Annotated in this window: 54 protein-coding genes and 1 tRNA gene (1 of these 55 running past the window's edge); 42 read left to right on the top strand and 13 right to left on the bottom strand. The window is 68.0% G+C overall.

Features of this window, described 5'->3' with window-relative positions; genetic code table 11:
- The 5 genes from AB4112_RS21985 to AB4112_RS21965 form a co-directional block, all read left to right on the top strand.
- On the top strand, positions 1–392 hold the 3' portion of the coding sequence (locus AB4112_RS21985; protein ID WP_441723049.1) for a mandelate racemase/muconate lactonizing enzyme family protein. It extends 748 nt beyond the left edge of the window; 392 of the gene's 1,140 nt are visible here — the last part of the coding sequence; the start codon falls outside the window, past its left edge; it ends in the stop codon at positions 390–392.
- Positions 393–429: 37 nt separating this feature from the next.
- Positions 430–1,674, top strand: a complete 1,245-nt coding sequence (locus tag AB4112_RS21980; RefSeq protein ID WP_441723047.1) for an extracellular solute-binding protein — start codon at positions 430–432, stop codon at positions 1,672–1,674.
- 68 nt (positions 1,675–1,742) lie between these two features.
- Positions 1,743–2,849: an enolase C-terminal domain-like protein gene (locus AB4112_RS21975; protein ID WP_441723045.1), complete on the top strand. Its 1,107-nt coding sequence runs from the start codon at positions 1,743–1,745 to the stop codon at positions 2,847–2,849.
- Positions 2,846–3,784: a carbohydrate ABC transporter permease gene (locus AB4112_RS21970; RefSeq protein ID WP_441723043.1), complete on the top strand. Its 939-nt coding sequence runs from the start codon at positions 2,846–2,848 to the stop codon at positions 3,782–3,784. The genes AB4112_RS21975 and AB4112_RS21970 overlap by 4 nt, the downstream gene beginning before the upstream one ends.
- Positions 3,784–4,629, top strand: a complete 846-nt coding sequence (locus AB4112_RS21965; RefSeq protein ID WP_441723041.1) for a carbohydrate ABC transporter permease — start codon at positions 3,784–3,786, stop codon at positions 4,627–4,629. The genes AB4112_RS21970 and AB4112_RS21965 overlap by 1 nt, the downstream gene beginning before the upstream one ends.
- Here the strand turns inward: AB4112_RS21965 and AB4112_RS21960 are convergent, their stop codons facing one another.
- Both AB4112_RS21960 and AB4112_RS21955 read right to left on the bottom strand, forming a co-directional pair.
- Entirely contained in the window at positions 4,630–6,123 is a 1,494-nt protein-coding gene (locus AB4112_RS21960; RefSeq protein WP_441723039.1) for an NAD-dependent succinate-semialdehyde dehydrogenase, read from the bottom strand.
- Positions 6,124–6,135: 12 nt separating this feature from the next.
- Positions 6,136–7,389 carry an iron-containing alcohol dehydrogenase gene (locus AB4112_RS21955; protein WP_441723037.1) on the bottom strand — a complete coding sequence of 418 codons (1,254 nt, stop codon included), beginning with the start codon at positions 7,387–7,389 and terminating at the stop codon, positions 6,136–6,138.
- 122 nt (positions 7,390–7,511) lie between these two features.
- Here AB4112_RS21955 and AB4112_RS21950 point away from each other — a divergent pair, with 122 nt between their 5' ends.
- From AB4112_RS21950 to AB4112_RS21910, 9 genes are all read left to right on the top strand, one after another.
- Positions 7,512–8,225 (top strand): GntR family transcriptional regulator, encoded by a 714-nt coding sequence (locus tag AB4112_RS21950; protein ID WP_441723035.1) that lies wholly within the window; start codon positions 7,512–7,514, stop codon positions 8,223–8,225.
- 62 nt (positions 8,226–8,287) lie between these two features.
- Positions 8,288–9,379 carry an ABC transporter ATP-binding protein gene (locus AB4112_RS21945; RefSeq protein ID WP_441723033.1) on the top strand — a complete coding sequence of 364 codons (1,092 nt, stop codon included), beginning with the start codon at positions 8,288–8,290 and terminating at the stop codon, positions 9,377–9,379.
- Between the two features lie 59 nt (positions 9,380–9,438).
- Entirely contained in the window at positions 9,439–10,872 is a 1,434-nt protein-coding gene (locus AB4112_RS21940) for an extracellular solute-binding protein (RefSeq protein ID WP_309801809.1), read from the top strand.
- 147 nt (positions 10,873–11,019) lie between these two features.
- Positions 11,020–12,096, top strand: coding sequence for a carbohydrate ABC transporter permease (locus tag AB4112_RS21935; protein WP_441723030.1), 1,077 nt, complete (start codon positions 11,020–11,022; stop codon positions 12,094–12,096).
- Positions 12,097–12,098: 2 nt separating this feature from the next.
- The gene (locus AB4112_RS21930) at positions 12,099–13,043 is read left to right on the top strand and encodes a carbohydrate ABC transporter permease (protein ID WP_309801806.1); all 945 of its coding nucleotides are present in this window, start codon (positions 12,099–12,101) and stop codon (positions 13,041–13,043) included.
- Positions 13,044–13,045: 2 nt separating this feature from the next.
- On the top strand, positions 13,046–14,134 hold the full coding sequence (locus tag AB4112_RS21925) for an ABC transporter ATP-binding protein (protein ID WP_441723027.1): 1,089 nt from the start codon (positions 13,046–13,048) through the stop codon (positions 14,132–14,134).
- Complete coding sequence (locus AB4112_RS21920; protein ID WP_309801804.1) at positions 14,131–14,631, top strand: hypothetical protein; 501 nt, start codon at positions 14,131–14,133, stop codon at positions 14,629–14,631. Before AB4112_RS21925 ends, AB4112_RS21920 begins: the two co-directional genes overlap by 4 nt.
- Before the next feature lie 3 nt (positions 14,632–14,634).
- Positions 14,635–15,396 (top strand): DJ-1/PfpI family protein, encoded by a 762-nt coding sequence (locus tag AB4112_RS21915; protein ID WP_441723025.1) that lies wholly within the window; start codon positions 14,635–14,637, stop codon positions 15,394–15,396.
- Between the two features lie 67 nt (positions 15,397–15,463).
- Positions 15,464–16,315, top strand: coding sequence for a sugar phosphate isomerase/epimerase family protein (locus tag AB4112_RS21910; RefSeq protein WP_441723023.1), 852 nt, complete (start codon positions 15,464–15,466; stop codon positions 16,313–16,315).
- A 20-nt stretch (positions 16,316–16,335) separates the two neighbouring features.
- Here AB4112_RS21910 and AB4112_RS21905 read toward each other — a convergent pair whose 3' ends face one another.
- On the bottom strand, positions 16,336–17,274 hold the full coding sequence (locus AB4112_RS21905) for an ArsR/SmtB family transcription factor (RefSeq protein ID WP_441723021.1): 939 nt from the start codon (positions 17,272–17,274) through the stop codon (positions 16,336–16,338).
- Positions 17,275–17,523: 249 nt separating this feature from the next.
- Between AB4112_RS21905 and AB4112_RS21900 the strand changes: the two genes are divergently transcribed.
- The 6 genes from AB4112_RS21900 (at position 17,524) to arfA (ending at position 24,740) form a co-directional block, all read left to right on the top strand.
- Complete coding sequence (locus AB4112_RS21900; RefSeq protein WP_441723019.1) at positions 17,524–19,317, top strand: ABC transporter substrate-binding protein; 1,794 nt, start codon at positions 17,524–17,526, stop codon at positions 19,315–19,317.
- Between the two features lie 62 nt (positions 19,318–19,379).
- Entirely contained in the window at positions 19,380–20,384 is a 1,005-nt protein-coding gene (locus AB4112_RS21895; RefSeq protein ID WP_309801794.1) for an ABC transporter permease, read from the top strand.
- Entirely contained in the window at positions 20,384–21,253 is an 870-nt protein-coding gene (locus tag AB4112_RS21890) for an ABC transporter permease (protein ID WP_309801793.1), read from the top strand. The genes AB4112_RS21895 and AB4112_RS21890 overlap by 1 nt, the downstream gene beginning before the upstream one ends.
- A complete protein-coding gene (locus tag AB4112_RS21885; RefSeq protein ID WP_309801792.1) occupies positions 21,250–22,314 on the top strand; it encodes an ABC transporter ATP-binding protein in 1,065 nt (354 codons plus the stop codon). Before AB4112_RS21890 ends, AB4112_RS21885 begins: the two co-directional genes overlap by 4 nt.
- Positions 22,311–23,156 carry an ABC transporter ATP-binding protein gene (locus tag AB4112_RS21880; RefSeq protein ID WP_441723016.1) on the top strand — a complete coding sequence of 282 codons (846 nt, stop codon included), beginning with the start codon at positions 22,311–22,313 and terminating at the stop codon, positions 23,154–23,156. Before AB4112_RS21885 ends, AB4112_RS21880 begins: the two co-directional genes overlap by 4 nt.
- A 33-nt stretch (positions 23,157–23,189) precedes the next feature.
- Positions 23,190–24,740: an arabinosylfuranosidase ArfA gene (gene arfA, locus AB4112_RS21875; RefSeq protein ID WP_441723014.1), complete on the top strand. Its 1,551-nt coding sequence runs from the start codon at positions 23,190–23,192 to the stop codon at positions 24,738–24,740.
- A gap of 88 nt (positions 24,741–24,828) precedes the next feature.
- Here the strand turns inward: arfA and AB4112_RS21870 are convergent, their stop codons facing one another.
- Positions 24,829–26,343 carry an amidase gene (locus tag AB4112_RS21870; RefSeq protein ID WP_441723012.1) on the bottom strand — a complete coding sequence of 505 codons (1,515 nt, stop codon included), beginning with the start codon at positions 26,341–26,343 and terminating at the stop codon, positions 24,829–24,831.
- 33 nt (positions 26,344–26,376) lie between these two features.
- Between AB4112_RS21870 and AB4112_RS21865 the strand changes: the two genes are divergently transcribed.
- The 8 genes from AB4112_RS21865 to AB4112_RS21830 all read left to right on the top strand — a co-directional run bounded on the left by AB4112_RS21865 (position 26,377) and on the right by AB4112_RS21830 (position 34,094).
- Entirely contained in the window at positions 26,377–26,940 is a 564-nt protein-coding gene (locus AB4112_RS21865) for a TetR/AcrR family transcriptional regulator (RefSeq protein ID WP_309801785.1), read from the top strand.
- 310 nt (positions 26,941–27,250) lie between these two features.
- The gene (locus tag AB4112_RS21860; protein ID WP_441723010.1) at positions 27,251–28,345 is read left to right on the top strand and encodes a Gfo/Idh/MocA family protein; all 1,095 of its coding nucleotides are present in this window, start codon (positions 27,251–27,253) and stop codon (positions 28,343–28,345) included.
- Positions 28,346–28,381: 36 nt separating this feature from the next.
- A complete protein-coding gene (locus AB4112_RS21855; protein WP_441723008.1) occupies positions 28,382–29,287 on the top strand; it encodes a sugar phosphate isomerase/epimerase family protein in 906 nt (301 codons plus the stop codon).
- Positions 29,288–29,293: 6 nt separating this feature from the next.
- On the top strand, positions 29,294–30,352 hold the full coding sequence (locus AB4112_RS21850) for a LacI family DNA-binding transcriptional regulator (RefSeq protein WP_441723006.1): 1,059 nt from the start codon (positions 29,294–29,296) through the stop codon (positions 30,350–30,352).
- A gap of 17 nt (positions 30,353–30,369) precedes the next feature.
- Positions 30,370–31,221 (top strand): phytanoyl-CoA dioxygenase family protein, encoded by an 852-nt coding sequence (locus AB4112_RS21845; protein ID WP_441723004.1) that lies wholly within the window; start codon positions 30,370–30,372, stop codon positions 31,219–31,221.
- A 110-nt stretch (positions 31,222–31,331) separates the two neighbouring features.
- Complete coding sequence (locus AB4112_RS21840) at positions 31,332–32,264, top strand: substrate-binding domain-containing protein (protein ID WP_441723002.1); 933 nt, start codon at positions 31,332–31,334, stop codon at positions 32,262–32,264.
- Between the two features lie 58 nt (positions 32,265–32,322).
- Positions 32,323–33,309, top strand: a complete 987-nt coding sequence (locus AB4112_RS21835; RefSeq protein ID WP_309801779.1) for an ABC transporter permease — start codon at positions 32,323–32,325, stop codon at positions 33,307–33,309.
- Between the two features lie 5 nt (positions 33,310–33,314).
- A complete protein-coding gene (locus AB4112_RS21830; protein WP_309801778.1) occupies positions 33,315–34,094 on the top strand; it encodes an ATP-binding cassette domain-containing protein in 780 nt (259 codons plus the stop codon).
- Positions 34,095–34,184: 90 nt separating this feature from the next.
- Here the strand turns inward: AB4112_RS21830 and AB4112_RS21825 are convergent, their stop codons facing one another.
- The 5 genes from AB4112_RS21825 to AB4112_RS21805 all read right to left on the bottom strand — a co-directional run bounded on the left by AB4112_RS21825 (position 34,185) and on the right by AB4112_RS21805 (position 39,455).
- Positions 34,185–34,601: a cupin domain-containing protein gene (locus AB4112_RS21825; protein ID WP_309801777.1), complete on the bottom strand. Its 417-nt coding sequence runs from the start codon at positions 34,599–34,601 to the stop codon at positions 34,185–34,187.
- Between the two features lie 31 nt (positions 34,602–34,632).
- Complete coding sequence (locus AB4112_RS21820) at positions 34,633–35,385, bottom strand: SDR family oxidoreductase (protein ID WP_309801776.1); 753 nt, start codon at positions 35,383–35,385, stop codon at positions 34,633–34,635.
- 229 nt (positions 35,386–35,614) lie between these two features.
- A complete protein-coding gene (locus AB4112_RS21815) occupies positions 35,615–37,558 on the bottom strand; it encodes a M1 family metallopeptidase (protein ID WP_441722998.1) in 1,944 nt (647 codons plus the stop codon).
- 752 nt (positions 37,559–38,310) lie between these two features.
- A tRNA-Pro gene (locus tag AB4112_RS21810) sits at positions 38,311–38,387 on the bottom strand.
- A gap of 66 nt (positions 38,388–38,453) precedes the next feature.
- Positions 38,454–39,455 (bottom strand): polyprenyl synthetase family protein, encoded by a 1,002-nt coding sequence (locus AB4112_RS21805; protein WP_309801320.1) that lies wholly within the window; start codon positions 39,453–39,455, stop codon positions 38,454–38,456.
- Between the two features lie 117 nt (positions 39,456–39,572).
- Here AB4112_RS21805 and AB4112_RS21800 point away from each other — a divergent pair, with 117 nt between their 5' ends.
- From AB4112_RS21800 to otnC, 12 genes are all read left to right on the top strand, one after another.
- Positions 39,573–39,830: a putative signal transducing protein gene (locus tag AB4112_RS21800; protein WP_441722996.1), complete on the top strand. Its 258-nt coding sequence runs from the start codon at positions 39,573–39,575 to the stop codon at positions 39,828–39,830.
- On the top strand, positions 39,823–40,566 hold the full coding sequence (locus tag AB4112_RS21795) for a tRNA1(Val) (adenine(37)-N6)-methyltransferase (RefSeq protein WP_441722994.1): 744 nt from the start codon (positions 39,823–39,825) through the stop codon (positions 40,564–40,566). Before AB4112_RS21800 ends, AB4112_RS21795 begins: the two co-directional genes overlap by 8 nt.
- Positions 40,567–40,636: 70 nt before the next feature.
- The gene (locus AB4112_RS21790) at positions 40,637–41,473 is read left to right on the top strand and encodes a S49 family peptidase (RefSeq protein ID WP_441722992.1); all 837 of its coding nucleotides are present in this window, start codon (positions 40,637–40,639) and stop codon (positions 41,471–41,473) included.
- Between the two features lie 15 nt (positions 41,474–41,488).
- The gene (locus tag AB4112_RS21785; protein ID WP_309801106.1) at positions 41,489–41,719 is read left to right on the top strand and encodes a hypothetical protein; all 231 of its coding nucleotides are present in this window, start codon (positions 41,489–41,491) and stop codon (positions 41,717–41,719) included.
- A 4-nt stretch (positions 41,720–41,723) separates the two neighbouring features.
- Positions 41,724–41,912: a hypothetical protein gene (locus AB4112_RS21780; RefSeq protein WP_441722990.1), complete on the top strand. Its 189-nt coding sequence runs from the start codon at positions 41,724–41,726 to the stop codon at positions 41,910–41,912.
- A 345-nt stretch (positions 41,913–42,257) separates the two neighbouring features.
- Positions 42,258–43,157, top strand: a complete 900-nt coding sequence (locus tag AB4112_RS21775) for a glycine--tRNA ligase subunit alpha (protein WP_441722988.1) — start codon at positions 42,258–42,260, stop codon at positions 43,155–43,157.
- 1 nt (position 43,158) lies between these two features.
- Positions 43,159–45,261 carry a glycine--tRNA ligase subunit beta gene (gene glyS, locus AB4112_RS21770; protein ID WP_441722986.1) on the top strand — a complete coding sequence of 701 codons (2,103 nt, stop codon included), beginning with the start codon at positions 43,159–43,161 and terminating at the stop codon, positions 45,259–45,261.
- Between the two features lie 521 nt (positions 45,262–45,782).
- Positions 45,783–48,458: a pyruvate, phosphate dikinase gene (gene ppdK, locus AB4112_RS21765; RefSeq protein ID WP_441722985.1), complete on the top strand. Its 2,676-nt coding sequence runs from the start codon at positions 45,783–45,785 to the stop codon at positions 48,456–48,458.
- 3 nt (positions 48,459–48,461) lie between these two features.
- Positions 48,462–49,379 carry an alpha/beta hydrolase gene (locus AB4112_RS21760; RefSeq protein WP_309801117.1) on the top strand — a complete coding sequence of 306 codons (918 nt, stop codon included), beginning with the start codon at positions 48,462–48,464 and terminating at the stop codon, positions 49,377–49,379.
- A complete protein-coding gene (locus tag AB4112_RS21755; protein ID WP_309801120.1) occupies positions 49,376–50,119 on the top strand; it encodes a DUF1194 domain-containing protein in 744 nt (247 codons plus the stop codon). Before AB4112_RS21760 ends, AB4112_RS21755 begins: the two co-directional genes overlap by 4 nt.
- Before the next feature lie 145 nt (positions 50,120–50,264).
- A complete protein-coding gene (gene murB / locus AB4112_RS21750; protein WP_309801122.1) occupies positions 50,265–51,287 on the top strand; it encodes a UDP-N-acetylmuramate dehydrogenase in 1,023 nt (340 codons plus the stop codon).
- A 39-nt stretch (positions 51,288–51,326) separates the two neighbouring features.
- Complete coding sequence (gene otnC / locus AB4112_RS21745; RefSeq protein WP_441722982.1) at positions 51,327–51,992, top strand: 3-oxo-tetronate 4-phosphate decarboxylase; 666 nt, start codon at positions 51,327–51,329, stop codon at positions 51,990–51,992.
- A gap of 122 nt (positions 51,993–52,114) precedes the next feature.
- Here otnC and AB4112_RS21740 read toward each other — a convergent pair whose 3' ends face one another.
- The 3 genes from AB4112_RS21740 to AB4112_RS21730 all read right to left on the bottom strand — a co-directional run bounded on the left by AB4112_RS21740 (position 52,115) and on the right by AB4112_RS21730 (position 54,036).
- Positions 52,115–52,684: a flavin reductase family protein gene (locus tag AB4112_RS21740; RefSeq protein ID WP_309801124.1), complete on the bottom strand. Its 570-nt coding sequence runs from the start codon at positions 52,682–52,684 to the stop codon at positions 52,115–52,117.
- Positions 52,685–52,751: 67 nt separating this feature from the next.
- On the bottom strand, positions 52,752–53,360 hold the full coding sequence (locus tag AB4112_RS21735; RefSeq protein WP_309801125.1) for a superoxide dismutase: 609 nt from the start codon (positions 53,358–53,360) through the stop codon (positions 52,752–52,754).
- Positions 53,350–54,036 carry a helix-turn-helix transcriptional regulator gene (locus AB4112_RS21730; protein ID WP_441722979.1) on the bottom strand — a complete coding sequence of 229 codons (687 nt, stop codon included), beginning with the start codon at positions 54,034–54,036 and terminating at the stop codon, positions 53,350–53,352. Before AB4112_RS21730 ends, AB4112_RS21735 begins: the two co-directional genes overlap by 11 nt.
- A 174-nt stretch (positions 54,037–54,210) precedes the next feature.
- Between AB4112_RS21730 and AB4112_RS21725 the strand changes: the two genes are divergently transcribed.
- Together AB4112_RS21725 and AB4112_RS21720 are read left to right on the top strand one after the other, a co-directional pair.
- Complete coding sequence (locus AB4112_RS21725) at positions 54,211–54,648, top strand: EamA family transporter (protein ID WP_309801127.1); 438 nt, start codon at positions 54,211–54,213, stop codon at positions 54,646–54,648.
- Positions 54,645–55,490: a GNAT family N-acetyltransferase gene (locus AB4112_RS21720; protein WP_309801129.1), complete on the top strand. Its 846-nt coding sequence runs from the start codon at positions 54,645–54,647 to the stop codon at positions 55,488–55,490. The genes AB4112_RS21725 and AB4112_RS21720 overlap by 4 nt, the downstream gene beginning before the upstream one ends.
- A gap of 41 nt (positions 55,491–55,531) precedes the next feature.
- Here the strand turns inward: AB4112_RS21720 and AB4112_RS21715 are convergent, their stop codons facing one another.
- Entirely contained in the window at positions 55,532–56,917 is a 1,386-nt protein-coding gene (locus AB4112_RS21715) for a dipeptidase (protein WP_441722976.1), read from the bottom strand.
- Positions 56,918–56,959 lie beyond the last annotated feature (42 nt).

Raw genomic sequence — 56,959 nt, 5'->3', positions numbered from 1 at the left:
ATCTCGACCTGCGCGGCAAGCGCCGGCTGCTGGAGGGCCGCGGCGCCGATCTTCTCAACGTCCACGGCCATATCGGCGACGTGCTGAAGGCGGGTTGGCTGGCGGCGGAACATGGCGTCCCGGTGACGCTCGGCAACACGTCGCTGGAGATCGGGGTCCATCTGGCCGCCGCGCTGCCCGAGGCCGATTGGCTGGAATACTCGTTCCAGAACTATAACCACCTGGTCGAGGAGCCGATCGCCATGCGCGATGGCTATGCCTTCGCGCCGGACCGGCCGGGCCATGGCCTCGCGCTGTCCGCCGAGGCCCGGGCCGGAGCGGCGCCGCAGGTGCTGCGGCCGGAGGAGCTGCCGCCACCCCCGGCGTCGACGCCGATCAGGCTCTCATTCTGACCAGATCCAAGAACACAAAAGCAGGGGAGGACATGTCATGCTCGTCGATCGGCGCACATTGCTGCAAACCGCCGCGGCCGTCCCGGTTCTGGCGCTCGCGCCGCGTCTCGCCCAGGCGGCAGCGGAGGGCCGCATCAACTACTGGCACCACCTGACCAGCGAGAGTGAGTTCAAGGGGCTGGAGGCGGTGATGGCGCTGTTCCAGCAGCGCTATCCCGGCATCTCGCTGACCCAGGAGAACATCCCGAATCCGGAATACATGTCGAAGATCACCGCGGCGGTGGTCTCGGGATCGAAGCCGGACACGGCGATGGTGATCGCCGAGCGGGTCAACGACATGGTCGGGATGGGCGGGCTTCTCGACATCACCGACCGGATCAAGGGCTGGGACAAGGCCGCGGGATTTCCGGAGGACCGGTGGAGCGGAGCGAGCGTCGGCGGCAAGATCTACGGCATTCCGGCCTTCACCTTCGTCGACTGGATGTACTACCGGAAGGACTGGTTCGACGAGGCCGGCATCAGCGGGCCTCCGAAGACCATGGCCGAATTCCAGGACGCCTCGATCAAGCTGACCGATCCCGCGAAGGGGCGCTATGGCTTCGGCCTGCGCGGCGGGGCCGGCGGCTACGCTTTCGTGATCGACACGATCGAGAGCTTCGGTTCGCCGATCGTCGTCGACGGCAAGCAGGCGATGGACAAGCCCAAGGCCGTCGAGGCGGTCACCTTCCTGTCCGAGTTGTTCACACGGCACAAGGCCTGCCCGCCGAGCGCCCCCAACGACAGCTACCGGCAGATCATGGAGGCGTTCAAGACCGGTCAGACCGCCATGGTCTGGCACCACACCGGATCTCTCGCCGAGATCTCCGCGGCGATGAAGCCGGGCCAGTTCATGACGGCGGCGCGCCCGGCGGGGCCTGCCGCCCACATCGCGCGGCTGACTTATCTGTTCAACGGCTTGATGTCGGATGCCAACGCCGAAGCGGCCTGGGCGTGGATCGCCTTCTGGGCCGAGCCCGACGCGGCGATCGCGTTCCTGGAGCAGACGGGATACTTCCCGGCATCGCCGGCGACGGCGTCGGACAGCCGCATCACCGGCAACCCGCTCTACGGCGCCGCGGTCGAAACCACCAAATTCGGCCGCCTGCCGCCCCGGTTCATCGGGTCCGCGGGATGGGACGACAATGTCGTGCTGCCCGAATTCCAGAAGGTTCTGGTGGGCCGGAGCACGCCGGAGGCCTGCGTCGACGCCCTGATGGCCGGCCTCGACGCAGCCCTGCAATAGCGGCCGGGGCAGAGGGCGGTGGCTATCCGCAGCACACCGCACAACCAACGTTCGGAGGGAGGCAGGGCATGCGCATCGAGAACATCCGCTGCTGGGTGGTCGAGACCGAGCATCCAGCCCATCCCTATCGCTGGCGGAAGGGGCTGGCCGGATCCGGCGACGGCACCCCGGCGGACCGCAAGCCGCTGAAGGCCGTGATCCGCATGGACACCGATGCCGGCATCGCCGGCGCGATCGAGGTGGCGAACGCCTGGGGCGCGATGAGCCTGGTCGACCGGCGGCTGAAGCGCCTCGTCGGCGAGAACCCGCTCCTGACCGAACGGCTCTGGACGCTGGTCTGGGAGATCGACCGGATCGAGGAGATCGCGATGCCGCATCTCGGCATCGTCGACCTGCTCGCCTGGGACATCAAGGCCAAGGCCGCCGGGATGCCGCTGCACCAGCTGCTCGGCGGCCATGACCGCCAGGTGCCGGCCTATGCCTCCACGGTCACCTGGGACTCGATGGACGACTATGAGCGGCACATCAAGGAGTGCATCGACGCCGGCTTCACCGCCTTCAAGTTGCACGCCTGGGGCGACGCGAAGGAGGATGCGGTGCTGTCCCGCAACCTGCGGCGCTGGGCCGGGCCCGACGCGGATCTGATGTTCGACGGCTCGGCCGGCTGGGACTACGTCACCGCCCTGCGGTTCGGCCGGGTGCTCGAGGCGGAAGGGTTCCTCTGGTACGAGGAGCCGATGCGGGAGTTCGAGCTGGGCTCGTACCGCAAGCTCTGCGATGCGCTCGACATCCCGGTCCTGGCGGCGGAGACGTCGGACGGCTGCCATTGGAACATGGCCAGCTGGATCCAGGCCGGCGCGCTCGACATGGCGCGGACCAGCACCTTCTACAAAGGCGGCCTGACCGGGGCGATCAAGATCGCGCATCTGGCGGAGGCCCATGGCATGCGGGCCCAGGTGCATGGGATGGGCCTTGCCAACGCCCAGCTCTGCGCCGCCATCCGCAACAACGACTATTACGAGCAGCTGGTCATCTCGAGCGAACAGATCGCGGGCCTGGACGGCCTCGGGCCCCTGGCGATCGAGGGCGGCGTGCTCACGGTCTCCGATCGTCCGGGCATCGGCTTCGAGTTCGACTGGGAGCGGATCGAGGCCACGGCCGTGGCGCGGGCATGACGGTGCTGGACCTGCCCTCGGCGCCGGCGCCGGCCCGCCGTCTCGGACCCCTTGGCCGGCTGTCGGAAAGCCGGCGCTGGGCCTATTACCTGCTGCTTCCCAGCCTGGTGCTGATCCTGGCGGTCGTGCTGTACCCGACGCTGTGGGGCATGGTGCTCAGCGTCCGCGAGATGAGGCTGAACCGGGTCGATCTCGGAACCGGCTTCGTCGGCCTCAAGCACTATATCGCGCTGGTCCATGATCCGGTGTTCTGGCTGTCGCTGCAGAACACCGTCGTGTGGGTCGCGGGCGCCGCGAGCGGCGAGCTGCTGCTCGGGCTGCTGACGGCGCTGGTGCTCAACACCAGCCTGCCGGGCTTCCGCGTGTTCGGGATCATGGTGCTGCTGCCATGGTTCCTGCCGAACGTCGTCGCCGGCCACATGTGGGCGCTGATGCTGGATCCGCGTCTCGGCGTGCTCAACGACATCCTGGTGCGCATCGGCGTCCTCGGCAGCTACAAGGCGTGGTTCGCGGATCCGGACACGGCGATGTTCGCCGCCATGGTGGTCGAGGTCTGGCACGGCTTCCCCTTCTTCGCGCTGCTGCTGCTGGCCGCCCTGAGGGGGATTCCCGGCGACCTCTACGAGGCGGCGGCGACCGACGGCGCCGGGCTGTGGCGCCAGTTCCTGCATATCACCCTGCCGCAGCTGCGGGTCGTGATCGTGGCAACCGTCGTGCTGCGCGTCATCAGCCTGGTGAACTCCCCGGACATCCTGCTGATCCTGACCGGCGGCGGGCCGGGCCGCTCGACCCAGGTGCTGTCGCTCTATGCCTTCCTGAAGGCGAACAAGGAATTCAACTTCGGCTATGCCAGCGCGCTGTCCGTGGTCATGTTCCTGCTGCTGATGGTGTTCAGCTACGCCTATGTGAAGCTCTCCAACGCGATGAGGGACTGATGCTTCGCAGCCGTTCCATCCGGCGCCGGATCCACGTCCTGGTCTGCTATGCCGCCGCCCTGTCGATCGTGTCCTTCGCGATGTTTCCGGTGCTCTGGGCTCTCTTGACGTCCCTCAAGCCGGAATCCGACATCGTCACCGCGACGATCCAGTACATCCCCGAGCGCGTGACGTTCGAGAACTACGTCGCGATCTGGACGCGGTCCAACTTCCCGACCCTGATCGCCAACAGCGCCGTGGTGACGCTGACGACCGTGGTGATCTGCGTCGTGATCGGGACGCTCGCCTCCTATGCCGTCGCCCGCTACCGCTTCCGCGGCCGGCGCGAACTCATGCTGTTCTACCTGGTGGTGCGGATGTTTCCGGCGGTGATGATCATCGTGCCGCTGTTCATCCTGATGCGCAGCGTCGGACTGCTCGACAGCCGCCTCGGGCTGGCTCTGGCCTACACCACCTTCCTGCTGCCGGTCTTCATCTGGATGATGAAGGGATTCTTCGATGCGGTCCCTTCGGAGCTGGAGGACGCCGCCCGGATCGACGGCGCCTCCCGCATCGGCGCGATGCTGCGCATCGTCCTGCCGCTTGTGATGGGCGGGCTCGTCGCCACCGCGGTCTTCGTCGCGATCGGCGCCTGGAACGAGTTCCTGTTCGCGCTGATGCTGACGACCAGCACGGGTTCGCGAACCTGGCCGGTCGGGCTGCAGCTCATGGTCGGCGAATTCCAGCTGCCCTGGGGGGCGCTCTCGGCCGGGGGCATCATCAGCATCATTCCGGTCATCATGCTGTTCGCGATCGTCCAGCGGGCGATGGTCCGGGGCCTCACCGCCGGGGCGGTGAAGGGCTGATCAGAGTCGCGTCGCGATGTACTTGGCCTCGAGGAATTCGAGCACGCCCTGCGCGCCGCCCTCCCGTCCGAGCCCGCTCTGCTTGGTTCCGCCGAACGGCGCCGCCGGATCGGAGACCAGCCCGCGGTTGAGCCCGACCATGCCGGTCTCGATGCGGCGGCAGACCCTCAGGCCCCGCGCCAGATCGCGGGTGAAGACGTAGGCGGCCAGGCCGTACTCGGTCGCATTGGCGAGGGCGACGGCTTCGTCCTCCGTCTCGAAGCGGCTGAGTGCTGCGACCGGTCCGAAGATCTCATCCTGCGCCATGGCGGCCTCGGCGGGGACCCCGTCCAGCACGGTCGGCGGATAGAAGTAGCCGGGCCCGTCCGGCCGCCGGCCGCCGCAGAGCAGCCGGGCGCCGCGCGACAGGGCATCGTCCACCAGGCGCTCGATCTTGCCCACGGCGGCCGGGTTGATCATCGGGCCGCATTCGGTGGCGGGGTCGGTGCCGGGGCCGACCTTCAGCGCCGCCATGCGCGCCGTAAGCTCCGCCGCGAACCGATCATAGAGGCCGGATTGCACGTAGAGCCGGTTGGCGGCGGTGCAGGCCTCGCCGCCATTGCGCATCTTGGCCAGCATGGCGCCTTCGAGCGCCAGGTCCAGATCGGCGTCGTCGAAGACGATGAGCGGCGCGTTGCCGCCGAGCTCCATCGAGCAGCTCACCACATGCTTCGCCGCCTCGGCGAGCAGCACCCGGCCGATCTGGGTGGAGCCGGTGAAGGACAGCTTCCGCACCCGGGGATCCGCCAGCATCGCCGCCGTCACCGGACCGGGCGCGGCGGTGGTCAGCACATTGACGACTCCCGGCAGCACCCCGGCTTCCGCGCACAGGGCGGCGAGCGCATAGGCGGTCAGCGGCGTCTCGCTCGCCGGCTTGAGCACCACGGTGCAGCCGGCGGCGAGAGCCGGCGCGATCTTGCGGGTGGCCATCGCCGCCGGGAAGTTCCAGGGCGTGACGAGCACGCAGACGCCGATCGGCTCGTAATCGACGAGGATGTGGTTCGCCCCGGTGGGGGAGAGCATGAAGTCGCCGCCGATGCGCACCGCCTCTTCCGCGTTCCAGCGGAAGAAGTCGGCGGCGTAGGCGACCTCGCCGCGCGCATCGCGCAGGGCCTTGCCGTTCTCCAGCGCGATCAGCCGAGCCAGATCCTCGGCGCGCTCCGTCATCAGCTCGAAGCAGCGGCGCAGGATGTCGGAACGCCGGCGCGGCGGTGTCGAGCGCCAAGCCACGGCCGCCCGCGCAGCTGCCTCGACCGCTGCCGCAGCATCCTCGACCGAGGCGTCCGGCACCTCGGCCAGGAGCCGTCCGGTCGACGGATCGATGACGGGAATCGGCTTGCATCCGGCCGGCCACAGCCATTCTCCGCCGATGTAGAGGCCCCGGGCGCAGCTCGCCGGATCGAGGGCCGACGCGGAAGAAGGGGGCGTGGTCGAAAGCGTCGTCGCCGGGGTCATGGGCGGGTTCCCTTATTCGAGGACAGGGTCGGATGCCGCGGCGTCGAGATCGCCGCGATAGGCGGCATCGAGCAGGCGGCGCATCTCGGTGAGCCCGATCGGGCGCGGATTGTTCTTGATCAGGCGCTCGATGCCGACCGATTGCTCGGCGGTCCAGTCCAGCTTGTCGGCGGGCAGGCCGAGACCGGCGAGCGTCGGCGTGATGCCGATTGCGCGCAGCAGCCGCGTCACTTCGTCGATGGCGGCGTCGGCCAGAACCGCGCGTGAGATGCGCCCGCCGTCGACCCCGAGCGCGACCGCGATCTCCGCCATCTCGTCCAGCGCCGCGGCGCGGTTGAAGCGCATCACATAGGGCAGGACGGTCGCAACGCCGAGGCCGTGGGGCGTGTGGGTCAGGGCGCCGACGGGGTACTGGATCGCGTGCGCCGCCGCCGTGCCCGCCGTGCCGAAGGCGCAGCCAGCGGCCAGCGCCGCCATCATCACCTCCGCCCTCGCATCCTCGTCCGTCCCGTCGCGCCAGGCGCGTTCGAGGCTGCGCCCCAGCAACCGGATGGCGAAAAGCGCGAAATGGTCGGTCAGCGCGCTCTTGCCGATAAAGACATGCTTCTGCGCGAGCTCGGCCGAGGGCGGGCGCCGTCCGGCGGTGAACGCCTCGATGGCATGGGTGAGCGCATCGGCGCCGGCGATCGCGGTCAGGGCGGGCGGGCAGGAGAGGGTGAGGTCGGGGTCGCAGATGGCCGCGGCGGGGATGAGGTGCGGGCTCGATATGCCGACCTTCAGCATGCGGTCCGGGTCAGAGATCACGGCGACGGGCGTCGCTTCCGAGCCGGTTCCCGCGGTGGTCGGAACCGCGACGACCGGCAACACCGGTCCCGGCACCTTGAGCTCGCCGTAGTAGTCCGGCAGCCGGCCGCCATGGGCGAGCAGCAGGGCGGCGCATTTCGCCATGTCGAGGCAACTGCCGCCGCCGATGCCGATGACGAGGTCGGGCGCGAAGCCACGTGCCTCCTCGGCACAGTCCGCGGCGCTGTCGCGCGGCACGTCCGGCAGCACACGGCCATAGACGTGGACGGCAAGGCCGGCCGCGCCCAGGCCGTCCAGCAACCGCCCGAAATCGGAGGACGTGGCGAGGCGCTCGTCGGTGCACACCAGCGCCCGCCGCCCGAGGCGGCTGGCGACCGCGGGCAGAGCGTCGCGCTGGCCTTTGCCGAACAGGATCTCCTTGGGCAACCGGATCGCCGAGAAAGACGTCACGATCGAATCCAATCGATTGATGAAGCTGAGAAAATCTGCTTTTCCGAGGTATCCTATATCAAATCGTATAGGATATCGTATTGATCGCGGCAGAGGATCGTGCTAGCTCTCGTGCATTGTCAAGGGACAAAGCAGTGCGCAGCCAGAAACCACTCATCAGATCCCATCCGGCGGCCGATCCGGGCGAGGGCGTTCCGGTGATCCATCGCGGCGCCAGCCTCGCAGAAGAGGTCTATGAGGCGATCTTCGCCCAGCTGATGGCGCTGAAGATTCCTCCGGGCGGCCGCATCACGGTCGACGCCGTGGCGCGCGAGTTCAACGTCTCGCAGACGCCGATCCGCGAGGCGCTGGGCCGCCTGGAGGGCGAAGGCCTGGTGGTCAAGACCCATCTGGTCGGCTACAGCGCGGCGCCCCAGGTCTCGCGCCAACGCTTCACCGAGTTGTACCAGCTCCGCCTGCTGCTCGAGCCCGACGCCGCTTGCAAGGCCGCAACGGCGATGACGGATGCGGCGCTGCAGGAACTGACCGAGGCGGCGGGGGTGATGTCGCATGCCGGAGGACCGGACGAACGGGCCCGCTACTCCCGGTTCGCGCGGGAAGACGCGGTGTTCCACGACAAGATCCTCGCGGTCGCCGGCAACGAACTCATCCGCGAGACGCTGGCGCACCAGCACACCCATTTCCACATTTTCCGGCTGATGTTCCATTCGCGGGTGACCGAGGAGGCGCTCGACGAACACGCGGCGATTCTGGCCGCCTTCTCCCGGCATGACCCGGACGAGGCCGGGCGGGCGATGCGCACGCATATCGAGCGGTCGCGCGACCGCCTGCTGCCGGCATTCGACTGATGCCAGGAGCCATGGGCAGCGGGCCGATCCGTGATACGCTGGCGGAAAAGGGAGGATAAGCGATGGGACAGGTCGACGCCTGTGCGCTGAGTCTGACCAATGTCAGCAGGTCCTATGGCCACGTCCGGGCCCTGCACAACCTGTCGTTCAGCGTCGCTGAAGGCCGCTTCTTCGTGCTGTTTGGGCCCAGCTCGGTCGGCAAGACGACGACGCTCCGCACGATCGCCGGCCTCGTCGCGCCGGACCGGGGCCGCGTCGAGATCTTCGGTCGGGATTGGACACACGAGCCGATCGCGGGACGCGGCGTGTCGATGGTGTTCCAGTCCTTCGCGCTCTATCCGCACCTCACCGTCTATGAGAACCTGGCCTATCCGCTGGTCGAAGCCGGGGTGGGGCGGGAGGAGATCGGCCGCCGCGTCCGTGACACCGCGGCGATGCTCCGGCTCGACAAGAAGGTCGACCGCAAGCCCGGCACGCTCTCAGGCGGTGAACAGCAGCGGGTCGCGCTCGGCCGGTCCCTGATCCGGCGGCCCCGGATCCTGCTGCTGGACGAACCTCTGACCAACCTCGATGCCAAGCTCCGGCACGAGATGCGCGCCGAACTCAAGCGGCTGCATCGCCAGTCCGGGCTCACGATCGTCTATGCGACGCCCGATGAGCTGGAGGCGCTGTCGATGGGTGAGGAGATCGCCGTGCTGCGGGACGGCGGGGTCGTGCAGACCGGAACGCCCGACGAGCTCTATGAAGCGCCGCGTGACTTGTACGTGGCCGGCAAGATCGGTTCGCCGTCCATGAACATGATCAAGGGCACGCTGTCCCGCGACGGCGGCGTCATCGAATCCGCGATCGGCCCGCTGCCATGCATGCGCAAGCTGAGCACTGCGGAAGCGGGGGAAGCGGCCGTGGTGGGCATCCGGCCGAGCGACATCCGCCTCGCGACCGGCGGCGAAGGCGGTGTGACGGCGAGCATCGCCATGCTGGAGCCCCTGGGCGACGTCACGGTGATCTCGATGGAGACCGGCGGACAGACGCTTCGTCTGGTGCTGCCGGAAGCGGCGGCTTCGGGCCTGCAGCTCGGTCAGCGGGCCTCGATCGTTTTCGATCCAGGAAAGCTCCATGTCTTCCGGGCCTCGAACGGACAGGCGATCACCTGACGACGGAGCCGAAACAAAAGAACAAGAATTCCAACAAACACAAGGGAGGAGACCTGAAAATGGTGGCGACAACGAAAATCAAGGGCGTAGTGGTGGCGGCGGGACTGGCCGCTCTCCTGATGACGGGTGCGGCCAGATTTGCCCTGGCCGAAGAGGTCACGCTGTCGATGGCGGTGCCTGACTGGCCGCCCACCCGCGTCATGAAGAAGTTCTTCGACGAGCAATATAAACCGAAGTCTGGCAATACCGTGAAGCTGGATGTTGATTTTATTCCTTGGCCCGATTTCTACACACGCGTAAACGCCTCGCTCACGTCTGGCGAGCAGAAGTACAATTTCATCGTATCCGACTCGCAATGGCTGGGTGCCTTCGTTGAGGGCGGCTATTTCCGGAAGATCAACGATCTTCTCGACGCCGACCCCGATTTCAAGAAGGCGTTCATGGAGATCCATCCCAATCCGCTGAACGCCTATGCGACCTATCCCTATAAATCCCAGAATTATTACGGGTTCCCGCAGTTCCCCGACGTGCTGGTCACCTACGGGCGCAAGGACGTCCTCTGCGACGAGACCGAGCAGAAGAACTTCATGGCGAAATTCAAAAAGAAGTTGCCCTGCACGGGCGAAGAGATTGACGCCATGACCTGGGACGACTTCAGGAACGTCGGCGAGTTCTTCCGGCGCAAGAAGGGCGAGATGCTGGCTGGCAAGCCCGCCGATGACGATTTCTACGGCATCGCCTTCCAGGCCGGCAAGGCGTACGACTTCTCGTCGATGCAGGTCAACGGCCTCATCTGGCAGATGGGCGGCGACATCTGGGATGAAACCCAGGTTCCCAAAGGCCAGGCGGAAGGCGTGGTCAATTCGCCGATCGCGGTGAAGGCTCTCGAGAAATATCTCGGCCTGATCGAGTACATGCCGCCGGTGGCCAGGACCGGCACCATGGACATCTTCAAGTCGGACGAGCTGTTCCGCGAAGGCAAGGTGGCCATGAACGTCGACTGGATCGGGCTGGCGGAAGCCTCTCTCGATCCGAAGGCCTCGAAGGTTGTGGACAAGCTGGTGTTCGGCCAGATGCCGGGGACCATCGGCCCGGACGGCAAGATGGTGCGCTGGTCCAATATCGGGGGACAGCCCTTCGTGCTGACCACCTGGACCACCGACGTCCAGATCAAGGAGGCCGTGGAATTCGTGAAATGGTGGCTCTCGCCCGCCATTCAGCATCAATACGCGGCGGCGGGCGGCCAGTCGGCGATCAAATCGGTGTATTCGGATCCCAAATACGTGACCTATCGCCCCTGGAACCGGGCCTGGGCTCCGTCGCTGGACTGGCAGAAGGACGTGTGGCACGTGCCCCAGTTCTTCGAATTGCTGACTGAGCAGCAGGATCAGTTCGATCTCGCGATCACCGGCAAGCAGGACGCCAAGACGACCTTGGACAACATCGCCAAGTTCCAGCAGAACCTGCTGACCGAAGCAGGCCTGATCCAGTGATGTGACGAAGGCTGCTGCCGCCGGCCGACGGGCCAGCGGCAGCAGCCCCGGGCCGCGGCCGGCGGCCGATTGGACGGCTCGACCGGACGCCGCAAGACGGCCAGGCAGGGCCGGATCCGCCAAGCAGAACTGTGATCGAGAGCGCCCATGTCAGTGACGCCAACCATGTCAGCTCCTAGGGCCCGGACGTCCTCGGCATTTCTCGAGATCTCCGCCGACAACTGGCGGCTGGCCATCGTCATGGGCATCGTCGTTTCCGCGGCCGCCGCGGCGGCGCTGCCCGCGACCGTCGCCTTCTGGATCGTCGGTGCCATGACGGCGCTGGTTGCCGCGGCGTTCGCGGTCAACGCCTACCGCCGCCACTACTACGGTGGGCTGCTCGTGGCGCCGGCCATTGCGGTGCTGTTCACGATGAACATCTTTCCGCTGCTGTGGTCGCTGGGGCTTTCGTTCTTCGCCTATCAGTCGAACCAGCAGTCAATCCGGTTCGTCGGGCTCGGCAACTACATCAAGGTGCTCACCAACGACATCGCCGCCGCCGACAATTGGCACGCCCTGACCAACACGGCCATGTTCGTCGTGCTCACGGTGGCGGCCCAGATGATTATCGGCTTCCTGCTGGCCATGCTCTTCGCCAAGCAGTTCCCTCTGCGCAAGTATCTGCTGATCCTGGTATTGGCGCCGATGATGCTGTCGGTCGTCGCTTCGGGCGTGTTCTTCACCTATTACTACGATCCGACCTTCGGAATCCTCAGCTATGTGATGAACGGCATCACCGACGGCCAGTTCATCCTGATGGACAGCAAGGCGGGCGCGGTGGGCGGCATCGTCTTCGCCGATGCCTGGATGTGGTCCCCCTTCGTGATGCTGCTGGTGCTGGCCGGGCTCGTCTCCGTGCCGAAATATCTCTACGAGGCGGCCGCCATCGACCGCGTCTCCGCCTGGCGGCGCTTCTGGACCATCACCTTCCCCTATATCCGCGGGCTGCTGATGCTGGCGCTGCTGTTCCGCACCATCGAGGCGTTCAAGCTGGCGGACCTCGTCATCCTCCTGACCAAGGGCGGCAACGACACGATGACGATCTCGTACCATTTGATCCGTGTCGCCAACGAGCAGAACAAGACCAGCGAGGGGGCGGCGATCTCTTACATCATGCTGTTCATGGTGATCGTCCTGACCAACCTCTACCTCTATCTCGCCAATCGCCGGAACGGGGAGAGCTGACCATGGCGTCCGGCCCATCCATCTGGGAACGCATCGGGTTTCGCCGGAGCCACGGCGTCGCGGAGGCCGGCTGGGGACGCACCCTGGTCGTGGCAGGCGTCAGCCTGGTCTACTTCCTGCCGGTGCTGTTCATCATCTTCACCGCGATCAAGCCGCAGGAACTGGCGCTGTCGGTGCCGCCGACGCTGTCGCCGACCTCGCTGTTCGGCCTGATTCCCGACCGCTTCGTCTTCACCCCGACGCTGGAGAATTTCGGCTCGGTGTTCTCGCGGGTGATGACCACCGGCGGGCAGCCGGAGGCGACCGGCTTCGACCGCTTCTTCTTCAACTCGATCGTGATCGCGTCGGTCTCGGTCCTGCTGGCCCTCGTCCTCGGCACGCTGGCGGCCTACGGCTTCTCGCGCTACCCGCTCAAGGGCAACGACACCTATCTCTTCATCATCCTGACCACGCGGATGCTGCCGGCCATCGTCGTCATCATTCCGGTGATCCTGATGTTCCGCGCCGTCGGCCTGTCCGGGTCCTATCCCGGCATCATCCTGCTCTACACCGCCTTCAACCTGGCCTTCACCATCTGGATGATGAAGAGCTTCTTCGACGAGCTCTCGACCGATGTCGAGGACGCCGCCCGCATCGACGGCTCGTCCGAGGCCAGGGTGTTCTGGAAGATCTGCCTGCCGCAGGTCGTCGCCGGCCTGGCCGCGACCTTCGTGTTCGGCCTGATCCTGACCTGGAACGAGTTCCTGTTCGCGCTGCTCCTGACCGGCGCGGACACGCGCACCGTGCCGGTGGCGATGAACCAGGCCGTCTCCTCCGGCGGCCGCGGCACCGACTGGACGCTGCTGGCCGCGATCGAGACGCTGTTCCTGATCCCGGTCTTCCTGGTCACCTTCTTCCTGCAGGACCACCTGCTGCGCGGCGTCACCTTCGGCACGGTCAGGAAATAACGATGTCGACCATCGAAATCCGAGGGATCACCAAGGCGTTCGGCCCGTTCGTCGCGGTCCGCGACGCCGACCTGTCGGTGGCGGCGGGGGAGGTCGTCTGCCTGCTCGGTCCGTCGGGCTGCGGCAAGACGACGACCCTGCGCATGATCGCGGGGCTGGAGCGGGCCACGGCGGGCGACATCGTGATCGCGGGGCAGCGCATGAACGAGCTGTCGCCGCAGAAGCGCAATATCGCCATGGTCTTCCAGTTCTATGCGCTGTATCCGGCGCTGACGGTCGGCGAGAACATCGCCATGCCGCTGCACCGCGAAGGCATCGGCAAGGCGGAGGTCGCCGCCCGCGTCGGCAAGGTGGCCGACATCCTGCATCTGCGCGATGTCCTGGACCGGATGCCGGGGCAGGTCTCGGAAGGGGAAAAGCAGCGCGTCGCCGTCGCACGCGCCATCGTGCGCGATCCCAACTGCTTCCTGTTCGACGAGCCGCTGTCGCGGCTGGATGTGGAGCTGCGCCACACCATGCGCGGCCAGATCAAGGCGGTGCTGTCGAACCTGTCCAAGGCCACGGTCATCGTCACCCACGACCAGCTCGAAGCCCTGACCATGGCGGATCGCATCGCGATCATGCGCGACGGCATGATCGAGCAGGTGGGCAGTCCGCACGAGGTCTTCGCCAAGCCGGCCAATGTCTTCGTCGCGAGCTTCATCGGCACGCCGCAGATGAATCTGATCGATGCGGAGCTCAAGGGCTACGGCGACGGCAAGGCGACGGTCACCCTCGACCAGCAGGACGTCGACCTCCATGTGAACCCCGCCGTGGCGGCCCTGGGGCCGGGACGGATCACGGTCGGCGTGCGCCCACGTGCCTTCACCGTCGTGCCACAGGACACCGCCGGCACGATCGATGCCGTGACCGAGCTGATCGAGCCGATGGGCGCCGAGACCCTCATCCATGCGCGGACCAATGCCGGCGGCGACATCCGGGTGGTCGTCCGGCGTGACAGGAAGGTCAAGATCGGCGAACCGCTCCACCTGATTCCGGATCCCATGCAGACCCACATCTTCGCCGCGGATGGCAAGGCGGTCCGCGCATGAGCCGGCACGACCAGGGCCATGGCGGGCTGTCGTCCGCAGGCGCGCGCAAGCTGGAATACGCGATCATCGGACTCGGCGTCGTCGCGTTGCTGCTGATCTTCCAGCCCTTCGACATTGCGCTGTTCACGGCCGGGGGCGTCATCGTCATCGTGGCGGCGCTGGCGAACAACCTGCTGCCGATGGCGCAGCCCGGCGTGCCGAAGCGGTCGGTGGTGAAGGCGGCGATGATCGTAGCCATGATCTTCTGCCTTACCCTGCTGGTCGCGATCGCCGCCGCGCATCTCTACGGCCTGTTCTTCCTCAAGCCGCCGGATCCCGGCACCCTTTCCGGCAAGGCTCAGCTGAGCGCCAAGCCCTGGTACATGCACGGCTTCACCTGGACGGTCGCGGCCATCGCCGGCGTCCTGGGCTGCGCGTTGATGCTGCAGGGGCGCCGGAGGACGGGAAGCGAGGAAGGATCCGGCGAGCACCATCCTTCAACATCTCCGGGAGAGTGAAAAATGAGCCTTAATCAAGCCGCCCTCGTCCAGCGGATGCAGCAGCTGACGTCCACCTCGCCGGTCCCGTCCATCTCCACCGAGCTGCTGGCGACGGCGGATGGCGAGCTGAACCGGGAGCTCAACAGCTTCCTGTTCGACCCGCCCTCCGATCCGACCCTGCTCAAGGGCAAGCGGGTCGCCATCTGCTGCACCAACGGCGTCGAGGAGGTGGAGATCCTGGGCGCCCACCGCTGGCTGACCGAGCATGGGGCCACGGTCCACATCGTCTCGCCGCGCATCGGCGAATTCGATCCGACGCTCGGGCTGCGCTTCCCGCCGCAATGCGCCACCCATGTCCTCGCCATCCGGCTGATGGAGAATGCGGGGTGGCTGAAGATCGACCGCTACACCGACGAGGCCAAGGCGGTAGACTACGATGCCGTGCTGCTGCCCGGCGGCTGCTGGAACCCCGACGCGCTGCGCATGGACAAGCACGCCCTGTCTTTCGTCCGCGCCATGTATGACTCCGGCAAGCCGACGACCGCGATCTGCCACGGTCAATGGGTGATGGTCAGCGCCAGGATCCTCAAGGGCAAGCGCGCCACCGCGGTGTGGAACATCCAGATCGACCTCGAGAATGCCGGCGCCGTGGTTCTCGACGAACCCTGCGTGATCGACGGCAACCTGATCACCGCGCGCTTCCCCTATGACCTGCCGCGGCTGGTCCAGGCCCTGGTGCAGCAGCTGCTGGCCGTGAAGGGACAGGCGTCGGCGGCGCAGTGAGCGTCGCGGCCGGTCTCGCCTGAAGGAACCGGGCCGGCGATCCACGACGGCCGAGGGAGGAGGGGGCATGAAGTACGGGTTCAACCTGCTGCTGTGGACGGGGCACGTCACCGACGAACACGCGCCGCTGCTGAAGGCGCTCAAGGAGACGGGGTATGACAGCGTGGAGGTCCCGGTCTTCGAAGGCGCGCCCGACGACTACGCCAGGCTCGGGGAACGGCTGGCGGCGCTGGGCTTCGACGTCACGGCCGTGAGCGTGCTGGGGGCCGGGCACAACTGCCTCTCGGACGACCGGTCGGAGCGGGCGGCGGCGGTGGAGCGGGCGCGGTGGGTCGTCGACTGCAGCAAGGCGCTCGGAGGATCGATCGTCGCCGGCCCGATGCATTCGCAGCTCGGCCATTTCACCGGCCAGGGCCCTTCGGCCGAGGAGCGCCGGCGCGGCATCGAATTCAACCGCCGCGCCGGCGACCACGCCCAGCGCCACGGCGTGCGCTTCGCCCTCGAGGCGCTGAACCGCTTCGAATGCTACTTCCTCAACACGATGGATCAGCTGGCCGACTATCTGGACGAGGTCGACCATCCCGCCGTGAAGGGGATGTACGACACCTTCCACGCCAATATCGAGGAGAAGGACCCGGTCGCCGCGATCGGCACCATCAGCCGCCACATGATCCATGTCCATATCTCGGAGAACGACCGCGGCACGCCGGGCAGGGGTCATGTGGCGTGGGGGCCGACCTATAGGGCGCTGCGGGCCGCGGCCTATGACGGCAGGCTGACGATCGAGGCCTTCGGCCGCACCGTTCCGGCGCTCGCCGCCGCCACCCGCGTGTGGCGCGACTTCTTCCCGAACAAGGAAGACGTCTACCGGTCAGGCTTCGCGCACATGCGACGGGGCTGGGCCGATGCGGGCGGCTGAGCCATGCGTCCGTTGGACCGTCATGCGCGCAGACGCAGGCGCATGACGATATCCTGGTCATGATTGCCGAAGCCCCGGCCGAAGATGTTGAGGCCACCGGGGTGCTCGGCGTTCTCATCGATGCCGACCCGGAGGCGGATCGCGTGATGGTCGTTCAGGCGAAGCTGATTCAGCGTCACGCCGGACGCTCGACTGCCGTCGACGAAGGCCCCTTCATCGGTGACCCGCCAGGTGACCAGCTTGCCGTATTGCGAGCCGGCAAGCTTCCACCATCGCGGCGTATAGCGGCCGCGGGTGTCGCCGTAGTCGCCCGGCGACGTCCAGGTCGCGACGGCGACATGGTTGATCCACAGCGTGATGTCCGACGGCCAGTCGCTGTTGGTGCCGGGCACTTCCGACGACAGCTCCATGGTGATCTCGAGCTGTTCGATCGCCTTCCCGACCACCTTGGCGTTGTTGGGGAACTTGTATTCGACGAAGCCGCGGCCGAACCAGATCAAGGACGCCTTCATCCGGTTCGGATCCAGGAAATGGTCGGGAACATCGAGCAGGCCGAGCACGCCTTCCGACGAGCACAGCCCGCAGGGTGCGCTGACCTCGCAGGTCGTGTAGAGGCCGATCGGCATCGCGACCTCGATGATCCTGTCATCCCGCAGGGCATCGGGATCATCGAGGCGCACCGTGATCTCGTCGTAGAGCACGGAGCAGACCTTCTGCTGCCCCTTGCTGGCCTTGACGGTTTCGGTGCGGATCAGCTCGGCGCGTTCCAATTTCTGCACGTTGATCGCGACCGTGGACTGGGGCAGTCCGAGCTCGCTGCTGATCTGGTTCACATTCAGCGGCCCGCGCTGACGCAGGAGTCTCAGCATGGCCAGTCGCGCGGGCGAAGCGAGTGCCTCCAGCGTTTCGCCGTCCTCGCTGGCGGTCAGTGTCAGCAGCCGGCGCTGTGGAACGTCCAATTGCCAATCATCCTTCGGAGTTGAAAAGCGGTAACGGCTCGATCTTTATATCCATGATTTTGGTATATATCAAAATCATTGACGGATAGCTCGGATGGGGCTTCACTCCCGACGAGCCGGTCACAGAACCGGTCAGGGAGGACATCAATGCGCGCCATCAAGCTGCTCCTGCTTGCGTTCGCTGGCCTCGTCGCAAGCACCGTCGGATCTTTCGCCCAGGGCACGATCTCGGATCTGCCCCGCCGCGAGATGCTCATCCTCGAAAATCCCGAAGGGACGATCAAGAACCCCGGCTGGTTCAACATCTGGGCCATCAATGCCGGCGGGCAGTATACGGGCCTGCACCAGCTCGCGCTCGACACCCTCTGGTACATCGACCCGGAACGCGGGCTCGACGGATCGTGGGAGAATTCCCTGGCCTCCGAAAAGCCCATCTACAATGCCGACTTCACGGAAATGACCGTGAAGCTGCGGCCGGGGATCTACTGGAGCGACGGTGTCGAGTTCACGGCCGACGACCTCGTCTATACCGTCGAGACCCAGATCAATCATCCGGGCATGCGTTGGAGTGCCCTGCTTTCCCTCAATGTCGACAGCGTGCGCAAGGTGGATCCGCAGACGGTCGTCTTCAAGCTGAAGAAGCCGAACTCCCGCTTCCACGCCCTGTTCACCGTGCGGTTCAACGCCATCTGGATGATGCCGAAGCATGTCTTCGAGAAGGCGCCCGACCCGCTGCGGTTCGACTTCAACAAGCCGGTTTCTCTGGGTGCCTATACGCTCTACAGCTACGACCCTGACGGCAAGTGGTTCATCTGGCAGCTGCGCGACGATTGGCAGCGCACGACGCTGGGCCGCTATGGCAAGCCCGGGCCGAAATACGTCGCCTATATCGATCCCGGCCCGCCCGACAAGCGCGTGATCGCCCAGCTCAACCACGATCTCGATGTCATCCATGACGTCGCGCCGGAGGGCATGTTCACCCTCGCCAAGCAATCGAAGTCGCTGAAGACCTGGTTCAAGGGGTTTCCGTTCGGGCACCCGGATCCGACCCTGCCGTCGGTGATCTTCAACCTGCAGAATCCGACCTTCCAGAATCGTGACGTGCGCTGGGCGCTGGCCCTGCTCATCGACATCAGGGCCGTCTCGATGGCCTCCTATCGCGGCGCCGCGACGATCTCTGCCATCGGCATCCCGCCGACGGGCACCCATCCGGACGACTATCACAAGCCGCTGCAGGACTGGCTGGCCAGCTTCGAGCTCGATACCGGCAAGGAGACGATCAAGCCCTACGATCCCACGATGGGCGCGCAGATCGCCGGGATGTTGCGGCCTTCGATGGGGGACCAGATCCCGACCGATCCCGCCGACATCGCGCGCTCCTTCGGCTACGGTTGGTGGAAGCCGAACCCGACGGCGGCGGCCGAGCTTCTCGAACGCGCCGGTTTTGCCAAGCGTGGCGATGCCTGGTACACGCCGGACGGCAAGCCCTTCTCGATCAAGATCATGGTCGAGGGCGACTCCCGGCCGGTGATGACACGGGCGGGCACCATGATCGCCCAGGAGTGGCGGCAGTTCGGCATCGACGCCAAGATCGACGTGGCGCAGGGCACCAACATGCTCGACCGGCGCGGCGCCGGTGACTTCGACACCTTCATCGGCTGGAGTGTCGAGAGCTATGGCGGCCACCCCGATCTCGCCTTCTTCCTCGACAGCTGGCATTCCCAGTTCGTGGCGCCGGCGGGCAAGACCCAGTCGCCGCGCAACTGGCAGCGTCTGAAGAGCCCGGAGCTCGACAAGCTGATCGAGCAGATCCGCACCGTCTCCTTCGAGGATCCGAAGACGGTCGAACTCGGGCGCGACTACGCCAAGTTCATGGTGCGCGAGATGCCGATCATCCCGCTGATGGCCTACAACGTCTTCACAGCCATGGATACGACCTACTGGACAGGCTATCCGACGGCCGACGACCCCTACACCGATCCGGTGCCGAACTGGGGCAATTCGCGGCTGATGATGGTGCGGCTGAAGCCGACCCAGCCCTGAGTTCCGCGAAGGCCACGCGGCGCCCGGCCGACGGGCGCCGCGGGCAAACCGATGACCGGACCATGAAATCCTATCTCGCCTACCTCGCCAAACGGCTCGTGCAGTTCGTGGTCGTCGTCTTCATCGGCGTGAACATCACCTATGTCATCACCCACTCGACACCGATCGACCCGGTCGAGCAGAGCATTTCGGCTGCCACGTCCTTCGGCGTGACCAGCCCGGAGGCGATCGAGATGATGCGTGTCTCGCTGCGCCAGCTCTACGGTCTCGAGGGATCGCCGATCGAGCAATACATCTCGTTCTGGAGGCGGGTGGTGGTCGGCGACTTCGGTCCCTCGCTCTCCGCCTTCCCGACGCCGGTGTCCACCCTGATCTGGCGGGCCATGCCCTGGACGGTCGGGCTTCTCCTCGCCTCGACGATCATGACCTGGATCATCGGCAACTTCATCGGCGGCCTTGCCGGCTACTACAGGCGAAACCGCTTCCTGAAACTGCTCGGCATCGTGTCGATGGGCGTCCACCCCATTCCCTACTACATCATCGCCTTCGTCCTCCTGATCATCTTCGGCTTTCTCTGGCCGATCCTGCCGATCAGCGGCGGGGCCAGCATGAACGCCAACCGCGGGGACACCTTCGGCTTCGCGCTGGATGTGCTGCTGCATTCGGTGCTGCCGTCCCTTTCGCTCATGGCGGTCGGCATCGGCGGCTGGTTCATGGGCATGCGCTCGCTCGTGTCCAACATCGTGACGGAGGACTACGTCACCTATGCCGAGCTCGGGGGCGTCAGGCCCCGCACCATCCTGACCTCCTACGTGATGCGCAACGCGTTGGGCCCCCAGGTCACGGGGCTGGCGCTCCAGCTCGGCGCCATCTTCAACGGGGCCATCATCACCGAACAGGTGTTCGGCTATCCCGGCCTCGGCTCGCTGCTCATCAGCGGCGTCCATGCGGGCGACTACAGCCTCGTGCTCGGCATCACCTCGGTCTCGATCATCGCCGTCTCCGCCGCGGTCCTGCTGATCGATCTGCTCTATCCCCTGATCGATCCGCGCGTGGAGGCACGTTGATGCAAGGCTTCGCCGTCTTCCGCGACCTCATCCGCTATAATTTCGAATTCGCCGCGGGCCTCGTCCTGGTCGGCATCGTCGTCCTCATGGCGCTGCTGTCCTTCGTGTCGCCCTATCCGCCGCTCGACGTCTATGTCGTGGCGCCGGACGCGCCGCCGTCATGGGACTTCATCTTCGGCACGAGCTCGCGCGGCCAGGACGTGTTCTGGCAATTGACCGTCGCCATCCGCAACACGCTCAGCTTCGGCATCACGGTCGCGGTGCTGAGCCGGATCATCTCGCTCGTGGTCGGGCTGCTGGCCGGCTACAAGGGCGGATGGGTCGATCGGGTGCTGATGTCGATCAACGACACCTTCATCGTCATCCCGTTCTTCCCGATCCTCATCCTGTTCTACTTCATCATGCGCGATGCCATGAGCTGGACGTCGCTCGCCCTCATCACGGCCGCCTTGGGCTGGGCCTATGACGCGCGGCTGATCCGCGCCATGGCGATGAGCCTCAGAACCCGCGAGTTCACCAGCCAGGCCTATTTCTCGGGGGCCAGCACGCGCCAGATCCTGGTCCAGGACCATCTCCCCTTCGTCCTGCCGATCCTGTTCTCGACCACGATGAACAACATCAACTGGTCGATCGGCATCGAAGTCACGCTGTCGGTGCTCGGCTTCACCGACATCAACACGCCGACGATCGGCGGGATGATCTACTGGGCCAACCAGCATGCCGCGCTCGTCTCCGGCGTCTGGTGGTGGGTCGCCTTCCCGATCGCGCTGGTGATCATGCTGTTCGTCGGGCTCTTCCTGCTCGCGATCTCGATGAACGAGTACATCGATCCGCGCAGCCGGCTCGCCCGGATGGGAGGCGGCGCATGAGCCTCGCCCCGGACGTCCATCCAGGGCCGGGACGGTCGGTCGGCAGCCCCGCCGCCACGGCGCCGTTGCTCGAAGTCTCGGGCCTCAAGGCCTACTACCAGATGCGGTTCTTCGGCATCAGCCGCGAAGTCCGCGCCGTCGACGACGTCACCTTCACCATCCGCCGCAACGAGATCTACGGGCTGGCCGGGGAATCCAGCTCCGGCAAATCCACGCTGATCAAGACGATCGCAAGGGCCATCCGCCCGCCGCTCAATGTGGTCGGCGGGACCGTGGCCTTCACCTTCGAGGACGGCCGTCAGGACATCTACGCGATGTCTCCGGCCCAGGTCGCCGCCATCCGCTGGAGCCGACTGTCCTATGTGACGCAGGGCTCGATGAATGTGCTCAACCCGGTGCGCCGGATCCGCAGCACCTTCGTCGATTTCGCCGCGCGGCACCTCGGCGGCAGCCGCCGGGATTTCCTGACGACCGTCGAGCGCCATCTCGGTCGTCTTTCGCTCGACCCTCGGGTGCTCGACGCCTATCCGCACGAGCTGTCGGGCGGCATGCGCCAGCGCCTGACTATCGCGCTCGCCACCATCTGCCGGCCGGAATTCATCATCGCCGACGAGCCGACGACCGCATTGGACGTCGTGGTGCAAAAGGACGTGCTCGCCATGCTCCGCGAGGTCCAGCAGGAGATGGGTTCATCCATCCTGTTCGTCACCCACGACATGGCGGTGCACGCCAACCTCACCGACCGGCTGGGCATCATGTATGCCGGCCGCCTGGTGGAGGAGGGGCCGACCCGCAAGGTCTTCCAGCGTCCGCTCCACCCTTACACGGCGCATCTCATCGCGAGCCTGCCGCGGCTCGGCGACGACATGAGGAAGACCGGCCTGCCCGGCGCGCCGCCCAGCCTCGCCGATCCGCCGACAGGCTGCCGCTTCCATCCCCGCTGCCCTTCCGCCGTCGGCCTGTGCCGCGAGGCGTCGCCGCCGATGGAGGAGCTGGAGCCCGGCCACCGGGTCGCTTGCCATGTCGCCAAGGCGCATGCGGAAGGACGAAGGCTTTCATGACCGCCCTTCTCGAAGTCCGTCAGGCGAGCAAGACCTACACCTCCGGCGGCCTCTTCGGACGCCACGTCGTGCGGGCCGTCGCCGGTGTCGATTTTTCGCTCACGAACGAGCGCCCGGAGGTCTTCACCATCATCGGGGAATCCGGCTCGGGCAAATCGACCCTCGCCCGCATGATCCTGAACAGCGTCCCGCCCAGCAGCGGCTCCATCCTGTTTCGGGGCCGCGACCTCGCCACCATCAGGAGCCGCCGCGACCGGCTGGCCTTCATGGGCGAGGTCCAGCCGGTGTTTCAGAACCCGTTCGAGGCCTTCAACCCGCTGAAGCGTCTCGACCGCTACCTCTATCTGGCCGCGCGCCGCTTCTGTGGCGCCAGGACGCGCGCCGACGTCGAGGGACTGGCGGATGCGGCGCTGCGCAAGGTCGGCCTGTCGCTCGCCGAGGTGCGCGGCCGCTTCCCGCACGAGATGTCGGGCGGCCAGCTGCAGCGCGTCGCCATTGCCCGGGCGCTCGTGCCCGAGCCCGCGCTGGTGGTGGCCGACGAGCCCGTCTCCATGATCGACGCCTCGCTGCGCATGACGATCGTCAACATGTTCAGGACGCTGCGCGACACGTTCGGCGTGTCGATCGTCTACATCACCCACGACCTCGCCACCGCCTACTACATCAGCGACCGGCTGATCATCATGGAGAAGGGCGAGGTCGTGGAGAGCGGCCCGGCGCGCGCCGTACTCGATGCGCCGAGCCACCCCTATTCCATCAAATTGCTGCAGGCGGTCCTGCCCGTCGGCAACGCCTGGCGGGACGAGATGCCCGCCGAACCCAGGCCCCAGCCGGCGGCCTGACCCATTCCATCCGTCGCTTCCCCGGAGCCTTCCATGCAGACCGTCACGGCCACCATCGATCGCACCTTCACCATCGGCGAGACCGATCGTCGCCTGTTCGGCGCCTTCGTCGAGCACCTCGGACGCTGCGTCTATGGCGGCCTCTACGAACCCGGGCATCCGACCGCCGACGCCAAGGGCTTCCGCACCGACGTGCTCGACCTCGTGCGCGAGCTGGCGCCCACGACCATGCGCTATCCCGGCGGCAATTTCGTCTCCGGCTACAATTGGGAGGACGGCGTGGGGCCGGTCGAGAAGCGCCCGCGGCGCCTCGACCTCGCCTGGATGTCGACCGAAACCAACGCCTTCGGCACCAACGAATTCATCGACTGGTGCCGGGCGGCCGGCATCGAGCCGATGCTTGCGGTCAATCTCGGCACGCGTGACGGCGACGCCGCGCGCCGGCTCCTCGAATACTGCAACTTTCCCGGCGGCACCGAACTCTCGGACCTTCGCCGCGACCACGGCTGGCCGGAGCCGCACGACGTGAAGTTCTGGTGCCTCGGCAACGAGATGGATGGTCCCTGGCAGATGGAGACCAAGACGGCGGTGGAGTACGGCCGCATCGCCACCGAGGCCGCCAAGCTGATGAGATGGGTCGATCCGTCGATCGAACTCGCCGCCTGCGGCTCGTCCGCCCGCACCATGCCGACCTTCGGCGAATGGGAGGACACGGTGCTCGAACACACCTTCGAGCATGTCGAGTTCATCTCGCTGCACACCTATCTCAACGACTATGCCGGCGACACGGCGGCCTTCCTCGCAAGCCCCGACCTGATGGATTCCTTCATCGATGAGGTGGTCGCGATCGCGGACGCGGTGGCGGCCCGGCGACGCTCGTCGAAGCGCATCATGTTGAGCTTCGACGAATGGAACGTCTGGTACCGCACCCGCCGCAAGAGCGAGGGCCGCACCAAGCTCGGCTGGCCGGTGGCGCCGAACATCCTCGAGGAGGTCTACACCATGAAGGATGCGCTCGCCTTCGGCGGGGCCTGCATCTCGCTCCTCAACCACGCCGACCGCGTGCGCAGCGCCTGCCTCGCCCAGTTGGTGAACGCCATCGCGCCGATCATGACGGAAACCGGCGGCCCGGCCTGGCGGCAGACGATCTTCCACCCCTTCGCGCATTTCAGCAATTTCGGCCGCGGCCAGGTGCTGCGCGCGAAGGTGGTATCGCCGACCTATGCCGCCACCTATTACGATCCCCGCGGCACCGCCGATCTGACCTTCCCGCTGCCCGCCGTGCCCTACGCCAAGCTCGCCGCCGTCCATGACGAAGCGGGCCGGGCGGTGACGCTGTTCGTGCTCAACCGCCATCTCGACCAGCCGATGCCGATCCAGATCGATGCGCGCGGCTTCGGCGATCTCGAATTGGTCGAGGCGCTGGAGATGCGCCACGACGACCTTTCCGCCACCAACACCAAGGAGGCGCCGGACCGGGTCAGGCCCGCCCCTCTGGCCGGGGTGCGCGTCGACGGCGGCCGGGTCGTGGCCATGCTCGCGCCCGCATCCTGGAATGTGATCCGGCTGGTGGCTTCGGAATGAAGGCGAGCCCGCCTTCGGCGGGATCGTCGCCTGCAGGGCGCAGAGGCAGTCGTTTGGAAGGGGCGTCGGGGACGCCCCTTCCTTTCCGTCACAGCGCCGGGTGCCGGTCGCCGAGGCCGCCCTTGCGCTCCAGCATCGCGCCGAGCCGCAGGAGCGTCGCCTCGTCCAGCCATTTGCCGACGAGCTGGATGCCGATCGGCAGCTGCTCCGAACTGAAGGCGTAGGGCACCGAAAGGGCGGGCAGCCCGGTCAGGTTGAACGGCGACGTCGCGGCCATGACATGGGTCCAAGGCACCGTCACGCCACCCACGACAAGCTCCTGTGCGCCGTGCGGGGTGGCCGTCATCGGGTTCACCGGTGTCAGCAGGACGTCGTATCTCTCGAAGAAGCCGGCGAAGGCGGACCGGAGGTCTTCGCCCTGCGCCTCGGCGGCGAGGAAATCGGCGAAGGCCGGATCTGCCATGCCGACGATGCCGGCTCCGATCGCATGAAGTTCGCCCTCGCGCCCTGCTGCGAGCGCCTTGATCGAGGGCACGATCTCAGCATAGATCAGCGTCATCAGCGCACCGAGCGGGTTCCCGAGGAAGGGCAGGGTCACCGGTTCCACCTCGTGCCCCAGATCGGCCAGCCGGCTGGCGGCCGAAGCGACGGCCGCGACGATCTCGGGGTCGACCGGGCCGAAGGCGGCATCCGCAACCCAGCCGATGCGCAGCGGCCTGCCGGGGATCCGGCTGGCACCGGCGTCCGCATCACGCGGATGGACGGCGTAGCCGTCGACGCCGTCCGGCCCCTTCAGGATCGAATAGCCGAGCGCGACATCGCCGACCGTGCGCGCCATCGCGCCGACATGCCACCAGCGCCGGATGATCGAGGGATAATGGCCGGTGTAGGGAACGCGGCCCTGCGTCGCCTTGAGCGCCGCGATGCCGGTGAAGGCGGCGGGGCCGCGCACCGAGATCGCGACGTCGCTGCCGATGCCGATCGGCGACAGGCCGGCGGCGATGGCCGCGGACTCCCCGCCCGAGGACCCGCCGGGCGTGCGAGCCAGATTCCAGGGGTTGTTGGTGCGGCCGGTGAGGAGGTTGTCGGTTTCCGTCCAGGCCGAGAACTCGGGGAGGTTGGTCTTCATCAGCGGGATGCCGCCCGCGGCCTTGTAGCGGGCCACCGCGGTGGCATCGGTGGTGGGGACATGGCCCGCGAACAGCTTCGAGCCGCGCTGGGTGAGGACACCGGCGGTGTCCAGCGCATCCTTGATCGAGAACGGCACGCCATGCAGTGGGCCGAGATCGGCGCCGTCGGCGACGGCCTTGTCGGCCGCATCCGCCGCCGCTAGCGCATCCGCGGCCATCAGCGTGACGACGGCGTTGATCCGCGGGTTCACCGCCGCGACACGGTCGATATGCGCCTGCACGACCTCGCGGGACGAGACCTCCTTCGTCCGGATGAGCGCCGCGAGCGTCGTCGCGTCCTGGTAGTGGATCGGGTTCGTTTCGCTGATCTTCACATCGGGCATGATCGGTTTCCTGTGGGGCAAATCCTGTCTACCTGACGACAGGTAAACAACTCGCTCACCACAGCTGGGCCTTCCCTTTCTCGATGTCAACGCCTATTTATCGTCAGGTAGATGGAGGATGCGATGGCAGCGGGCGACACCCGGGAGCGGATTATGGCGGCGGCACGGCTGACCGTGCAGGATCGCGGCTATAGCGGCCTCAGCTTCCGCGAGCTGGCGAAGGACGTCGGCATCAAGAGCGCCAGCATCCACCATTATTTCCCGACCAAGGGCGAACTGGGGGGGGCGCTGGCGGATCGCTACACCTCCGATTTCGCCGAGTATCTGGACGGCCTGCTGGCCGACGGCCTCGACCCCCGGACCTGCCTGGTGCGCTACACCGACGTCTTCCGCGACACGCTCCGCAACGACAACCGGATGTGCCTCGCCGGTATCATGGCCGCCGAGCACAAGGAACTGCCGGACGAAGTGCGGACCGAAGTGGTCAAGTTCGGAGCGATGAACGAGGACTGGATCGCCCGGGTGCTGGCAAAGATCGGCACCACCGATCCCGATGCCGTCCGGCATCGCGCCCGCGCGATCTTCGCGGCGGTCGAGGGCGCGCAGCTCGTCGCCCGCAGCCGCGGTGACGTGTCGATCTACGAAGGGATCGTCGCGACCTACCGAGGCAGCGGCCTCATTCCCTGAGCCCGCCTGTCTCCGTCGTCCATCGGCCGATGGCCGGTGCCGTCCCTCGAGATGAAACGATTGACGCCCCAGCCTGCTGCTGCCGCGACATGACTTGGTCGGGCGCATAGCCGTCGATTTCGGCTGTTGGCCAGCGATGTCCGCCCTCCAACCAGGACGCCCTGTCAAAAGCCATGCGCGTCCGGAGATGTCACCCCGGTAACGTACGTCAGGATAGGCCTTCATCATCGTTAGATTTGCTAAAGCGTTTCCCACTTGACGCCAAGTATACGTCCGGTAACGTACCTCAAAATGCGTCAGGGAGGCCGCCATGTCCGTGCCGTCGGGTTTCGTGCCCGACCCCGAGATTCGTTGCCGCGACCACCGCATCGGCGCGATCGGGGCCGGGTTCATCATGGCGGATGTGCATCTGGCGGCGTATCGCGAGGCGGGCTTCCCGGTCGTCGCCATCGCCAGCCGCAACCCGGACAAGGCGCGGGCGGTGGCGGCGCGCTGGGACATCCCCCGCGTCCACGACACGCCGGCGGCGCTGATCGAGGACCGCGAGGTCGAGATCCTGGACATCGCCTTTCCGCCCGACCAGCAGCCGGACCTGATCCGCCATGCGCTGCGCCAGCCGCACATCCGGGCGATCCTGGCGCAGAAGCCGATGGCGATGGACCATGCCGAGGCGCAGCGCCTGGCCGCGGAGGCCGCGGCGGCCGGCAAGATCCTGTCGGTCAACCAGAACATGCGCTTCGACCAGTCGATGCGGGTGCTGAAGCAACTGCTCGACCGCGGCGCCCTGGGCACGCCGGTGCTGGCGACGATCGAGATGCGGGCGATCCCGCACTGGCAGCCCTTCCTCGAGGCCTATGGCCGGCTGACCCTGCTCAACATGAGCATCCACCATCTCGACGTGCTGCGCTTCCTGTTCGGCGACCCGGTCGAGATCTACACCGCGGCGCGGACCGACCCGCGCACCCGCTTCCCGCATCGCGACGGCATCTGCTGCTCCACCCTGTCCTTCCGGGGCGGGCTGATGGCGGTGAGCCTGGAGGATGTGTGGTCCGGTCCGCGCGCCGAGGGCTTCGAGAGCGACATCTACATCAAATGGCGGGTCGAGGGGACGGAGGGCCTGGCCCAGGGCACCATCGGCTGGCCGGACTATCCGAAGGGTAGCCCCAGCACCCTGGCCTATTGCGCGCCGGAGACCGGCGGCAGCTGGGTGCGGCCAAGCTGGGACACGATGTGGTTCCCGCACGCCTTCAAGGGCGTGATGGAGCAGCTGCAATACGCGGTGAAGACCGGCGAGCCGCCGCTGCTGAGCGCGGCCGACAACGTCCGCACCATGGCGCTGGTCGAGGCCGCCTACCGCTCGCTCACGGAAAAGCGCGTCGTCCGCCTGGCGGAATTCGGCGCCTGACACCAAGGACAACGAGAAAACACGGAGGAACGCGTCATGATCCAGGTCGGCATCTTCACCGGGTATTTCCCCTATTCGTTGCCGGAGACGGCGAAGAAGATACGCTCGCTGGGCTTCAACACCGTCCAGCTCGACCTCGCCTTCAAGGACATGGACCTGTCGACCGGCGCGATCACGCGCGACAAGTGCCGGACCATCCGCGAGACCTTCCGCGATCACGACCTGCCGGTCAGCGCCATCAGCGGCTACACCAACATCGTCCATCCCGACCCGGCGGCGCAGCAGGCGAAGCTGGAGCATCTGCGGACCCTGATCCGCCATGCCCGCGACCTGGGCAGCCCCTATGTCATCAGCGAGACCGGCACCTTCGCCACCGACAGCGACTGGGTGCACCACCCGAAGAACAAGACCGAGGAAGGCTACGAAGCGTGCCGCGCGGTGGTCGAGGACCTAGCCCGCACCGCCTATGACCACGGTGCCGTCTTCCTGCTCGAGACCTATGTGAACAACGTCATCGGCTCGGTCGACGAGACGCTGCGCCTGTTCGCCGACGTTCCCAGCCCGGGCCTGGGCCTGCTGATGGACCCGACCAACTACTTCGAATCCCACAACATCGACCGCATGGACCGCGAGCTGAACCGGATCTTCGACGCGCTCGACGACCGCATCCGGATCTCCCACGCCAAGGACGTGAAGCGGTCCGGCACCGACAAGTCGGAGAAGCATGCCGATATCCACGCGTCGGAGGCGCACAGCTTCCGCGGCGTCGGCGAGATCGAACTGCCGGCGCCGGGGCTGGGGTCGCTGAACTATGATCTGTATCTGCGGCGCCTGTCCCGCCGGCACCCGAACATCCCGCTGATCATCGAGCATCTGGAGGAGGCCGACGTTCCCCGCGCCAAGGCCTTCATCGACGGCAAGCTGCGGGCGCTGGGGGTCTGAGGCCGCATGAAGCAGGACACCACCGCCACGGACGCCGGCAACAAGGCGCGCATGGTCGACATCGCCCGCGAGGCCGGCGTCAGCCTGGCCACGGTCGACCGGGTGCTGAACGGCCGCGACGGCGTGAACGCCGGGACCGCGAGCCGGGTCCAGGCGGTGGTGCAGCGGCTGAACTACGCCCCCAACCTGGCCGCCAGCCAGCTGTCGCGCGGCCGGGTGCTGCAGTTCGACATCGTGCTGCCGGCCGGCGGCAACACCTTCATCCGGGACCTGGGCGAGGCGGTGCTGGCGGCGGAGCGGGACTTCAACGCCTTCGGCGTCAAGCCGCGGCGGCATCTGATCGAGGGCTTCGACCCCGACGCCCTGGCCGAGGCGCTGCGCCGGATCGGCCGGGGCAGCGACGGTGTCGGCTTTATCGCTCTCGACCACCCGGCGGTGCGGGAGGCGGTGGCGGAGCTGGCAGCCGCCGGCGTGCCGGTGGCGACCATGGTCTCGGACCTGCCGCAATCGGCCCGCATCGGCTATGTCGGGGTCGACAACCGCGCCGCTGGCCGCACCGCGGGCGACCTGATGGGCCGCTTCCTGGCGGGGCGCAAGGGCGAGGTTGGGCTGATCGCCGGCAGCCTGGCCTATCGCGGGCATGAGGAGCGCGAGGCCGGCTTCCGCAGCGTGCTGCGCGAGCGCTTCCCGAACCTGACTGTCCCGGCCCTGGTCGAGGGCCATGACAGCGTCGAGCAGAGCGCTACGGTGACCGCGCGGCTGCTGGACGCCCATCCCGGCCTGATCGGCCTCTACAACATCGGCGGCGGCAACCGCGGCGTCGCCGAGGTGCTGCGCCGCCGGCCGGCGGACGCGCCGCACCTCGTCTATATCGGCCACGAGCTGACGCCGCACACCCGCCGCTTCCTGATCGACGGCGTGATGGACGCCGCGATCAACCAGAATCCGCGGGCCGAGGCGGTGGAGACGCTGCGGCTGCTGCTGGGCCACCACACCCGCCCGGGCCCGGCCGAACCGGCCGAACCGGTGCGGATCGAGATCTTCACGCGAGAGAACCTGCCGTAAGGCCGGAGGAGGACCCCATGCCCTTTCCCCAAGTGACCGAGGCCGACCGCGCCGCCTTCTGGCGCGACGGCTATGTCGTCAAGTCCGGCTTCTTCGACGCCGAGGAGATCGGCCTGCTGCAGCAGGCGATCGCCCAGGACGAGGGCATTCGCAGCCATGTCGTGGCGCTGAAGGACAGCCTCGGCGGGTCGACCGAGCTGGCGCTGTGGAACCACCCGGGCGACGACCTGTTCGGCGCCTTCGCCCGCTGCGAGCGCATGGTCGACGGCGCCGAGCGGCTGCTGGGCGGCGAGGTCTACCACTACCACTCCAAGCTGACGATGAAGCGGCCGCGCGCCGGCGGTGCCTGGGATTGGCACCAGGATTACGGCTACTGGTACAACAATGGCTGCCTCTACCCCGACATGCTGTCGGTTGCCATCGCGGTCGATCGGGCGACCAGGGAGAATGGCTGCCTGCAGATGATCCGCGGCAGCCACAAGCTGGGCCGGATTGACCATGGACGGGTCGGCGGCCAGACCGGCGCCGACATGGAGCGGGTGAACCAGGCGCTGGAGCGGATGCCGCGCGACTACATGGAGATGGCGCCGGGCGACGTCTGCTTCTTCCACGCCAACACCCTGCACGCGTCGGAGCAGAACAAGTCCGAGCATTCGCGCAACGTCATGCTGTGCTGCTACAACGCCGCCTGGAACGACCCATACAAGGCGCACCACCACCCCGGCTACACCAGGCTGGAGCGGGTGGCGGACGACCGGATCAAGGCGATGGGCCTGACGCTGGACGCCGGCCACCGCGCCTTCTTCGATCCGGAGCGCGACGAGACCGTCGAGGCGAAGACGCAGCCGGAAGGCACCGCACCGCGCTGAAGCGGGATGCCAGAGCGATCCGCATCGCCGGGCGGCCCGCTGCTGTGTCAGTCTCAACGCATGTCCGCCCGTCGATTGCGAGAAGGCGGCGATAACAGGGGAGGAAACGCATGTTCAGACGTTTGACGCTGTTGCTGTGCGGCATGCTGCTGGCGCTGGCGGCGCCGGCCGCGGCCCAGGCCAAGACCTTCTACTGGATCTCGCACGGATCGCCGGCCGACCCGGTCTGGACCTATTTCCTGGCCGGCGCCAAGCAATGGGCCGCCGACACCGGCCAGACGGTGAACACCTCGTTCCACAACGGCGACGTGCCGTCGCACCAGGAGGCGGCGCGTGCCGCGATCGCGGCCAAGGCGGACGGCATCGTCACCACCAGCCCGGATCCGGGCAGCCTGATCGAGGTGGTGAAGGAGGCGAAGGCCGCGGGCATCCCGATCATCAACTTCAACACCCCCGACCCTAAGGCCGCCTTCGACGCCTATGTCGGCGGCGACAACACCACCTTCGGCCGGCACTGGGCGCAATACCTGGTCGACAAGGGCCTGGTGAAGTCCGGTGACTTCGTCTGGCTGCCGGTCGAGGTCCCCGGCGCGACCTACGGCGTGCAGGAGGAGGAAGGCATTGCCAGCGTGTTCAAGCCGCTCGAGATCACCTGGGAGGTGACGGATTCCACGCTGGACCAGGCCGAGATCATCAGTCGCATGGTCGACTACCTGACCGCCAACCGGACGAAGATCAAGGCTGTCATCGGCCTGGGCGACCTGGTGACCGGCAGCATCAAGCGCGTGTTCGACCAGGTCGGCGTCAAGCCGGGCGAGATCCCCGTCGTCGGCTGGGGCAACTCGCTCGACACCACCCAGGAGGTCCTCACCGGCTACGTCAACGCGGCGCAGTGGCAGGACCCGCAGGCGACCAGCTACGTCGCCCTGTCGCTGGCGGCGATGGCGTCCGGCGGCGTCCCGCCGGGGTTCAACGTCATCACCGGCGCGCTGTACGAGAAGGACACCGCGGCGGTCTACGACAAGATCCTCTCCGGCAAGTAGGGCTCCACAGGTCTGCGCGGCCGTAGGTGCCGCGCAGACCCCTTCTCGGGACCGTCCATTGGAACACCGCTCGATCGTCCACCGCCTGGTGGCCAAGCCCGAATTCGGGCCCCTTGTCCTGCTCGTGGTCGAGCTCGCCGTGTTCTGGGCGATCAACCCCGAATTCCTCTCGCCCCAGAACATCAGCAACACCCTGGCCTTCACCGTCGAGCTCGGCCTGATCGCGCTGGCGATGACGCTGCTGATGACCTCCGGCGAGTTCGACCTCTCGGTCGGCTCGGTCTTCGGCTTCGCCCCGGTGCTGATGTGGACGCTGTTCAACAGCGGCGCCGCCCCGCTGGAGGTGGGCTTCGTCGCCGCCCTGGCCGTCGCCGCCCTGATCGGGCTGGTCAACGGCTGGTTCGTGACCGGGCTGAAGATCCCGTCCTTTCTGGTGACGCTGGGCATGCTGCTGGTGGTGCGCGGCACGGCGCTGTTCATCACCGACGGCTTCCCGCAGCGGACCTGGAACACCGGCGGCAACTGGCTGGCCTGGCTGCTGGCCGGCGACTTCTTCGTCGGCGGCTTCCGCATCTACATGTCGCTGTTCTGGTTCATCGCCGCCGCGCTGGCGATGGGCTATGTGCTGAACCAGACCAAGGCCGGCAACTGGATCCAGGCGGCCGGCGGCAATCCCGGCGCCGCGCGGGCCCGCGGCGTGCGCGTCGGCCGCACCAAGATCGCGCTGTTCGTGCTGTCGTCGATGATGGCCGCCCTGGCCGGGGTGATCAGCTCGGTGCGCACCTCGGCCGCCAACCCGAACAGCGGCACCGGCTACGAGCTCGAGGTCATCGCCATGGTCGTGATCGGCGGCACGGCGCTGAGCGGCGGGCGCGGCACCATCCTCGGCACCGTGCTCGGCATCTTCATCCTGCGGGTGATGCGCAACGGCATCGTCCTGATCGGCGTGCCCGGCCTCGCCTACAACATCTTCATCGGCGCGATCATCCTGGGGATGATGGCGCTGCACTCCTGGCTCGAACGCCGGCACCAGGCGGGGACCTGACAGCGATGGCCGAACCCCTGATCCGCATGGCCCATATCAGCAAGTTCTACGGCCGCGTCCGGGCGCTCGAGGACGTCGACCTGACCGTCGGCGAGAGCGAGATCGTCGGGCTGCTCGGCGACAACGGCGCCGGCAAGTCGACGCTGATCAAGATCCTCTCGGGCGCCATACCGCCGACCAGCGGCGACATCTTCATTCGCGGCCGCAAGGTCGAGATCGGCAGCACCACCGACGCCATCGCCCAGGGCATCGAGACGATCTATCAGGATTCGGCGCTGGTGACGCAGCTGTCGATCGCCCGCAACCTGTTCCTGGGCCGCGAGCCGATCCGGGGGCCGCGCCTGCTGAACCGCATGGACCACGCCGCCATGGACGCGGTGGCGCGCGACCTGCTGAAGCGGGTCGGCATCAGCAAGGACATCCCGCCCGGCACGCCGATCGGCTCGCTGTCCGGCGGGGAGCGCCAGGCCGTGGCGATCGCCCGCGCCATGCATTTCGACAGCGACCTGATCATCCTCGACGAGCCGACCAACAACCTCGGCGTGGCGGAGACCCAAGGGGTGCTGCGCTTCGTCCGGAACGCCCGGGATTCGGGGCATTCCTGCATCTTCATCGCGCACAACATCCACCATGTCTTCCAGGTGGTCGACCGCATCGTCGTGATGCGGCGCGGCCGCGTGGTGGCGGACGACATCGATCCCCGGCACACCAATGTCGAGGAGGTCGAGCGGATCATCACGGGAATGGCGGAAGACGGTTCCGCTGGCGTCGTGCGGGCACAATGACCGTCTGTGGCGCGCTCTCGCCGGGCTCCACTGCGGAATGAGGGGTAAATCGCGTGTGGCCGCGGCGAGGACGCGGCCACACGGCGACGTTCACTTCGGGTCCGGGGTCACCAGTTCCGTCTCGTCCGTGTTGACGACGAAGACCGCGAGCAGTTTGGACGGCTCCGTCTCGCTGGCATTGGCGCTGACGCCGTGATGGTCGCCGGGCAGCTCGGTGAAGTTCTCGCCGGCCTTGAAGGTGCGGACCGGCCCCTGATTGACCTGGATCTTGACGGCGCCTTCCAGCACCGTGGCGTAGATCAGCGCCGACTTGGGATGGGTGTGCGCGGGCGAATAGCCGCCCGGCCCGTATTCGACGAGAACGCCCTTGATGCTCTTCCCGGGCAGGTCCGGCAACGCGTGCTCGTAGACCAGCGTGACCCTGGCATTCTTGGAGCCCGGGGTATCGGCGAAGACCGGGCCTGAGGAGATGGCGACGAGGAGCGCCGCGAGAACGGCCTGTTTCATGGCGGAGTGTCCTTGATCGGTGATGTCGATTTCAGGCGGGGCGATGGTCGCGCAGCCACTCGTCGAGTGAGATGCGGCCAAGCCGTGCCTTGCCCAGCGGCACCAGCGAGGTCTCCTCGACGGTGCCGCCGAAATAGCGGGCCTTGGGGTCTCTCACGACGGGGCGGGTGTCGCCGACGGCCTCGAGATAGCGGGCGATGATGCGGTCGAAGGGAGCCCGGTCGGGGCCGGCGATGTCGAAGGTGCCGTCCTGCGGCGCGGCGGCCGCCGTCTCCGCCACGATGGCCGAGACGTCGGCGGCGGCAATCGGCTGGAAGAGACCGCCGGGCAGACGGATCGCCCCATCCGCGACGCTCGAGCCGGCGATGGCGCCGAGGAATTCCATGAACTGGGTGGCCCGCACGATGGTGTAGGGCACGCCGGAGGCTTTGATCAGCCGCTCCTGCGCCACCTTGGCCTGGAAATAGCCGTTGTCCGGCATCCGGTCGGTGCCGACGATGGAGAGCGCCACATGATGGCTGATTCCGGCCGCGCGTTCGGCGGCGAGGAGGTTGCGGCCGGCAGTCTCGAAAAACGCGAGCACTGCCTGGGGCTCGAACGAGGGCGAGTTGGCGACATCGACGACCACCTCGGCGCCGGCCAGGGCTTCGGAAAGCCCCTCTCCGGTCAGGGTGTTGACGCCGGTGCTGGGGGAGGCGGCGAGGACGTCGTGGCCCGATGCCCGCAGCAAAGCCACAATACGCGAGCCGATGAGCCCGCTGCCGCCGACGACGACGATCTTCATGGTTCACCTCTGGCGGTCAGGGCGCCCGGCGTCGTCCGATCGAGGAGCGCTCTCCTTCACCACACGGCCGACGCCTGGAGCCGAGATGCCAGACTGCGGATTCCGGAGCCCCTCGGCAATTGTGCCGACCGCTAGGCCGGCACACCGAAAGATGGGAAATCCTGGCCCTTGGCATAGGTCGGGCCGGCAGCCGCCACTGGCGTGACGCCCGCTTCCGAGACCGCTGTTCCTATTTCGCGCCGGCCTTCCAGGCGTTGTTGCTGCGATCCTCGTCCGGCAGCTTGTCGTCGGGGTCGAGGCGCACCTGCGCGACCGTCTTGCCGGCCTCGGTCGTCACCGTCGTTGCCGCCTGGCGGATGAAGCTCTCGGCCGGCAGGCGATAGTCGCGGTGACTGCCATCGGTGAAATCGACGCGCAGGGTCGCGGGCATGACCAGCTTGTCCCTGGCGGCGACCGTGATCACGGTGCCGTTGGCCGCGTCGCCCGGCACGACCTTGTCGACGGCGAGATCGAGCGACCAGTTGTGGTCGTACCAGCCGCGCCACCACCAGGACAGATCCTCGCCGGCGGCGCTGTCCATGAACCGGAAGAAGTCGGCCGGCTTGGGGTGCTTGAAGGCCCAGGCGGCGATGAATTCGCGGAAGGCGGCATCGAAGCGCTCGGGCCCGAGGATCTGCTCGCGCAGCAGCACGAGACCGAAGGCCGATTTGAAGTAGGTGACCGGGTGGCGGTACTTCTCGAGGATCGTGTCGGCGCGCGACAGGATGATCGGCGCATTGGGGTCCTTAAGCACGGCGAGGATCTCGTCGGCCGGATTGCCGCCGCCCGGCGCGTATTCGCTGTCGCGCTTGGGGGCGTATTCGCCCTTGTTGAAGTCGTCCGACTGGTAGACGTCGATGAAGGTGTTGAAGCCTTCATCCATCCAGGCGTCGCGGCGCTCGTCGAAGCCGACGATCATCGGGAACCAGGTGTGGCCGATCTCGTGCGCGGTGATCCAGAACAGGTCCTTGCCCGCGTCGCTGATGCCGTCGAACAGCAGGCCTGGATATTCCATGCCGGAGATGTTGTCGGGCCCCGCGACATTGACCGCGACCGGCCAGGGATAGGGATACCAGCGGGCGGAGAACCGCTCGACCGAATCCTTCAGGTACTCGGTCGACCGGCCCCAGCGGTCGGCGCCCTGGCTCTCGGCGGGATAGAACGACATGGCCAGCGCCGATTTGTGGTCCGGCAGGTTGATGCGGGCCGCGTCCCAGGCGAAGGCCGGCGAGATCGACAGCGCCACGTCGCGGGTGTGCTTCATCGCGAAATGCCAGGTCAGCGTGCCGTCCGACTTCGGCCGCGTCGCCGCCTTGCCGATCTCGTCCGGGCCGATGACCGTCACCGTCGCGTCGCTGGTGCGGGCCTTGTCGAGCCGGGCGCGCTGGTCCCGGGTCAGGACCTGGTCGGGATTGGTCAGCTCGCCCGAGCCGGCGACGATCATGGCGCTCGGCACCGTGATCTCGTAGTCGAAATCGCCGTACTCCAGGTAGAACTCCTGGGCGAGGAAGGGAAGGGTGTCCCAGCCGCGGATGTCGTCATAGACCTGCATGCGCGGATACCATTGCGCGAGGCTGTAGATCGGGCCGTCCTTGGCCTTGCCCCAGCCCATGCGCCCACCCCATTCCTCTCCCGGAATGGTAAAATGATACCGGATGTGGATCTTGACCTGGCCGCCCTTCGGCGCCAGCGGCTTGGCGAGCTGGATGCGCCCGCGGGTATCGTTGACCTGCACGGACACCGGCGTGGTCTTGCCGTCGCGTTCGACGGAGACGTCGTCGAGCCCGTAACCGTCGGAGGAGCCCTTGTCGGGCTTGCCGGCGGCATAGGTGCCGCGGCTGTCCGGCCGGTACGCGTTCTGGTCGAGCTGCAGCCAGAGCTCGCTGAGCGTGTCCGGGCTGTTGTTGGTGTAGGCGATGACCTCCTCGCCGCTCAAGGACGGGGTCTCGGTGTCGAGCGTCGCCTTGATCCGATAGTCGGCGCGGTTCTGCCAGTAATCCGGGCCGGGCGCGCCGTTGCCCGATCGATAGCCGTTGACCGCCTGTCCCATGTCCCGCGGCGCGAAGGTCTCGCGCGGCTGGTAATCCGCTGCCAGCACCGGGCTGGCGATGAGCAGGGCGGCAAGGGTCGGCACGGGACGAAGCGACAACATGCGAGAACGAAACACTCGGCTGATCCGCGTCATGGGCTTTCCGCCTCCGTTGGCTCAGGATTGACCGCATGGCCGAAGGGCGACGACTGGGGTGCCCCGGGGCCCTTGACCTCAAATGGCCCCTCTGGGCGCCGTCGCGGACCATTGTCGCTTCGACGGTGACCCGGCCGATGCTTTCGCGCGCGATCCAAGAAGGAATTCGTGAGACCGATGAGACTCGCTTAAAGCACGATTCGCGCGACCCATGCATCCATTGGATATGTAAGGTCGATAATATCTAATTCTAACTAAATTTATATTATATCTATCCTGAAAAGAAGAAAGTGGTTCTGAGAATCAGGAATCTAAATTTGTACGAACACCATGACGACTAAAAACTCGCCTGAAATCTCGGCGGATGTACGGCTGCGCGCCGCACGATAACGCCGCATCGCGCACCAACCTATGTTTCCGCAAAAGGTCTTGGGGTCGGGGCATCCCATCGCCCGGAAGGGGAGCAGGTCGATCGCCGCTTATCCTGATGACCGGATCGGCAGGTCCGGCGCGGCGTCCGCCGCAGGGGGCGTCCAAGCGATCGATGTGTTTTTCGTGGAGCTTGGGGGAGAGGTTCGGAGACCTTGTCCCAGGCCTCAGGTCTCAACTGCGTGATACCTGAGAATGCTTTTGACCGGTCTCCCCGCTCGGGGAAACCGGACTGCCCGAAGTGCCGCCTGGCCCGGGAAGCCATGCGGCGGTGGTCGGAGTGAGAGGATTCGAACCTCCGGCTTCTACGTCCCGAACGTAGCGCTCTACCAGGCTGAGCTACACTCCGTTGCACCGGCGGTTGGGCTTATAGCGGGACTGGCGGGGGGCCGCAATAGCCAGTGTCGTCAATCCGTCAGAAATCCCGCTCGACCACGAAATCGACCACATCTTCCAGCGCCGCGCGCATCGGCGACGCCGGCAGCAGGGCCAGCGCCCGGCGGGCCGCCTCCGCATGCGTCCGCGCCGCCGCCATGCTGTCGGCCAGCGTGCCGTGGCGCTGCAGCAGCGTCACCGCATGGTCGAGGTCCTGGTCGGTCTGCTCGCCCTCTTCCAGCGTGCGGCGCCAGAAGCCGCGCTCGTCCTCGCTGCCGCGCTCCATGGCCAGGATCACCGGCAGGGTGATCTTGCCCTCGCGGAAATCGTCGCCGATGGTCTTGCCCAACCGGGCCTGGCGGGCGGAATAGTCCAGCACGTCGTCGACGATCTGGAAGGCGATCCCCAGCTCGGTGCCGAAGCTGCGCATTGCGGCGCAATCGGCCGGGCTGCGGTCGGCCACCACGGCACCGATCTCGCAGGCCGCCGCGAACAGCTCGGCGGTCTTGGCCCGGATGATCCTGAGATAGGTGTCGCGGCTGGTCACCGTGTCATGCGCGGCCGAGAGCTGCAGCACCTCGCCCTCGGCGATCACCGCCGAGGCGTTGGCCAGGATGCCCAGCGTATCGACCGACCCGTCCTCGACCATCACCTGGAAGGCGCGGGAGAACAGGAAGTCGCCGACCAGCACGCTGGCCTGGTTGCCGAACACGACATTGGCGGAGGCCTTGCCGCGCCGCAGGTCGCTCTCGTCGACCACGTCATCATGCAGCAGGGTGGCGGTGTGGATGAACTCGACCGCGGCGGCCAGGCCGATGTGGCGCTGGCCGCGATGGCCGCACAGCCGGGCCGAGGCCAGGGTCAGCACCGGCCGGATGCGCTTGCCGCCCGAGGCGATCAGGTAGCCGGCCAGTTGGGGGATCAGGTCGACCGAACTCTGCATCCGGTCCAGGATCAGCGCGTTGACCGCGGCCAGATCGTCGGCCACCAGCGCGGTCAGCCGGTCCAGCGCGCCGGAATCGGCCTGCGGTTCCGGCGGCAGGGATTCGGCTCTCGTCGCTCCGACTCTGGCGGTCAAGCCCGGCTCCTCAATATCCACTCCCGATCCTTCCGGTTCCGGTATGCAGCAGAGCAGCGATCCGGACCGGATTGTGTCACCATGATCGTGTGTGCGCTGCATAAACGAGAAATGGACCCCGTGAAAGAGCTTCTGCGAACCAACGACCCGGTCCGGCTGTCCTTCCTGACGGCGCTGCTGGCCGATGCACGGATCGAAAGCATCATCCTGGATATGCACACATCCGTGCTGGAAGGGAGCCTAGGCATCTTGCCGCGCCGCCTGATGGTGGCCGCCGACGACTGGGACGAGGCGCGGGATATTCTGCTCTCGTCGGGGGAAAGCCTGCCGGATGCCTGAGGCCGCGGCGGCCGTGTCCGGCGAGGACCGGCTGCTCGGTGGCCGGGTTCGGTTGCGCCAGCTGCGGGAAGGCTACCGTGCCGCGATCGACCCGGTGCTGCTGGCCGCGGCGGTGGCGGCGGAGCCAGGCGAGCGGGTGGCCGATCTCGGCTGCGGCGTCGGCGCCGCGCTGCTGTGCCTGGCCACGCGTTGTCCCGGTGTCGCGGTGACCGGGGTCGAGCGCGACCCGGTGCTGGCGGGGCTGGCGCGGGAGAATCTCTGCCTTAACGGCCTGGCCGGCCGCGCCGTGATCGTCGAGGGCAGCGTCGCCGCCCCGATTTCCGGCGCGCCCTTCGACCGGGTGATGGTGAATCCGCCCTTCCTGCCGCCGGGCCGCGGCCGCGCCTCGGCCCACCCGATCAAGGCGGCGGCGAATGTCGAGGACGGGCTGGCGCTGGACGGCTGGATCGCCGCGGCGGCGCGGGCGCTGAAGCCACGCGGCTGGCTGACCCTGATCCATCGCGCCGACCGGATCGACGAGATCTGCGCCGCGCTGCGGCCGGCCTTCGGCTCCGTCACCCTGTTCCCGCTGTGGCCCAAGGCGGGGGCGCCGGCGCGGCGGATCCTGGTACAGGCACGGCGGGGCGGGCGGTCGCCGGCGGTGCTGTCGGCCGGGCTGGTGCTGCACGCCGCCGACGGCGGCTTCACCCCGGCGGCGCAGGCGGTGCTGCGCGACGCGGCGCCGCTGGCGGTCTGAGGCCGCGCCTTTTGAATTTTACCGCGGGCGGGCCATATCCTGCCGACCGGAAACCGATCGCGAGCGCGTCATGGGCCTTCTCTCCCGTCTTCCTTTCTTCGGCCGCGGCGAGGGGCCGCTGGTGACGGTGCTGCCCCTGCGCGGCGTGATCGGCGGGCGGGGGCCGTTCTCCCAGGGCCTTTCGCTGGAGCGGCTGGCCAAGCTGATCGACGCGGCGTTCAAGCCCAAGGGCCTGGCCGCGGTGGCGCTGGTGGTCAATTCGCCCGGCGGGTCGCCGGTGCAGTCCTCGCTGATTGCCCGCCGCATCCGCGACCTGGCGGAGGAGAAGAAGGTGCCGGTCTTCGCCTTCGTCGAGGACGTCGCCGCCTCGGGCGGCTACTGGCTGGCCTGCGCCGCCGACGAGATCTGGGTCGACGACAGCTCGATCGTCGGTTCGATCGGCGTGGTCTCCTCCGGCTTTGGCTTCCAGGACCTGATCGCGCGGATCGGGGTCGAGCGCCGGGTCCACACCGCCGGCACGCGCAAGGCGATCCTGGATCCCTTCCAGCCGGAGCGGCCGGAGGACGTGGCCAAACTGGAGGAGCTGCAGCGGGAGATCCATGCCAGCTTCATCGCCCATATCCGGTCCCGCCGCGGCGGGCGGCTGACGGCGGATGACGCCACCCTGTTCAGCGGCGAGTTCTGGACCGGGGCGCAGGGCAGGGTGCTGGGCCTCGCCGACGGCATCGGCCATTCCCACGCGGTGCTGCGCGCCAAGTTCGGGCCCAAGCTCCGGCTGCATCAGGTGCAGCAGCGCACCGGCTGGCTGCGCCGTCTTACCCGGGCCGACACCCGGATCGTTGCCGCCATGGACAGCGCCGTCGCCACGGTGGAGGATCGGCTGCTCTGGTCCCGCTACGGGCTGTAAGGATCTCCACGGTCAATGTTCGCCAAACTCGCCGTCCTGATCGCCCTGGTGGTGGGCGTGTTCTGGATCATGGGCGCGGTCCGCCGCGCCGGCATGACCCGTGAGGCGGCGGCGCGTCGCGACACCCTGTCCCGGCAGCACCGTGCCCGCCAGAAGACGGCGGTGAAGGGCGCCGAGGACCTGGTCCGCTGCCCCCGCTGCGGCGCCTACCACGCCGACGGCCTGGGGCATCGCTGCGAGGGGTGAGGACATGACTGGGCGGCTGCCGACCGACGCTGAATTTGCCGAGTATGACGCCTGGGTCGATGCCGAGCTGGAGCAGCGGCTGCGCGAGGCCGATGAACCGGCGACAAAGTGGATTCCGCATGAGCAGGTCGTGGCCGAGACCCGGGCCCTGATTGATCGCATTGCCGAAGCCCGCCTGCGCAAAGGCAGGTAGGTTGCTTTCTTGCTGTCATTGCCCGGCTTGACCGGGCAATCCAGGGGCCACCAAGAGCCGCTCTGGCCGCCCCTGGATGCCACGGTCAAGCCGTGGCATGACATCAATGGGAGTTTGGTGTTTCTGAGCCAAGCACGGATGCCGGTCGCGTAACAAAATGCAACGTCTACCACTCCCACAAAGGCGGCCCTCTCACCCTCCACGCCTTATGTTTCCTGGTGTCGACGCGGGTGCCATGACGTAGCGAATGGTTACGCCGCGCGCTTGATGCCTCCGGCCCGGCGCCCTATGGTGCGCGGCCTCACTCCAGCCGCCGGCCGAGACATGTCGCCCCGAGACTTCCCAGTGGTCGCCCCACCCCCGAAGAGTTTCCAGGAGATCATCCTGCGGCTGCAGAATTTCTGGGCCGCCCAGGGATGCCTGATCCTGCAGCCTTACGACATGGAGGTCGGGGCCGGTACCTCGCATCCGGCGACGACGCTGCGCTCGCTCGGTCCCGACCGGGTCTGGAACGTCGCCTACGTCCAGCCCTCGCGGCGGCCGAAGGACGGCCGCTACGGCGAGAACCCGAACCGGCTGCAGCACTACTACCAGTTCCAGGTGCTGATGAAGCCGGCGCCGGCCGATGCGCAGGACCTGTACCTGCAGAGCCTCTACGCCCTGGGCATCGACCCGGCGGTGCACGACATCCGCTTCGTCGAGGACGACTGGGAGAACCCGACGCTCGGCGCCTGGGGCCTCGGCTGGGAGGTCTGGTGCGACGGCATGGAGGTCACCCAGTACACCTATTTCCAGCAGGTTGGCGGCATCGAATGCGACCCCGTGCCGGTCGAGCTGACCTACGGGCTCGAGCGGCTGGCGATGTATCTGCTGAACGTGAAGAGCGTCTACGACCTGCCGTTCAACGACCCGCAGACGCCGGGCGCCAAGCGCTATGGCGAGGTGTTCCTGCAGGCCGAACGCGAATACTCGGCCTATAATTTCGAGGCTGCCGACACGGCGATCCTGCTGCAGCACTTCAACGATGCGGAGCAGGAGTGCAAGGCGCTGCTGGAGCGCCGGCTGGCGCTGCCGGCCTATGACCAGTGCCTCAAGGCCGGCCACAACTTCAACCTGCTCGATGCCCGCGGCGTGATCTCCGTGGTCGAGCGCGCCGCCTATATCGGCCGGGTGCGCGACCTCGCCCGGGCCTGCTGCGCCCTTTGGGTCGTGACCTCCAAAGAGCATCGCGAAGGGGTGCGCTGACGTGGCCGAATTCCTGCTCGAACTCTTCTCCGAGGAGATCCCGGCCCGCATGCAGGCGCGCGCCGCGGAGGACCTGAAGTCCCTCGTCACCGACGCGCTGAAGGCGGCCGGCCTGGCCTTCGACCGGGCCGAGGCTTTCGTCACGCCGCGGCGTCTGGCGCTGGTGGTCGACGGCCTGCCGGCGGTGCGCCCCGATGTGGCCGAGGAGCGCAAGGGACCGAAGGTCGACGCGCCGCAACAGGCGATCGACGGCTTCCTCAAGGCGACCGGGCTGACGCTCGACCAGTGCGAACAGCGCGACACGTCGAAGGGCAAGATCTGGTTCGCCAGCCTGACCATCCCGGGCGGCCCGACCGCCGACCTGCTGCCCGAGGTGATCCGCAAGGCGATCCTCGGCCTGCCCTGGCCGAAGTCGATGCGCGCGGCCGAGCAGGTGGTGCGCTGGGTGCGCCCGCTGCACCATGTGCTGGCGCTGTTCGATGGCCAGCTGGTGCCGTTCCGCTACGATTTGCACAAGCCCGACATCGACGGGTCGGGCGAGGGGGCCAAGCAAGCGGTCGACAGCACCGTCGGCCATCGCTTCCTGGCGCCGCAGCGGATCAAGGTCGCCGGCTTCGCCGAGTATCGGGCCAAGCTGCGCGATGCCTATGTCGTGCTCGACCGCGAGGAGCGGAAGGCGCTGATCCGCGGGCAGGTCGACAGCCAGGCCAAGGCGGCCGGGCTGGCGCTGCGCGACGATCCGGGCCTGCTGGACGAGGTGGCGGGGCTGGTCGAATGGCCGGTGGCCTATCTCGGCCGCATCGACGACGCCTTCATGGCAGTGCCGGAGGAGGTGCTGGTCACCTCGATGCGCACGCATCAACGCTATTTCGCCCTGGAAGGGGCGGACGGCAAGCTGGCGGCGCGCTTCGCCGTGGTCGCCAACACCGAGACCAGGGACGGCGGCGCCACCGTCATCGACGGCAATGAGCGGGTGCTGCGCGCCCGCCTGTCCGACGCCAAGTTCTTCTGGGACCAGGACCGCAAGACCCCGTTGGAAAACCGGGTCGCTAGCCTCGACCCGATCATCTTCCATGCCAGGCTCGGCAGCGTGGCGCAGAAGGTCGGGCGCATGGCGGCGCTGGCCGCCTGGCTGGCGCCGAAGCTGGGCGCCGACCCGGCCCAGGCCGACCGTGCTGCGCGGCTGGCCAAGGCCGACCTGACCTCGGAAATGGTCGGCGAGTTCCCGGAGTTGCAGGGGCTGATGGGCCGTTATTACGCCCTGGCCCAGGGCGAGGTGCCGGACGTCGCCGAGGCGATCGCTGACCACTACAAGCCGGTCGGCCCCAGCGACCGCTGCCCGACCGCGCCGGTCTCGATCGCCGTGGCGCTGGCCGACAAGATCGACACCCTGGCCGGATTCTTCGCCATCGACGAGAAACCGACCGGCAGCCGCGACCCCTATGCGTTGCGCCGTGCCGCGCTGGGCGTGATCCGGCTGGTGGTCGAGAACGGCTTGGCGCTGTCGCTGCGCACCGTCTTCGCCGCGGCCTGGGACGCCTATCGTGTCGACGGCTTGCGCGACCGCGCCACCGTGGTCGACGAGCTCATCGTCTTCATTGCCGACCGGCTGAAGGTGGCGATGCGCGAGAAGGGCGTGCGCCACGACCTGGTCGACGCCGTCTTCGCGGTCGGGGCCGAGGACGACCTGCTGCGCCTGCTCGGCCGGGTCGAGGCGCTGGACGGGTTCCTGCGCACCGAGGACGGCGCCAACCTGCTGACCGCCTATCGCCGCGCCGGCAACATCGCCCGGATCGAGCGCAAGAAGGACGGGGTCGAGGCGTTCGGCGAGGTCGATGCGTCGCGCTTCACCATGGCCGAGGAGCGGTCGCTGTTCGAGCGGCTAGAGGCGGATGTGCAGCCGCTGCGCTCGGCCCTGGCCGATGGCAGCTTCGGCGGTGCCATGACGGTGCTGGCCGGCTGGCGGCCGGCGGTCGACGCCTTCTTCGACGCGGTGCTGGTCAACGATCCCGACCCGGCGCTGCGCCGCAACCGGCTGGCGCTGCTCGAGGACCTGGCACGCTCGATGGATGCCGTTGCCGACTTCTCGCGGGTCGAAGGCTAGGCCTTCACGAGGCGCGGCGCGTCATTCGGCCGCGCCTCGGTCGAAGCAAGCCGGGCAGGGGAGTGGCTGCCCTCCTTGCCACCCTGGAGTCGGCAGCATCGCGCCGACTCGCGATTTTCGTCCCATGCCCGATTCAATCGGACATGGGATGATCTCCTATGCCCGCTTATCAGACACGCGGCGATTTTTCTCTCTGCCCTTACGAATCGCGGCCGCGCCTCGTTGCGCTGCAAAAAGGTAAAAGTACGAGGATTTCCGCCGGCTTTCCGCGCTTGACTTCATCGGCTCGCTGCGGTGCAAGGCAAGGAACACGTAGGGGGATCCGACCGTTTCCCCGCTACGCTGGATCGAGGCGGAGGTATGATGCACCGGACCGCAGACATTCGTTTGCCGGTCGCCTGTTCGCTGCCGGGCCGCCTGACGGGCCCGGTTCCGTTGCGTCGTGCCGCCTTTGCCGCCCCGGGTCGCCGATCCGGGCTCCGTCCCTCTCCCAAGCACGCCAAGGTGGAGTGTCGAACGTTATGACCAAATGGGTCTACGGCTTCGGGAACGGCAAGGCCGATGGCCGCGCCGAAATGCGCAACCTGCTCGGCGGCAAGGGCGCCAACCTCGCCGAAATGAGCGTCCTGGGGCTGCCGGTGCCGCCCGGCTTCACCGTCACCACCGAGCTGTGCTCCCACTACTACGACCATGACCGGACCTATCCGGACGAGCTGAAGGCCCAGGTCCAGGCCGCGCTCGGCCAGATCGAATCGGTGGTCGGCGCCAAGTTCGGCGACAAGACCAACCCGCTGCTGGTCTCCGTCCGCTCCGGCGCCCGGGCCTCGATGCCGGGCATGATGGACACGGTGCTCAACCTCGGCCTCAACGACGAGACCGTCGGCGGCCTGGCCGCCCGCACCGGCGACGCGCGCTTCGCCTATGACAGCTACCGCCGCTTCATCCAGATGTATGGCGACGTCGTGCTGGGGGTGGAGCACTACCGCTTCGAGGACGAGCTCGAGGGCATCAAGCGCGAGCGCGGCGTGTCGCTCGACACCGAGCTGACCGCCCAGGACCTGCAGACCCTGGTCGACCGCTACAAGGCGGTGGTCGAGACCGATCTCGGCCATCCCTTCCCGCAGGACCCCGAGGACCAGCTCTGGGGTGCCGTCGGCGCCGTGTTCGGATCGTGGATGAACCAGCGCGCCATCACCTACCGCCGGCTGCACGACATCCCGGCCAGCTGGGGCACGGCGGTCACCGTCCAGGCCATGGTGTTCGGCAACATGGGCGACGACTGCGCCACCGGCGTGGCCTTCACCCGCAACCCGTCGACCGGCGAGAATGCCTTCTACGGCGAATACCTGGTCAACGCCCAGGGCGAGGACGTGGTCGCCGGCATCCGCACGCCGCAGAACCTGACCAAGGTGTCGCGCGAGCAGGCGGGCAGCGACCTGCCGTCGATGGAGGAGACCATGCCGGAGACCTTCCGGCAGCTCTGCGACATCCGCGACCGGCTCGAGGCCCATTACCGCGACATGCAGGACATCGAGTTCACGGTCCAGCAGGGCCGGCTCTACATCCTGCAGACCCGCAACGGCAAGCGCACCGCGGCCGCCGCGCTGCGCATCGCGGTCGAACTGGCCGAGGGCGGGGTGATCGACCAGCGCGAGGCGGTGCGGCGGGTCGAGCCGCAGGCGCTCGACCAACTGCTGCACCCGACGCTCGACCCCAAGGCCAAGCGCGACGTCATCGCCAAGGGCCTGCCGGCGTCGCCCGGCGCCGCCTCGGGCAAGATCGTGCTGACCGCCGACGAGGCCGAGACCCTGGCCCAGATGGGCGACCGGGTGATCCTGGTGCGCGAGGAGACCAGCCCCGAGGACATCCACGGCATGCACGCCGCGGCCGGCATCCTGACCAGCCGCGGCGGCATGACCAGCCACGCGGCCGTGGTGGCCCGCGGCATGGGCCGGCCCTGCGTCTCCGGCGCCGGCGACCTGCGCATCGACCCGAAGGCGAAGACCGTCTCGGTCGGCAGCGTCACGCTGAAGGTCGGCGACGTCATCACCATCGACGGCAGCGCCGGCGAGGTGATGCAGGGCGAGGTGCCGACGGTGCAGCCCGAGCTGTCGGGCGACTTCGCCAAGCTGATGGGCTGGGCGGATGCGGTGCGCCGGATGAAGATCCGCGCCAATGCCGAGACCCCGCTCGACGCCCGCACCGCCCGCAAGTTCGGGGCCGAGGGCATCGGCCTGTGCCGCACCGAGCACATGTTCTTCGAGGCCGACCGCATCACCGCCGTGCGCCGCATGATCGTCGCGGAGTCGGTGGAAGCGCGGAAAGTGGCGCTGGCCGAGATCCTGCCGATGCAGCGCAAGGATTTCGTCGAGCTGTTCACCATCATGACCGGCCTGCCGGTCACCATCCGCCTGCTCGACCCGCCGCTGCACGAGTTCCTGCCGCGCACCGAGGAGGATCTGGCGGAGGTGGCGCGTGTCGCCGGGGTCGATCTCGGCCGGGTGCGCCACCGCACGTCGCAACTGCATGAGAGCAACCCGATGCTCGGCCATCGCGGCTGCCGCCTCGGCATCTCCTTCCCGGAGATCTACGAGATGCAGGCGCGGGCGATCTTCGAGGCGGTGGTCGAGGTCAAGGCCGCGACCGGCGAGACCGTGATCCCCGAGATCATGATCCCGCTCGCCTTCTCGAAGAAGGAGCTCGACATCCTCAAGGCCGCGATCGTGGCGGTCGCCGCCTCGGTCGAGAAGGAGAAGGGCGCCAAGCTCGACTACCTCATCGGTACCATGATCGAGCTGCCGCGCGCGGCGCTCAGGGCGCATGAGCTGGCGGAGACGGCGGAGTTCTTCTCCTTCGGCACCAACGACCTGACCCAGACCACCTTCGGCATCAGCCGCGACGATGCCGGCACCTTCCTGCCGGACTACACCCGCGCCGGCATCCTGGAGCAGGACCCCTTCGTCACCATCGACCGCGAGGGGGTGGGCGAGCTGGTGTCGCTCGCCGCCGAACGCGGCCGCAAGACCCGGCCGGAGATCAAGCTCGGCATCTGCGGCGAACATGGCGGCGACCCGGCCTCGATCCATTTCTGCGAATCGGTCGGGCTCGACTACGTCTCCTGCTCGCCCTACCGGGTGCCGATCGCCCGCCTGGCCGCGGCCCAGGCGGCCCTGCGATCCGAAGTGAAGGCCGAGTAGCCGATGGACCTCGCAGCCGCGCCCCGGACCGATGTGCTGATGACACCGGACGGGGCGCGGCTGCGCTGGGGCGTGTGGCCGGAGCCGGAGGGGAGGGTGCGCGGCACCGTCCTGATCCTGAACGGCCGCAGCGAGTTCATCGAGAAGTACCGCGAGACCGCGGGCGAGCTGATCGCCCGCGGTTTTCGAGTCTTCGGCTTCGACTGGCGCGGCCAGGGCCTGTCGACCCGCATGCCGGAGGGCGACCAGACCGGCCATTACGACAGCTTCGACCCGCTGGTCCGCGATGCGGCCGCAGTGGCCGACCAGGTGGTGAAACCGGCCACCGAGGGGCCGCTGATCCTGCTCGGCCATTCCATGGGCGGCCACCTCGCCCTGCGGCTGATGGCGGCCCGGCCAGACCTGGCTGCCGGCGCGATCCTGACCGCGCCGATGGTAGTGCCCATCGCCGCGCCCGCGGCCCGCCGGGCGGCGCAGCTGCTGTCGCCGTTGGCGGCAGCGCTGGGCCGGGGGCGGCGCTATGCGCTGGGCGAGGCCGCCTATGATCCGCAGCGGCTGCTCGATCCGCAGCGGCTGCTGTCGGGCGACCCGGTGCGCAACCGCATCCAGGCCGACTGGTTCCGCGACCATCCGGACTACCGCGTCTCCGGCATCACCTGGGGCTGGCTGGCCGCCGCCTTCCGTTCGACCGGGGAGATCCTGCGGTCGGCGCCCGGCATCCGGGTGCCGACGCTGATGCTGCTGGCGGGGCAGGAGAGGCTGGTCGACAACGCGGCGTCGCGCCGGGTCGCCCAACGGATGCCCGATTGCCGGGTGATCGTGTATCCCCAGTCCCGGCACGAGATCCTGATGGAACGCGACGACATCCGAGCCGCCTTCTGGCGCGACGCCGACGGTTTCCTGGCCCCGCTGGCGCCATGAGGCGGCGGCACTTCGCCGGCTGGTTGGCCGGCGCCTTGCTGATGCCGCCGCTGCTGGCCGCGGCGCAGGCTCCGGCCCCTTCGCCGCCCGATTCGGCACCGGCTCCGCAGCCCCCGCCGGAACCCGCGGCGAAGGCCGAGCCGGTGGACCTGTCGCTGGTGCTGCTGCTCGACGCCTCGGCCAGCATCACTGCCGGTGCGCTCGCTTTCCAGCTGCGCGGCCACGCCGCCGCCTTCCGCGACGACAAGGTCAAGGCGGCGATCGCCGCCGGCCCGCGCGGCGGCATCGCGGTGGCGCTGGCCCGCTTCGACGGGCCGCACAGCCTCAAGGTGCTGGTGCCCTGGCGCCGCCTCGCCGGCGCGGCCGATGCCGAGGCCTTCGCCGACGCGGTGCTGGCGGCGCCGGCGGGGGAGGAAGCGGGGGCGACCGCGATCGGCAGCGCCGTGCTCGACGCCCTGCCGCTGTTCAAGGCCAACGGCTTCGACTCGCCGCGCCAGACCATCGACATCGTCTCGAACGGCTTTTCCAACGCCGGCATCGACCCGTCGGCCGCCCGCGACACGGCGGAGGCCGCGGGGGTGACGGTCAACGCCCTGGTCATCCTCGACGAATACGACTGGCTGGAGAGCTACTACCGGCAATCCGTGATCGGCGGCATCGGCGCCTTCGTCCGTACTGCCGACAGCAAGGACAGCTTCATCCAGGCGCTGACCGCCAAGCTGATCGACGAGATGGTGTAGAGACCGCAAACCCGTTCTTCTCTTGTCATTGCCCGGCTTGACCGGGCAATCCAGGGACCACCACGAGCCGCTCTGGCCACCCCTGGATGCCACGGTCAAGCCGTGGCATGACAGATAGAGCTTGGTTGAGCGCACTGAACCGGCCATGCATGAGCCCATGTACGACGTCCTGACCGACCATCCGCTGCAATCCGCCAACAGCTTCGGCATCGCCGCGCGCAGCCGCTATGCCGTGGAGATCCGCGACGAGGCCGACCTGCCGGCGGTGCTGGCCGATCCGCGCTTCGCCGGCCTGCCGCGCCGGCTGCTGGGTGGCGGCAGCAATGTGGTGCTGACCGGGGATTTCGATGGCCTGACCCTGCTGATGCGGATCGCCGGTAAGCGGCTGGTTGGGGAGAGCGCCGAGGCGGTCCTGGTCGAGGCCGGGGCCGGCGAGGTCTGGCACGAGCTGGTGGCCTGGACCATAGCCCAGGACCGGCCGGGGCTGGAGAACCTGGCGCTGATCCCGGGCACTGCCGGCGCCGCGCCGATCCAGAACATCGGCGCCTATGGCGTCGAGCTGGAGGAGCGGTTCGACAGCCTGCGTGCTTTCGACACGAAAGCCGGGGCATTCGTGACGCTGGACCGCGACTCCTGCCGCTTCAGCTACCGCGACAGCCTGTTCAAGCGCGAGCCCGACCGCTGGATCGTCACCGCGGTCACCCTGCGCCTGCCGCGGCCGTGGCGGCCGGTGACCACCTATCCCGACCTGGCGCGGGTGTTCGCCGACCGGGCGGATGTCTCGGCGGCGGAGATCTTCGAGGCGGTGATCGCGGTGCGGCGGCAGAAGCTGCCGGACCCGGCGGTGATCGGCAATGCCGGCAGCTTCTTCAAGAACCCGATCGTGCCGGCGGCGCAATACGGCGACCTGGCCGCAGCCTTCCCCGGCCTCGTCGGCTATCCCCAGCCGGACGGGCAGGTGAAGCTGGCCGCCGGCTGGCTGATCGACCGTTGCGGCTGGAAGGGCAGGGCGGTGGGCCGCGCCGCGGTGCATGACCGCCAGGCCCTGGTGCTGGTCAACCGCGGCGGCGCCACCGGGGCCGAGATCCTCGACCTCGCCCGCGAGATCCAGCGCAGCGTCCGCGACACCTACGGCGTGGCGCTGGAGCCGGAGCCGGTGATTCTCTGAGGCCGCGGGCCTGACGAAGCGAGTGGGAAGGGCAACATCGTGGACGAGACCAGGCTGCGCGAGGACATCTGCCGCTTCGGGCGCTCGCTGTTCGAGCGCGGGCTGACCCCCGGCTCCTCCGGCAACATCAGCCTGCGGCTCGACGATGGCGGCTGGCTGGTGACGCCGACCAACGCCTCGCTCGGCTTCCTCGACCCGGCGCGGCTGTCCCGGCTCGACGCCGAGGGCCGGCTGTTGTCCGGCGACAAGCCCACCAAGGAGATCCCGCTGCACGGCGCCCTCTACGAGACGCGCGGCGCGGCCCGCGCCATCGTGCACCTGCACTCGACCCATTCGGTCGCGGTGTCGATGCTGCCGGAGATCGACCCTAAGGCGGTGCTGCCGCCGATGACGGCCTATTACGTGATGCGGGTCGGGGCCACGGCGCTGGTGCCCTATTACCGGCCCGGCGATCCGGCGGTGGCCGACGCGATCCGTGGTCTCGCCGGCCGCTATTCCTCGGTGCTGCTGGCCAATCACGGGCCGGTGGTGGCGGGCGAGAGCCTGGAGGCCGCGGTCTACGCCACCGAGGAGCTGGAGGAGACGGCGAAGCTGTACCTGCTGCTGCGGGGTTTGAACCCGCGCTTCCTGTCGCCGGGCCAGATCTCGGAGCTGAAGGAGGCGTTCAAGCTCGACCTGCCCGGGGACGGGGAACATCAACATTAGCCACTGTCCGCACCCCATCCACTGTCATTGCCGGGCTTGACCCGGCAATCCAGAGGCTGTCGACAGTTTCTGGATGCCCGGATCAAGTCCGGGCATGACAAAAGGGTGGGCTTAGGGGCTTTTCAGTCCTCGTCGACCCCAGGCGCCGAAGTCTGGCGCGCGGCGACGCCGGCGTAGCGGCGAAGGCTCCATAGCAGGGGAGAGGCGTCGCGGGTCTCGACCTCGGTGACCAGGCCGACGAACAGGATGTGGGTGCTCACCTCGGTCAGGCCTATCAGGTGGCAGTCGATCACGGCGACCGCATCGTCCAGTTTCGGCCGGCCCGACGGCCAGGCGGACCAGGTGCCGCGGGTGAAGCGTTCGGAGCGGGCGATCGGCAGCTTGCCGGCGAAAGCGTCGGCGATCTCGTCCTGGTGCTCCGCCAGCATGGCGACGGAGAAGCCCTCGGAGGCCTCGATCACCCCGGCCATGGCGCTGGTGCGGTCGATCGAGACCAGCATGGTCGGTGGGTCGGCCGCCAGCGACATCACTGCCGTGGCGGTGCGGCCGTGCCAGGTGCCGTCGGGCTCGACCGCCCCGACCACGCAGATGGTCGCCGTCAGGCGTGTCAGCGCCTCGACGAAACGGTCGCGGGGCACCGCTGGCGGGTGCCGCGGGTCCGGGTTGTAGCGAAGCGAGGTGCGCGCGACCAAAGTCTGTCCCTGAGGGCCGTCGGAGAAGGACGCCCGCCGGTCGGCCTGACCGGCGGGCGGGCAGGCCTCAGGCGGCCTTCAGCGCGGCCTCGGCGAACTCGTAATTGGCGAGCTTGTCGAGGAAGTTCTGGGTGTAGTCCGGACGGCGGTTGCGGAAGTCCAGGTAGTAGCTGTGCTCCCACACGTCGAGGCCGAGCAGCACCTTGCCCTCGCCGGTCGCCAGCGGGTTGGAGCCGTTCGGGGTCTTGGTGACCTTCAGCTTGCCGTCCTTGCCGAGGACGAGCCAGGCCCAGCCGGAACCGAACTGGCCGATGGCGGCGGCCTTGAAGGCATCCTTGAACGCCTGGACGCTGCCGAAATCGGAATTCAGCTTGGCCTCGAGCGCGCCCGGGATGGCGCCGCCCGTCGGCGACAGGTTCTTCCAGAACAGGATGTGGTTCCAATGCTGGCCGGCATTGTTGAACACCGGGGCCAGGTTGTCCTTGCCATAGGCGTAGGCCACGATCTCCTCGAGCGACTTGCCCTTGAGCGCGTCGTCCTTCTCGACGAAGCCGTTCAGCGCCGTGACATAGGCCTGGTGGTGCTTGCCGTGGTGCAGCTCCAGCGTCTCCTGGCACATGCCGCGCTCGGCGAGGGCGTTCTGCGAGAACGGCAGCTGGGGAAGTTCAAACGCCATGGTCGTGCTCTCTTTCTGGTCGGTCAGGTTGCGGAAGGATGCGGTAGGCGCAACGGCGCGCCCCCGCCTGAATGTGCTCCGTGCGCTCGACCCGGGCCTCGGGCCCGAGCACGCGCCGGAACAGGTCGAGCTCGGAGCGGCAGAAGCCCTGGCAGGCCGTCGCCGCGGCGCAGATCGGACAATGATTCTCCACCAGAAGGAAGCCGTTTTCGTCTTCCTCCCACCCAGCCATGTAGCCCTCGCGCGACCGAAGGCCAGTCAGGGCCGCGACACGGTCGCGCAGCGTCGCGGTGCCGGATAGCGCGCCGGCGTAGCGGGTGAAGGTCTCGGCCTCGCGCGCCGCCACCAGGCGGTCGAGCGCGGCGTCGCCCAGCTCGCGCCGGATGCCGGCGATCAGCCCCAGCACCATCTCGGCATGGCCGTCCGGAAAGCGGGCATGGCCCACCGCGGTGAGGGACCATAGCTGGACCGGCCGGCCGACCCCGGCGCGCTGCGGCGCCGATTCGACCAGCCCGGCCTCGGCCAGCTTCGCCAGCTGCTGCCGCGCCGCCTCGCCGGTGGTGCCCAGCGCCGCGCCCAGCGCCGCGGCGCCCTGGGGGCCGCGCGTCTTCAGCAGCAGCAGCAGCCGCTCCGCCGCCGTGGCCGGCGCGCCTGAAGACTCGTTATCAAAGTCCATACTTTGAAAATAGACCGACCGTCCTCAGTCCGCAAGCTTGGGACGTGCTTTCGGCGTAAGCGGGTCACAATGCCCCATGGCTGGGCCTCATGGCAGCAATTCGCGGCCACGGCTTCCGTCCGGCCCCGGAATGCGGCCAAGGTGGCGCAACGCCACTGCAGACGGCTGCCCAGCATGAATTCCGGCTTCTTCTCCTCCTGGCAGTTCTGGGCCCTGGCCTCGGCCGCCTTCGCGGCGCTGACCGCGATCTTCGCCAAGGTCGGCATCGAGGCGATCAACTCCGACCTCGCCACCTTCATCCGCACCGTCGTCATCCTGCTGGCGATCGGCGGCATCGTCACTGCCACCGGGCAGTTCCAGCCGGCCTCGTCGATCTCGGGCCGGACCTGGACCTTCCTGGTGCTGTCGGGCCTGGCCACCGGCGCCTCCTGGCTGTGCTACTTCCGGGCGCTCAAGATCGGCCAGGCGGCGCAGGTGGCGCCGATCGACAAGCTCAGCGTCGTGCTGGTGGCGCTGTTCGGCGTCGCCTTCCTGGGCGAGAAGCTGTCGCTGCCGAACTGGCTCGGCGTGGCCCTGATCGCGGTCGGCGCTGTGCTGGTGGCGTTCCGATGAGCGCGGTGGTGGACGACGTGGTGTGCCGGCTGATGCGGCCGGGGGAAGAGGCCGAACTGACCGCGCTGCTGGCCGCCGCCTTCGGGCATCCGCGCTTTGCCCCCGCCGTCACCCGGCTGGCGGCGATGCCCAATGCGGCGATCCATGTGCTGGAGGCGGAGGGCGCGCTGCGCGCCGCGGCGGCGGTGGTCGATTACGGCCCGGTGGCCTATCTCGGCATCGTCGGCACCGACCCGGCGATGCAGGGCCGCGGCTTCGGCCGCCGCGTCTGCGAGGCCGCCTTGGCGCCGGTGCGGGCGGGGTGCCCGGTGCTGCTCGACGCCACCATCTCGGGCGCGCCGGTCTATGAGAAGCTCGGCTTCGGCGATGTCGACCAGTCCGTGGTGCTGGAGGCGCGGGGGCCCATCCCGGCCCCGCCGGTGCCCGGCGTCGCGGCGCTGACGGCCGCCGACCTGCCCGCCGTCGCCGCCTATGATGCCGGCGTGTTCGGCGCCGACCGTGCCGGCGCGCTGGCCGCCCTGTTCCGCGAACGGCCCGAGGGCGTGGTGTGCCGCCGCGACGGGCGGGTGGTCGGCTACGGGCTGCGCCAGGACGACCGCATCGGGCCGGTCCTGGCCGAGACCCAGGCGGTCGCGGCGGCGCTGATGGCGGCGCTGTCCCCGGCGGGGCCGGAGGCGCCGGCAGCCATCACCGTGCCCTCGGCCAACACGGCGATGCTCGACCATCTGCGCGAGCAGGGCGTGCAGGAGCTGCGGCGGCTGCGCCACATGCGCCGCGGCGGCGACCGCCACCCCGGCGACCGCAGCCGCATGGGCGCCATCGCCAATTTCCATCTGGGGTGAGGGGCGGGGCGCCGGGTGCGGACCCGGCGCCCCCTCGCGTCCTACTCCGCCAGCGCCGCCAGGATCCGCGCCCAGGAGCGGATGCCCTTGTGGAAGCTGATCAGGTCGTACTTCTCGTTCGGGCTGTGGATCTGGTCGTCATCCAGGGCGAAACCGACCATCACCGACTCCATGCCCAGGATGCTCTTGAACGAGCCGACCACCGGGATCGAGCCGCCCGAGCCGATCAGCATCGCCGGCCGGCCCCATTCGTCCTGTAGCGCCGCGCGGGTCCGGGTCAGCGCCGGGCTGTCGATCGGCAGCGTCAGCGCCGGGCTGCCGTCGCGCGACCAGAACTCGGCCGAGCAATCGGCCGGCAGCCGGGCCTGGACGAAGTCGTGGAAGGCGTCGCGGATCTTGGCCGGATCCTGGTCGCTGACCAGCCGGAACGACACCTTGGCGTGGGCCTTGGACGGGATCACCGTCTTGGCGCCTTCGCCGGTGTAGCCGCCCCAGATGCCGTTGACGTCGCAGGTCGGCCGCGCCCACATCCGCTCCAGCGGCGCGCGGTCGCGTTCTCCGGCCGGGATCGACAGGCCGATCTGGCCCAGCGAATCGGACTCGTCGAAGCCCATCGACTGCCACTGCGCCTTCAGCTGGGTCGGCACTTCGGCCACCCCGTCATAGAAGCCGGGGACGGTGATGCGGCCGTCGTCGTCGCGCAGGTCGGCCAGGATCCGGGTCAGCACATGGATCGGGTTGCGGGCCGACCCGCCATAGATGCCGGAATGCAGGTCGCGATTGGCTGCGGTGATCGTCACCTGCTCATAGACCATGCCGCGCAGGCTGGTGGTGATGGCCGGGGTCTTCGGGTCCCACATGCCGGTGTCGCAGACCAGCGCGAGTTCCTTCGACAGCTCCTCGCGGTGCTTCTCCAGGAACGGGATCAGGCTGGGGCTGCCGGATTCCTCCTCGCCCTCGCAGAACATGGTGATCGGCAGCGGCAGCGAGCCGGTCACCGTCTTCCAGGCGCGGCAGGCCTCGACGAAGGTCATCAGCTGGCCCTTGTCGTCCGAAGCGCCGCGGGCGCGGATTCGCTTGACCCCGTCGGCGCCGGTCTCGATCCGCGGCTCGAAGGGCGGGGCGTGCCACAGGTCCAGCGGGTCGACCGGCTGCACGTCGTAATGGCCGTAGAACAGCACCGCCGGGCCCGGGCCGGCCTCGGTCGCGTGCCCGACCACCATGGGATGGCCGGTGGTCGGCCGCACCTCGGCGGCGAAGCCGACCTCGCCCAGCGTGGCCGCCAGCCATTCGGCGGCGGCGCGGCACTGGTCCTTGTAGGCCGGGTCGGTGGAGATGCTCTGCAGGCGCAGGAACGCCATCAGCCGGTCGAGGCTGGCGTCGAGATCGGCGTCGATGGTCGACAGGACCTGGTCAAGCGTGGTCACGGCGGGAGTCCTCACAGGATCGGAAGCTGATCGACCCTAGCA

The sequence above is a fragment of the Inquilinus sp. 2KB_23 genome, from assembly GCF_052115705.1.
GTDB lineage: Bacteria > Pseudomonadota > Alphaproteobacteria > DSM-16000 > Inquilinaceae > Inquilinus > Inquilinus ginsengisoli_A.
This window is presented reverse-complemented; position numbering and strand designations above follow the sequence as displayed.

Coding starts and splice junctions, on each gene's coding strand:
- AB4112_RS21980 (WP_441723047.1), top strand. CDS start 430: ATGCTCGTCGATCGGCGCACATTGCTGCAAACCGCCGCGGCCGTCCCG.
- AB4112_RS21975 (WP_441723045.1), top strand. CDS start 1,743: ATGCGCATCGAGAACATCCGCTGCTGGGTGGTCGAGACCGAGCATCCA.
- AB4112_RS21970 (WP_441723043.1), top strand. CDS start 2,846: ATGACGGTGCTGGACCTGCCCTCGGCGCCGGCGCCGGCCCGCCGTCTC.
- AB4112_RS21965 (WP_441723041.1), top strand. CDS start 3,784: ATGCTTCGCAGCCGTTCCATCCGGCGCCGGATCCACGTCCTGGTCTGC.
- AB4112_RS21960 (WP_441723039.1), bottom strand. CDS start 6,123: ATGACCCCGGCGACGACGCTTTCGACCACGCCCCCTTCTTCCGCGTCG.
- AB4112_RS21945 (WP_441723033.1), top strand. CDS start 8,288: ATGGGACAGGTCGACGCCTGTGCGCTGAGTCTGACCAATGTCAGCAGG.
- AB4112_RS21940 (WP_309801809.1), top strand. CDS start 9,439: ATGGTGGCGACAACGAAAATCAAGGGCGTAGTGGTGGCGGCGGGACTG.
- AB4112_RS21935 (WP_441723030.1), top strand. CDS start 11,020: ATGTCAGTGACGCCAACCATGTCAGCTCCTAGGGCCCGGACGTCCTCG.
- AB4112_RS21930 (WP_309801806.1), top strand. CDS start 12,099: ATGGCGTCCGGCCCATCCATCTGGGAACGCATCGGGTTTCGCCGGAGC.
- AB4112_RS21925 (WP_441723027.1), top strand. CDS start 13,046: ATGTCGACCATCGAAATCCGAGGGATCACCAAGGCGTTCGGCCCGTTC.
- AB4112_RS21920 (WP_309801804.1), top strand. CDS start 14,131: ATGAGCCGGCACGACCAGGGCCATGGCGGGCTGTCGTCCGCAGGCGCG.
- AB4112_RS21915 (WP_441723025.1), top strand. CDS start 14,635: ATGAGCCTTAATCAAGCCGCCCTCGTCCAGCGGATGCAGCAGCTGACG.
- AB4112_RS21910 (WP_441723023.1), top strand. CDS start 15,464: ATGAAGTACGGGTTCAACCTGCTGCTGTGGACGGGGCACGTCACCGAC.
- AB4112_RS21900 (WP_441723019.1), top strand. CDS start 17,524: ATGCTCATCCTCGAAAATCCCGAAGGGACGATCAAGAACCCCGGCTGG.
- AB4112_RS21895 (WP_309801794.1), top strand. CDS start 19,380: ATGAAATCCTATCTCGCCTACCTCGCCAAACGGCTCGTGCAGTTCGTG.
- AB4112_RS21890 (WP_309801793.1), top strand. CDS start 20,384: ATGCAAGGCTTCGCCGTCTTCCGCGACCTCATCCGCTATAATTTCGAA.
- AB4112_RS21885 (WP_309801792.1), top strand. CDS start 21,250: ATGAGCCTCGCCCCGGACGTCCATCCAGGGCCGGGACGGTCGGTCGGC.
- AB4112_RS21880 (WP_441723016.1), top strand. CDS start 22,311: ATGACCGCCCTTCTCGAAGTCCGTCAGGCGAGCAAGACCTACACCTCC.
- arfA (WP_441723014.1), top strand. CDS start 23,190: ATGCAGACCGTCACGGCCACCATCGATCGCACCTTCACCATCGGCGAG.
- AB4112_RS21865 (WP_309801785.1), top strand. CDS start 26,377: ATGGCAGCGGGCGACACCCGGGAGCGGATTATGGCGGCGGCACGGCTG.
- AB4112_RS21860 (WP_441723010.1), top strand. CDS start 27,251: ATGTCCGTGCCGTCGGGTTTCGTGCCCGACCCCGAGATTCGTTGCCGC.
- AB4112_RS21855 (WP_441723008.1), top strand. CDS start 28,382: ATGATCCAGGTCGGCATCTTCACCGGGTATTTCCCCTATTCGTTGCCG.
- AB4112_RS21850 (WP_441723006.1), top strand. CDS start 29,294: ATGAAGCAGGACACCACCGCCACGGACGCCGGCAACAAGGCGCGCATG.
- AB4112_RS21845 (WP_441723004.1), top strand. CDS start 30,370: ATGCCCTTTCCCCAAGTGACCGAGGCCGACCGCGCCGCCTTCTGGCGC.
- AB4112_RS21840 (WP_441723002.1), top strand. CDS start 31,332: ATGTTCAGACGTTTGACGCTGTTGCTGTGCGGCATGCTGCTGGCGCTG.
- AB4112_RS21830 (WP_309801778.1), top strand. CDS start 33,315: ATGGCCGAACCCCTGATCCGCATGGCCCATATCAGCAAGTTCTACGGC.
- AB4112_RS21825 (WP_309801777.1), bottom strand. CDS start 34,601: ATGAAACAGGCCGTTCTCGCGGCGCTCCTCGTCGCCATCTCCTCAGGC.
- AB4112_RS21820 (WP_309801776.1), bottom strand. CDS start 35,385: ATGAAGATCGTCGTCGTCGGCGGCAGCGGGCTCATCGGCTCGCGTATT.
- AB4112_RS21800 (WP_441722996.1), top strand. CDS start 39,573: ATGATCGTGTGTGCGCTGCATAAACGAGAAATGGACCCCGTGAAAGAG.
- AB4112_RS21795 (WP_441722994.1), top strand. CDS start 39,823: ATGCCTGAGGCCGCGGCGGCCGTGTCCGGCGAGGACCGGCTGCTCGGT.
- AB4112_RS21790 (WP_441722992.1), top strand. CDS start 40,637: ATGGGCCTTCTCTCCCGTCTTCCTTTCTTCGGCCGCGGCGAGGGGCCG.
- AB4112_RS21785 (WP_309801106.1), top strand. CDS start 41,489: ATGTTCGCCAAACTCGCCGTCCTGATCGCCCTGGTGGTGGGCGTGTTC.
- AB4112_RS21780 (WP_441722990.1), top strand. CDS start 41,724: ATGACTGGGCGGCTGCCGACCGACGCTGAATTTGCCGAGTATGACGCC.
- ppdK (WP_441722985.1), top strand. CDS start 45,783: ATGACCAAATGGGTCTACGGCTTCGGGAACGGCAAGGCCGATGGCCGC.
- AB4112_RS21760 (WP_309801117.1), top strand. CDS start 48,462: ATGGACCTCGCAGCCGCGCCCCGGACCGATGTGCTGATGACACCGGAC.
- AB4112_RS21755 (WP_309801120.1), top strand. CDS start 49,376: ATGAGGCGGCGGCACTTCGCCGGCTGGTTGGCCGGCGCCTTGCTGATG.
- murB (WP_309801122.1), top strand. CDS start 50,265: ATGCATGAGCCCATGTACGACGTCCTGACCGACCATCCGCTGCAATCC.
- AB4112_RS21735 (WP_309801125.1), bottom strand. CDS start 53,360: ATGGCGTTTGAACTTCCCCAGCTGCCGTTCTCGCAGAACGCCCTCGCC.
- AB4112_RS21730 (WP_441722979.1), bottom strand. CDS start 54,036: ATGGACTTTGATAACGAGTCTTCAGGCGCGCCGGCCACGGCGGCGGAG.
- AB4112_RS21725 (WP_309801127.1), top strand. CDS start 54,211: ATGAATTCCGGCTTCTTCTCCTCCTGGCAGTTCTGGGCCCTGGCCTCG.
- AB4112_RS21720 (WP_309801129.1), top strand. CDS start 54,645: ATGAGCGCGGTGGTGGACGACGTGGTGTGCCGGCTGATGCGGCCGGGG.